At 61.4% G+C, this 57,671-nt stretch carries 47 protein-coding genes and 2 pseudogenes (1 of these 49 running past the window's edge); 17 read left to right on the forward strand and 32 right to left on the reverse strand.

Annotated elements, in window-relative coordinates; all coding sequences use genetic code 11:
• The 14 genes from ACKAMS_RS23930 to ACKAMS_RS23995 all read right to left on the reverse strand — a co-directional run.
• A partial coding sequence (locus ACKAMS_RS23930; RefSeq protein WP_408989625.1) for a site-specific integrase occupies positions 1-649 on the reverse strand: 649 nt, incomplete at its 3' end.
• 493 nt (positions 650-1,142) lie between these two features.
• Entirely contained in the window at positions 1,143-1,937 is a 795-nt protein-coding gene (locus ACKAMS_RS23935; protein ID WP_408989626.1) for a prepilin peptidase, read from the reverse strand.
• The gene (locus ACKAMS_RS23940; protein WP_144245812.1) at positions 1,927-2,466 is read right to left on the reverse strand and encodes a hypothetical protein; all 540 of its coding nucleotides are present in this window, start codon (positions 2,464-2,466) and stop codon (positions 1,927-1,929) included. Before ACKAMS_RS23940 ends, ACKAMS_RS23935 begins: the two co-directional genes overlap by 11 nt.
• Positions 2,467-3,056: 590 nt before the next feature.
• The gene (locus ACKAMS_RS23945; protein WP_030537893.1) at positions 3,057-3,386 is read right to left on the reverse strand and encodes a hypothetical protein; all 330 of its coding nucleotides are present in this window, start codon (positions 3,384-3,386) and stop codon (positions 3,057-3,059) included.
• A 33-nt stretch (positions 3,387-3,419) separates the two neighbouring features.
• Positions 3,420-5,645 carry an FtsK/SpoIIIE domain-containing protein gene (locus tag ACKAMS_RS23950; RefSeq protein WP_080945851.1) on the reverse strand — a complete coding sequence of 742 codons (2,226 nt, stop codon included), beginning with the start codon at positions 5,643-5,645 and terminating at the stop codon, positions 3,420-3,422.
• Positions 5,642-5,857: a hypothetical protein gene (locus ACKAMS_RS23955; protein ID WP_042445464.1), complete on the reverse strand. Its 216-nt coding sequence runs from the start codon at positions 5,855-5,857 to the stop codon at positions 5,642-5,644. The genes ACKAMS_RS23950 and ACKAMS_RS23955 overlap by 4 nt, the downstream gene beginning before the upstream one ends.
• Positions 5,858-6,319: 462 nt before the next feature.
• The gene (locus ACKAMS_RS23960) at positions 6,320-6,928 is read right to left on the reverse strand and encodes a hypothetical protein (protein ID WP_408989627.1); all 609 of its coding nucleotides are present in this window, start codon (positions 6,926-6,928) and stop codon (positions 6,320-6,322) included.
• A 16-nt stretch (positions 6,929-6,944) separates the two neighbouring features.
• A complete protein-coding gene (locus ACKAMS_RS23965) occupies positions 6,945-8,588 on the reverse strand; it encodes a M23 family metallopeptidase (protein WP_408989628.1) in 1,644 nt (547 codons plus the stop codon).
• A 6-nt stretch (positions 8,589-8,594) separates the two neighbouring features.
• Positions 8,595-10,838 carry a hypothetical protein gene (locus tag ACKAMS_RS23970; protein WP_408989629.1) on the reverse strand — a complete coding sequence of 748 codons (2,244 nt, stop codon included), beginning with the start codon at positions 10,836-10,838 and terminating at the stop codon, positions 8,595-8,597.
• Positions 10,835-13,375 (reverse strand): ATP-binding protein, encoded by a 2,541-nt coding sequence (locus ACKAMS_RS23975; protein WP_408989630.1) that lies wholly within the window; start codon positions 13,373-13,375, stop codon positions 10,835-10,837. The genes ACKAMS_RS23970 and ACKAMS_RS23975 overlap by 4 nt, the downstream gene beginning before the upstream one ends.
• Complete coding sequence (locus tag ACKAMS_RS23980) at positions 13,375-14,007, reverse strand: hypothetical protein (protein ID WP_408989631.1); 633 nt, start codon at positions 14,005-14,007, stop codon at positions 13,375-13,377. Before ACKAMS_RS23980 ends, ACKAMS_RS23975 begins: the two co-directional genes overlap by 1 nt.
• A gap of 53 nt (positions 14,008-14,060) precedes the next feature.
• Positions 14,061-14,423: a hypothetical protein gene (locus ACKAMS_RS23985; RefSeq protein ID WP_408989632.1), complete on the reverse strand. Its 363-nt coding sequence runs from the start codon at positions 14,421-14,423 to the stop codon at positions 14,061-14,063.
• Positions 14,424-14,443: 20 nt separating this feature from the next.
• Positions 14,444-15,553 carry a conjugal transfer protein gene (locus ACKAMS_RS23990; protein ID WP_408989633.1) on the reverse strand — a complete coding sequence of 370 codons (1,110 nt, stop codon included), beginning with the start codon at positions 15,551-15,553 and terminating at the stop codon, positions 14,444-14,446.
• Entirely contained in the window at positions 15,550-15,879 is a 330-nt protein-coding gene (locus tag ACKAMS_RS23995) for a hypothetical protein (RefSeq protein WP_408989634.1), read from the reverse strand. Before ACKAMS_RS23995 ends, ACKAMS_RS23990 begins: the two co-directional genes overlap by 4 nt.
• Before the next feature lie 332 nt (positions 15,880-16,211).
• Here ACKAMS_RS23995 and ACKAMS_RS24000 point away from each other — a divergent pair, with 332 nt between their 5' ends.
• Both ACKAMS_RS24000 and ACKAMS_RS24005 read left to right on the forward strand, forming a co-directional pair.
• Positions 16,212-17,063, forward strand: a complete 852-nt coding sequence (locus ACKAMS_RS24000; RefSeq protein WP_408989635.1) for an RNA polymerase sigma factor — start codon at positions 16,212-16,214, stop codon at positions 17,061-17,063.
• A gap of 39 nt (positions 17,064-17,102) precedes the next feature.
• Positions 17,103-18,539: a cutinase family protein gene (locus ACKAMS_RS24005; protein WP_408989636.1), complete on the forward strand. Its 1,437-nt coding sequence runs from the start codon at positions 17,103-17,105 to the stop codon at positions 18,537-18,539.
• A gap of 4 nt (positions 18,540-18,543) precedes the next feature.
• Here ACKAMS_RS24005 and ACKAMS_RS24010 read toward each other — a convergent pair whose 3' ends face one another.
• From ACKAMS_RS24010 to ACKAMS_RS24035, 6 genes are all read right to left on the reverse strand, one after another.
• Entirely contained in the window at positions 18,544-18,798 is a 255-nt protein-coding gene (locus ACKAMS_RS24010) for a zinc ribbon domain-containing protein (RefSeq protein ID WP_408989637.1), read from the reverse strand.
• Positions 18,799-18,828: 30 nt separating this feature from the next.
• A complete protein-coding gene (locus tag ACKAMS_RS24015; RefSeq protein ID WP_408989638.1) occupies positions 18,829-19,149 on the reverse strand; it encodes a hypothetical protein in 321 nt (106 codons plus the stop codon).
• 200 nt (positions 19,150-19,349) lie between these two features.
• Positions 19,350-19,691 (reverse strand): helix-turn-helix domain-containing protein, encoded by a 342-nt coding sequence (locus ACKAMS_RS24020; RefSeq protein ID WP_197940565.1) that lies wholly within the window; start codon positions 19,689-19,691, stop codon positions 19,350-19,352.
• A gap of 431 nt (positions 19,692-20,122) precedes the next feature.
• A complete protein-coding gene (locus ACKAMS_RS24025; protein ID WP_197940564.1) occupies positions 20,123-20,338 on the reverse strand; it encodes a hypothetical protein in 216 nt (71 codons plus the stop codon).
• Positions 20,335-20,955, reverse strand: coding sequence for a hypothetical protein (locus tag ACKAMS_RS24030; protein WP_408989639.1), 621 nt, complete (start codon positions 20,953-20,955; stop codon positions 20,335-20,337). The genes ACKAMS_RS24025 and ACKAMS_RS24030 overlap by 4 nt, the downstream gene beginning before the upstream one ends.
• A complete protein-coding gene (locus tag ACKAMS_RS24035) occupies positions 20,952-21,092 on the reverse strand; it encodes a hypothetical protein (protein WP_197940562.1) in 141 nt (46 codons plus the stop codon). The genes ACKAMS_RS24030 and ACKAMS_RS24035 overlap by 4 nt, the downstream gene beginning before the upstream one ends.
• A gap of 1,408 nt (positions 21,093-22,500) precedes the next feature.
• Between ACKAMS_RS24035 and ACKAMS_RS24040 the strand changes: the two genes are divergently transcribed.
• Entirely contained in the window at positions 22,501-22,863 is a 363-nt protein-coding gene (locus ACKAMS_RS24040) for an ImmA/IrrE family metallo-endopeptidase (protein WP_408989640.1), read from the forward strand.
• Positions 22,864-23,180: 317 nt separating this feature from the next.
• Here the strand turns inward: ACKAMS_RS24040 and ACKAMS_RS24045 are convergent, their stop codons facing one another.
• The 7 genes and pseudogenes from ACKAMS_RS24045 to ACKAMS_RS24075 form a co-directional block, all read right to left on the reverse strand.
• Positions 23,181-23,396: a DUF6338 family protein gene (locus ACKAMS_RS24045; RefSeq protein WP_408989641.1), complete on the reverse strand. Its 216-nt coding sequence runs from the start codon at positions 23,394-23,396 to the stop codon at positions 23,181-23,183.
• 20 nt (positions 23,397-23,416) lie between these two features.
• Positions 23,417-23,617 (reverse strand): annotated as a pseudogene (locus tag ACKAMS_RS24050) (DUF6338 family protein); the annotation flags it as partial.
• Between the two features lie 4 nt (positions 23,618-23,621).
• Positions 23,622-23,867 carry a DUF6338 family protein gene (locus ACKAMS_RS24055; protein WP_408989642.1) on the reverse strand — a complete coding sequence of 82 codons (246 nt, stop codon included), beginning with the start codon at positions 23,865-23,867 and terminating at the stop codon, positions 23,622-23,624.
• A 151-nt stretch (positions 23,868-24,018) separates the two neighbouring features.
• Entirely contained in the window at positions 24,019-24,891 is an 873-nt protein-coding gene (locus ACKAMS_RS24060; protein WP_408989643.1) for a Fic/DOC family protein, read from the reverse strand.
• Positions 24,892-24,897: 6 nt separating this feature from the next.
• A complete protein-coding gene (locus ACKAMS_RS24065; protein ID WP_408989644.1) occupies positions 24,898-25,083 on the reverse strand; it encodes an antitoxin VbhA family protein in 186 nt (61 codons plus the stop codon).
• Positions 25,080-25,307 (reverse strand): antitoxin VbhA family protein, encoded by a 228-nt coding sequence (locus ACKAMS_RS24070; protein ID WP_197940557.1) that lies wholly within the window; start codon positions 25,305-25,307, stop codon positions 25,080-25,082. The genes ACKAMS_RS24065 and ACKAMS_RS24070 overlap by 4 nt, the downstream gene beginning before the upstream one ends.
• 443 nt (positions 25,308-25,750) lie before the next feature.
• On the reverse strand, positions 25,751-26,134 hold the full coding sequence (locus ACKAMS_RS24075; protein WP_408989645.1) for a hypothetical protein: 384 nt from the start codon (positions 26,132-26,134) through the stop codon (positions 25,751-25,753).
• Positions 26,135-26,393: 259 nt separating this feature from the next.
• Between ACKAMS_RS24075 and ACKAMS_RS24080 the strand changes: the two genes are divergently transcribed.
• The gene (locus ACKAMS_RS24080) at positions 26,394-26,690 is read left to right on the forward strand and encodes a hypothetical protein (protein WP_408989646.1); all 297 of its coding nucleotides are present in this window, start codon (positions 26,394-26,396) and stop codon (positions 26,688-26,690) included.
• 292 nt (positions 26,691-26,982) lie between these two features.
• Here ACKAMS_RS24080 and ACKAMS_RS24085 read toward each other — a convergent pair whose 3' ends face one another.
• The 5 genes from ACKAMS_RS24085 to ACKAMS_RS24105 all read right to left on the reverse strand — a co-directional run bounded on the left by ACKAMS_RS24085 (position 26,983) and on the right by ACKAMS_RS24105 (position 34,434).
• Entirely contained in the window at positions 26,983-28,995 is a 2,013-nt protein-coding gene (locus ACKAMS_RS24085) for a hypothetical protein (protein WP_408989647.1), read from the reverse strand.
• Positions 28,996-29,168: 173 nt separating this feature from the next.
• Entirely contained in the window at positions 29,169-31,325 is a 2,157-nt protein-coding gene (locus ACKAMS_RS24090) for an N-6 DNA methylase (RefSeq protein ID WP_408989648.1), read from the reverse strand.
• The gene (locus tag ACKAMS_RS24095) at positions 31,322-31,873 is read right to left on the reverse strand and encodes an NYN domain-containing protein (RefSeq protein ID WP_408989649.1); all 552 of its coding nucleotides are present in this window, start codon (positions 31,871-31,873) and stop codon (positions 31,322-31,324) included. Before ACKAMS_RS24095 ends, ACKAMS_RS24090 begins: the two co-directional genes overlap by 4 nt.
• A 589-nt stretch (positions 31,874-32,462) precedes the next feature.
• Positions 32,463-33,425, reverse strand: coding sequence for a recombinase family protein (locus ACKAMS_RS24100; protein WP_408989650.1), 963 nt, complete (start codon positions 33,423-33,425; stop codon positions 32,463-32,465).
• 172 nt (positions 33,426-33,597) lie between these two features.
• The gene (locus tag ACKAMS_RS24105; protein ID WP_408989651.1) at positions 33,598-34,434 is read right to left on the reverse strand and encodes a PASTA domain-containing protein; all 837 of its coding nucleotides are present in this window, start codon (positions 34,432-34,434) and stop codon (positions 33,598-33,600) included.
• A 187-nt stretch (positions 34,435-34,621) separates the two neighbouring features.
• On the opposite strand from ACKAMS_RS24105, the gene ACKAMS_RS24110 reads away from it, so the two are divergent.
• The 13 genes and pseudogenes from ACKAMS_RS24110 to brxD form a co-directional block, all read left to right on the forward strand.
• Positions 34,622-35,311 (forward strand): heme peroxidase, encoded by a 690-nt coding sequence (locus ACKAMS_RS24110; protein ID WP_408989652.1) that lies wholly within the window; start codon positions 34,622-34,624, stop codon positions 35,309-35,311.
• Between the two features lie 374 nt (positions 35,312-35,685).
• Positions 35,686-36,294 (forward strand): annotated as a pseudogene (locus tag ACKAMS_RS24115) (uracil-DNA glycosylase); the annotation flags it as partial.
• Between the two features lie 1,560 nt (positions 36,295-37,854).
• The gene (locus ACKAMS_RS24120; protein WP_372461259.1) at positions 37,855-38,103 is read left to right on the forward strand and encodes a hypothetical protein; all 249 of its coding nucleotides are present in this window, start codon (positions 37,855-37,857) and stop codon (positions 38,101-38,103) included.
• 58 nt (positions 38,104-38,161) lie between these two features.
• Positions 38,162-38,761, forward strand: coding sequence for a hypothetical protein (locus ACKAMS_RS24125; RefSeq protein WP_408989653.1), 600 nt, complete (start codon positions 38,162-38,164; stop codon positions 38,759-38,761).
• Between the two features lie 608 nt (positions 38,762-39,369).
• On the forward strand, positions 39,370-40,008 hold the full coding sequence (locus ACKAMS_RS24130) for a hypothetical protein (protein ID WP_003943443.1): 639 nt from the start codon (positions 39,370-39,372) through the stop codon (positions 40,006-40,008).
• A gap of 432 nt (positions 40,009-40,440) precedes the next feature.
• Entirely contained in the window at positions 40,441-40,662 is a 222-nt protein-coding gene (locus ACKAMS_RS24135) for a hypothetical protein (protein WP_408989654.1), read from the forward strand.
• A gap of 316 nt (positions 40,663-40,978) precedes the next feature.
• Positions 40,979-42,142, forward strand: a complete 1,164-nt coding sequence (locus ACKAMS_RS24140; protein WP_231783692.1) for an IS30 family transposase — start codon at positions 40,979-40,981, stop codon at positions 42,140-42,142.
• Positions 42,143-42,180: 38 nt separating this feature from the next.
• On the forward strand, positions 42,181-42,528 hold the full coding sequence (locus ACKAMS_RS24145; RefSeq protein WP_125053412.1) for a DUF3024 domain-containing protein: 348 nt from the start codon (positions 42,181-42,183) through the stop codon (positions 42,526-42,528).
• Between the two features lie 286 nt (positions 42,529-42,814).
• Entirely contained in the window at positions 42,815-46,954 is a 4,140-nt protein-coding gene (locus ACKAMS_RS24150) for a protein kinase domain-containing protein (RefSeq protein ID WP_408989655.1), read from the forward strand.
• Positions 46,954-50,538 (forward strand): BREX-2 system adenine-specific DNA-methyltransferase PglX, encoded by a 3,585-nt coding sequence (pglX, locus tag ACKAMS_RS24155; protein WP_408989656.1) that lies wholly within the window; start codon positions 46,954-46,956, stop codon positions 50,536-50,538. The genes ACKAMS_RS24150 and pglX overlap by 1 nt, the downstream gene beginning before the upstream one ends.
• A complete protein-coding gene (locus ACKAMS_RS24160) occupies positions 50,538-54,494 on the forward strand; it encodes a DUF6079 family protein (protein WP_408989681.1) in 3,957 nt (1,318 codons plus the stop codon). The genes pglX and ACKAMS_RS24160 overlap by 1 nt, the downstream gene beginning before the upstream one ends.
• Positions 54,491-57,283, forward strand: coding sequence for a BREX-2 system phosphatase PglZ (pglZ, locus tag ACKAMS_RS24165; RefSeq protein ID WP_408989657.1), 2,793 nt, complete (start codon positions 54,491-54,493; stop codon positions 57,281-57,283). The genes ACKAMS_RS24160 and pglZ overlap by 4 nt, the downstream gene beginning before the upstream one ends.
• Positions 57,280-57,671 carry the beginning of a BREX system ATP-binding protein BrxD gene (gene brxD, locus ACKAMS_RS24170; protein WP_408989658.1) on the forward strand. The gene runs 901 nt beyond the window's last position, so only the first 392 of its 1,293 coding nucleotides appear in the window; its start codon is at positions 57,280-57,282; its stop codon lies off the right edge, out of view. Before pglZ ends, brxD begins: the two co-directional genes overlap by 4 nt.

Genomic DNA, 57,671 nt, shown 5'->3' on the forward strand with positions numbered 1-57,671 from the left:
ACAACTTATCGAACAGATCCTCGGGAATCGCTCGGGGAATCCGCTGCGAGACCCGAGGCCGGTAGCGCCCCACACGCTCAGGTGCCCAATGATCCATCGGATTGTGGTGCGCATGAGCCCGTCTCGACCGGCGAGAGAGATCGAGAGGGAACGGATTCAGAAGCGGGCCAGTCCCCGCGTCCCGATGAAAATCGTAGAAACTTCGCAGCACCGTCTCACTGTGCGCCACTGTCGCCGGCGAGTACCCGGCCCCCAGAGCCGGTTTGCCGGTGACAGGATTCGGCGATGCCGCAGCAGTAGCAGCCGCCTCGGCGCTGGCCGGCACCACTGATCCTTGTCGTGCCTTCGCCGTCAACTGGATCCAACAACTGAAATCGCGGGCATCGACCCGATCGGCACGATCCCACGCCACGTCCACAGCGTGAAGGAACCGCCACCATCTGAGCAGATCCATACCGTACGAACGCACCGTCGCCACCGACCTCCCGGAAGCGATCAGCTCCCGGAAGAACACCTCGACGGACTCCACTCGTTCACCGTCGCTGCCCTGCAAGACGTAAGGCTCCGCCGCCTGACCTGTCGCTATCAACCGACCCACTCGGGCCACCACAAGCCCCGACAGATCTCTCGAACTTTCCCCTTCGCTCATGTCCGCAAGCTACCGACCCACATCGACCCCACCCCTTCAGACCTGCACCATTCGGCATTTAGTTCAGTCAACGGGGCCTCTCCCTTCCCACAACCCCTCTGGTAGCCCGAAACGTTCGGAACCTGGTCTACGGCCGACGAGCTCTCGATTAGGCCCGCGACTTTCACCGCGCTCTGTAAAACCTCTGCGCTCGGGACTTGAGGAGGTACAGCAGGAGCTGCGTCCGGATAGGTGGCCAGTGCAACACCTGCCGCGACAGCCGCTCCTGCAACCCATGCCATTGCCTTGGATGTACCTGAGATTTTCACAGTGCCCTCCCCGATCAGTTTGTTGGTTCGGACCATAACGACGACCCAATACACTTTGGACACGTCATTTGTGAGATATAGCCGTTAAACTGCGAAGACAGCAGAAAAAGATCCTCTGAACACTGGCGGTTCAGAGGATGATGTGAGTATGGATCTTGCGGTTACCAGACGAGTTCCGGTTCCATTCAACCGTTCAGGGCGAGGGCTAGCGCACAACCCGCGACAAGACCCGGGCCGGCGGCAATTTCTCGCGCTGTCTCGGTTGATCGAGTTATGCGCCTATGAATGATCGTGCCGATCACCACTGGGAACAAGACGATTACCGGCCAAATCAGCCCGGCAACTACGCTCGGCCAACCCTGATATCCGAGCACAAATCCTAGACTCAGGCTTAACCTGACGTCACCCAATCCCACCCCTCCCCTCGTGGCCCCCGCGACAAGCAGGTACATCAGCGCTGTCGCGAAACCGCCCGCGACCGCACGAAGGATCGCTGACGCATCTGAATCAAACAGCCCTGCAACGACAATCAGCAAAAGCGTCAGTGTCGCTGCGGTGTAGGCGGCGGAAGTCGGAATTCGCATCGTTGCTTGATCAACGACCGCACACCACACAGCAATAGTCGACAGTGCCAGGACGGCAGGCAACGCTGCTCCCATGTTCGCGAATTCTGTTGCCAGAAGCCAGAAAACGGCCGTGAAGATAGAAGCAATGTGGGTAGCTGCGCTGGTCACTTCGAAGGGGATGTCCGCACCGCTGCACCACACAGTGACAGCGGTTCGCAAACCGCGCGACGCCATCACGGCGCAGATCAGAGTAATTCCCACGGCAAGTGCGCCAGAAACCACACGATTTTTGGCGTGGAGCGCCTCAGCAGTGCTATCAAGAAGTGTCACGCCTCCCGATGCAAAGAGGACAACGAGAAGAGAGACAAGAACTCGGATGGTGGACAACTGTGGTCGCGCGGCGCTACGCAACATCCGAAACACTCTCGCCATGAGCGGCACTCTTCGTTCTCATTCGAGCACGATAACGGACCAGTCGTGTATTGGCTGCTCGCTCGTCGCAGCTGAGGACGTCGGCCAGTCGCGCGACGGGCCACTTTTGCGATAGCGCCACCTTCACAATCGCCTCCTGATCTGCGAGGGTGAGATTGATGGAGCGCTCCCCATTCAGGCGACGTTCGACGGCAACAGGATCGAGCGATTTGAGACCTCGGGGACGGTGCGGGCGGGCTCGATAGTCGTCGATCTCATCGTCATCCCACGCCAACGGAGGCGCCCAGCCCTGAACATCGCGCGCCCAATCTCGAACTGCGGGATTCGGAGCTTCCGATGTCATCGAAAGCTCGTCGTAGAGACGATCGATCGACTCCCACAACGCAACACGAATCAAGCCCTTCTCGGGCAAGGATTCCAGTACTGCCTGCGAAACACCCAGGCGCTGTGCCAGATCACTGAACGGGAACCCCATCGCGACCAGCGCACGGATGCGTCGTTGCGCACCCACACCCGGAGTCCTCTTCCGATCGTCAGAAGGGTGAAACGTCACGGCAAGCACTCGTTGCGCGACGGATGCATCGATCGACTTTTGTGTTTGCGAACTGATCGTAGAAAGCGCCTTGAGGCTGACCTTCGCCGAGCGCGCGATCATGCGTCGAGTCAGTCCGGCTTCTTCAAGAACTTCCAGATGCCGGCGCGATCCGTCGGAATTGAAAACCGTGGTGGACCTCAGGCGGCGGGAGGTTGTCCTAAACGTCCCGCCGCCGGAGGAGGAGCGACGTGAAACGTCGTCCAACCGGGATCTGGAGTCAGGGGACCAACCCGTTCTCACAGACTCCGGCTCCGCGGACCGGTAAGCCGGCCTGCTCTCCACTCTAGCGGTGGAAGCCGGCAGCGGAAACAGCCCGTCGTCTTCGTCGGTCGGCGAAGTCAGTGTGCACGGTGCAGAAGGCATGCGCGAAACAGCGTTATCCAAGGACATTGGATTCTCTTTTCGGTTGTGTGTGCACGGATGGTCAGTCCGTGTCCCAGCTAGCGATTCGGACGCTACCGCAGCGTCGACCTCGTCGTCCAGGTTGACCGATGCGATGCGACCGATCACAACCGATCCCCAGACGCGAGCCGGCGATCGATCCGTCGCTCATGGAGCGCCCGAAGTGCGCTGAATCCGCACACCGATGCAGCGATCAAGACCGCCCCACAGATAACGAGGCGAGGTAAGTCGAGACCACCGATCTGGCCTGGAAACGTCAAGAGTGGCGACTCCGACGCGGCGACAAGGATTTTCCGCTCGACTAGCCAGGTCAGCGAACTTCCCCACCACCCGGGCACGAGCGCGATGACCAGCGGGACGGCGAATGGTGTCAGACACAGCAACAGGAAAATATCCGAGTCCGACAAGGTGTTTCGAGAATTCGAGTTCGTCATGGATTTGTCCTTGTCTATTGAACTGGTTGTGGTTCAGGCGAATTCGAGAGCTCGACGCCGCGAGACCTCGCCGTCCCCTGGGACCGACAGAACGCCTTCGGAGTCGCCGTCACCGCGCCAGGTGATGGCGTAGTGGTCGTCGTCGAATTCGTCCGGGCCCGGGTCACTGTCGACCACGGCCCAGTGGTCGGTGTCCTCGTCAACACAGATCAAGTCGCCTACCTGGATGTCCCCTGGAGAGCTCGCGGCGGGTTCGCTGAAGCCTTCCCAGTCATCCTCGACAACGTCATCGGCAAGCAACTCCGGAACGACAGTGAGTGCGGGCCGAGCGTGGGCAGACTCGGCAGCGTCAAGGAGATCTTTGGTGCGGGGTAGCCGCTTGGAGTAGATTCCGAGAATTTCGAGCGGGGTGGCGCCTCGGGCGCTATCGCGCGATCTTCCTTTGGCGCGCATCGCGACTGGATCGCTGTAGGGATGGTCCTCTGCACGTCCCCACGGCGCCATCGCGTAGTTGTGGAATCTCAGTTCGACTTCTTCCGAGTCGCCTTTGTCGATGTCGACCTCGTCAGGTTCGGGGTCGAGAATCAGCAGGCGCGGATGGCGAGCCACTGCGGGGCGAAGTACCTCGAAAAGCTCGTAACCTTCATCGCCCGGGCCCACCTTGCGCGGATCCGGTGTGCGATACGTCTGGATCTCCACTGCGTCATTCGCGTCGTTGACCGTGGTGGCGCGGCCGCGGCATCCCCGCGGAATTGAAGTGCCGATACTCATCGACTCCCACATCATCTGCGCACCTTGTGGGGAGAGCCTGCCCATGGAGACGCGCATCCGGAAGTTGTCGCGCATGTCGCCACCGAAATATTCGGCGTCCGGGCGCTGGGTGCCGAGAACCATATGCACCCGGGAGGTTCGACCTTTACGGGCGATTGATCCGACCTCCTGCAACGTCCGAGGCTTGGTGGGATCGCCCTTGCCTTTGATCATCGAGTACCAGTTGAGAAGGTTGCCGCGGAAATCCGCGAACTCGTCGATGAACAGCACCAAAGGTTCGAAGTCGGTTTCTTGAGCTTCTCCGGCGATGATCGCTGCGTATCGCTCTTCCATGACTTGCCATGCACGATGGATGACAGCGACTTGATGAGCGATCTGTGCCGCAACGATCTGCACGTTCGGCCAGTCCTGGAAACCGAGGAATTCGACTCCCTTGCCGTCTACGACCCACACGATCCAGCCGTTCGCCGTGACCTCGGTGAGAACCGTGTGAGCCGTCACTGTCTTTCCCGTTCCGGAGGAACCGACCAACATCATGTGTGGGTCAACCGCTGGACGCCAGTACATGACGTGACCGTCTTCGTCGATGCCGTACGGGATCTTGACGCTGTCGTAGTTGATCAAGGGGTTGTCGTCAGAAAGAACGGGAGCGGGATGCCACACGTTCTTCTTGAAATTCGGACGGACCTCGAATCGAACAGTGTCCTTTTCCAGTTCCCACTTGGCCCGCCAGCGCCCTGGCAACAATCCTGAGACCGTCCGCTCGATTCGGTTGCGATACCCAGACGGAGCAATTTTCGTTCCGACTTCGTGGCTGGCTTCCAACGCACGCAACTCGCCCGTTTCAGGATCGAACTCCGTTTTCGTGATCTTGCAGGTCGGCCCGAGCAACGTCAGAACGGTGCGCTTCGCACGAGCGATGCTGGCGACTTCCTCAACAGTTTTTTCGTCGCTGGCGCGAGTCGGAACGAAGATGATCCGGCGGCGGCGCGCGTCGTGCTTCTGCAATCGGTACTCGCCCCACGCCTGACCGGAAAGCACCTCGTTGATACGCGCAATGAAGTGCTCGTCGAGCGCCAATTTCGCCGACGCGTATCGGATCACGAGGCGGCCGGGACGTCCAGGCCACCCTCGCATGTCCCACCGGCTGGCTTTGATGGTTTCCCGACTTGGCGCGGCAAGTCCTAGTTGAGGGCTGAGCTGTTCGATCGCACGGTCGACCTCGACGTCACGCATTTTCGTGCGATAACCCAGAGCCCCCACACCGATTGCGGTTGCACCGCTGACTGCGGCGATCGGCACTGTCCAGACACTTTGATCGACGATCGGGGCGAGACTGGCGAAGACTGTTCCTCCGGCGGCAGTGATGGTGGCGTTGCGCAGCCAGGGGTGCGGGCGCGCTTCAAGTGGCGGAGACTGTGCGGCGATCTGGCGTGCGGAGGCCAGTTCCATCGCGCGCGAAACGCCCTTTTCCATCGAGGCGGTCATGCAGTCACCTCCCGCAGAGGAAGGCAGTGCACGCAAGATCCGAGTTGGACGAGAGTCGCCGCCGGCCCATCCTTCTGCGCTTCTCCGCTCGGGAACGAGCGACTTGCAACAATCCGCGCCGAACTACCGGTGACGCCGAACACGAGGACCGAGGTGATCATCGGTTTCTGCTTCGCATTGGCTGTGCTTGTCGGATCCGCTGTGGTCTTCACCGTTCGTACCTCCGTCTCAGCGAGCCGGAATTTTTGGCTCTCGTAAGAGAGGAGGTTCGGGTGAGCACGGCCTGTGACAGGTCGGCACAAACTTTTTTTGCCAGCGTGGTCGGCCGATGGTGGGCGGTGCGTGGGTCACCGGTGACCTACCGATCGGTGATCGAGGCGAATCTCCTGGTTGAAAGGTTTTCGGTGGACACCCCCTTGACAGGGGAGGTACGCTCCGACGTGACGAGCTTGCGAATCTAAGGAGGGAGCGAATCCCCCCAGCCCGGGGCCATATTGCGTTATTGCCACAGCTGCATCAGCGCAGGAACTCTTGCAGTCAGATCTGTGTGGAGCGCCCTTACAGACACCTTCCAATCGACGGTCAACGGCAAGCCGTGTGGACACATGACAGAAGGCCGAGACCACGTTCATCGGATGCGGTCTCGGCCTTCTGGTGAAAAGTTCAGCGAGTGATCAGTACGCAGTCTTCATCGGTTGGCAAGTGCTGACCTGCCAACCTGTGGAGCTGTACTCCACTCGGATAGCCAGCTCGAGGCCGGTGTCGTAGGTGGCGATGAAGTCTGAAACAGAAGCTCCGGTGGAGTATTCGGCGAGGTCGACCAGCTGCGCCTGCTGCACCCGGCGAATATCTGTGCTCATGTAGGCCTCCGCCAGATGTGGGGTCACCCACCTGCTCACACGTTCGAGCCAGTCGGCGCCGGGCGTGGTGAAGTCTTGTGCGAAGCCGCGGGCGACCACCCTGTACTGGCCGGCAACTCCCATCGGGGTGTTGTGGTCGGCGTCCGTGCCGTCGCCATGGTCTGCTTCCGTTTCGGTCGGCGGAGCCACTGCCACGTATGTCGTGGGGGGCGACTCCGAGGGCGGTGAGGAATTGTCCGGTCGATCGAGAACCAGCGTGTAGAGCAGGAATCCGCTGATCAGAGCTATGGCAACGACTGCGAGCTTATGTCGGCGCAGTCCGGCAATGATCGCCCGTGAGCGTGGTGGTTGCTTCTGCTCGGTGGACTCGTTTTCCTCCGAGAACTCCTGGTCATCGGGGTTGTCCTGCGGTGTCAATGACATCGCGTGCTTCTCTCTTTCAGGGGGTCAGGCCCATGTTCTGCAGATACGGCATTGGATCTGTGCTTTTGCCGTCCACCCGAACTTCGAAGTGCAAGTGGTCGCCGGTGGCGTCTCCGGTTGTCCCGACTCCACCGATTTCCGTTCCCGCGCTCACCTGATCTCCGACCTTGACTTTGATCGCGCCGTCGACTTGGTGGGCGTATCGGGTCTCAGTGTTGCCGGTGGTGATGACAACACAGTTCCCGTAGCCATCGCCGACGTTGCTCGCTTGGGTCACGGTGCCTCCTGTCACGGCGAAAATCGGGGTCCCGGAGGCTGCTCCGAAGTCGAGACCGGCGTGCATCTGCCCGCCTGTTCCGGTGGGGTTGGAGCGGAAGCCGTAGCCGGAGGTGATCGTGTATTTGCCTGGGTCGACGGGTAGTCGCGCGTTTCCATCACCGACCGCGCCGGCGCCGGGAGCTGCGATCGCGGCATTGCCGTAGACACTGACGTGGACATGGTCACGGTGGGCAACGGTGTCGGTGCTGTTTCCACCGAGGGGGTAGTCGTAGGGTCCCCAACTTCCGGGTTGTCCTACCGCATCCTGGCTTCGCGTCCAGATTTTCTCGTACCAGATGACGTACTTGACGCCCAATGCATCAGCGTTCTTGACGACGAAATCTGCGATCGCATCGCCCTTGGCTCGGCCGGCGGGGGTGCGGTAGTCGTCGTCGCCTTCGGTCATCATCGCGTCGACGGCGCGACCTTCTTGATGATCCCGATCGACGCCCGATGGGCGATCGCCGACATTCGCCCAGGGCCGCTCTCCGAAGGTTTCGGTGATGCACCGCATCACTCGGAGGGCGTCGGGTGTGAGTCCCTTTTCGGCAGGATTGTTGGTCGGTGCACAGTCCATTGCCGCGCCGCCGCCACACAGGACGTCGGCAACGTCGAGTTCGAAACTGTCGCCTACGTTGATCGGGCTGTCGCCCACGTCCTGCGGTCCGCCCGAGACGGGCTTGTCATATTGCGGGGGCAGCGCGGGCGCATCTTTGCTTGCGCCCTTGTTCTCCGCATACAAGCGGCGAGCAATGATCTCGTCGTCGGCGTAGGCGTCGGGGTACAGCGAAACCTGCACCTTCTGCGCGGCAACGGTGACCGGCAACGCTTCCCATCCGGGCACCTTTTTGAGTGCTTCGTAAAACTTGATCGCGGCGATCTGCGGGTTCATCAGCTCGTCCATCGTTCCCCACCACGGATACTGCTGTTGAAACGGATTCACGCTGCCGTGATCGTTGCCGACCGCGTCGTGCGGGTAGTTCAGTGACTTACCGACATCCATTTGATCGGCTGCCAAGATGCCGGTTCCGTCGTTCGCGTAGTTCTTGAATCCGGATTCTTGGGATGCGGTGGAGAGCGCGACGATGATGCCCTGATCGGAGAAGCCCATCTGTTCGCCGACGGCAATGATCGTGCGGACGATCTCGGTTTGTTTTCCGGCCAGAACGGAGGGGTCGGTCGGCGCCACTTCGGCGCCGGCAGGTGGCATGACTGCCGGGCCGCCGCAACTTGTCGAGGCGTCCGATCCGCTGCGGAGCAGCATCATGATCGGGATGGCAACGATCAGGACAGCGCCCATTACTGGAACGAGAGCGATCGCGATCCAGTGCTTGTAGGTCATCGACGCCTACCCGGCGGAGTGTCTGGAAGGCCGTACCAACTCGGACGGTTGCGGGCGAGCTGTCGACGGCGAAACCCGAGGCACCGCCGAGGACTGAATGGACGACGCCGGCTTCTCCGACGTACGGCGGGCGGAAGTCTTCTTCGGTTCCGGCAACAAGATCGGCGAACCATTGCTGGTGCGGTACTCGCGGAAAGTTTCCCGTCCGACATTGGTGGTCTTCGGCGTTGCTCCACCTCTGTCTCCGCGAGCGGGCCGAGTCGCAGCCGAGACGGGTGCATTGCTGACCGGCTTCTTGATTCCAGGCTTGGCTACCTGATCGCGGCGCGGCCGCGGCGCACCAGTGGAGACTGGGACACCCGTGACTTTCGATGCCGCCGCGGCGGTTGCTGTGGACACGGCCGATTTCGCGGCATCCTTGCCCTTCTGCCCTGCCGCGATTGCGGCGGCCGTCGCAGTTGTGTCCTTCCCCTTCGTCTCGGATTTCGCAGGCTGGTCGACGTCCTTGCCTGCTGCTCGCTTGTTCTTGACTGCTTTCACCCCTGCGACTGCTGCCTTACCCACGAAGTAGGCCGCGGCCACTCCACCCGTCGCGGCTGTACCCGTGGCGGCACCGGCGGTTTGAGCTGCAGCGCCTGTAGCTTTCGCAGCAGTCGCGCCATGCCGGGCTGCCGTAGCGCCGTGCTTGGCGAGCGTTTTTCCACCCTGGTAGACCTGGCGTCCGACTTGAGCTGCGGCTGCGGCGTTCTGCATCGGGCTAGCGACCGGAGTCGACTTGCTGATCGCGGTCGGTGCTGCGCCAGGCCGGGTGGCCATCTTCTGCGCGAGAGTGTCGGAGAGTTTGCGTAGACGCTTGACCCCTCTGCGGAACATGACGAGGCCGACGAGCAGGACGATGTCGACGAAGACGAATTTCTCCATCAATCCGCCGCTCTCCGTATTGAAGAACGACCGCACGACAAGCAGATACGCCGCTACGAAGACCACGGCGAACACCATGATCACCACGGACATGATGACCGTGGACGCGGTTTTCAGCAGGGAGCCACGGCCGGCGCCCGGCAGAATGCCGATCACGAGGGCGGGAATCGCTTTGACTGCTGACCCAAGTGCTGCCGCCGCTGCCATCAACATGGCCCCGGCGAACAGGAAGGCGAAAAGCATGATGATCGAGCTGCCGGGTACGAGTATCAGTCCGCCAATGACCTGGGAGGGTCCAGGGTTGTCGGCGTAGTCCTTCATGTCTTTCGCACCGGATCCGTCGCAATCGGCGATGTTGTCCTTGAGGGTGTCTTTGTCGTTGCCCTTCTTGTCTTCGTGCGCCGAGTCCCATGCCTCGATGCAATCGGCGCCGGCCGAGGGATCGGTGTCGATTACTGTTCCGAAGTTCAGTAGTTGGGTGGGTTGGCGAATGAAGCTGTCCGCCAGGCCTGCTCTGATGTCGTTGATCATTTCGTCGGGGCTCGAATTCATGTCGCCGTCGTTGGCGAGGCCTGACGCGATCTGCAGTCCAGCGTCGCGGCCCTGCATGATCAGTCCGTCTTGGCCGGCGATCCGCTCGATCGGGTTCGAGAGGACGCCCACTGCCAGCGCCGCGATGGCGCAGGAGATCATGAGTTCGTAGATGCCAGTGGACCAGCGTCCGCGAATAATCCAGATCGCTACAACGCCGGCTGTCACGGTCAGGAAGGTGGTGGTGAGATTGAACTGCCCGGTGATCGACGTGACCGCGTCTCCGAGTGTTCGCACGGGTGCAACGATTTTCGGAAGCCAGTCGAAGGACATGCTCCAGGTGATGAACCATATTGCCGCGCCAGATATCGCTCGATAGATCTCGAACTGGATCTGGATGATGATGGAGTACGCCATGTAGGTGGGGTGGCGGGCCGAACCTTCGTCGATCGAGAGGTAGTACCGCCATACGGAAATTCCGTGTGAGTCTTTGACCGGCATGAAGTTGAAGTAGCGGTTCTCCGGTGATCGGGATCCGTCTTCGGCATGGGCAGGCAAGGCGGCAATGACCGCGACCGTGCCGATCAAGTGCCAGCCGACGACAGTTCTGACTACTGCTCGTCGAATTCTCCTTGCCCACAACCACACTCGCATCCTCTTGGTACGGCGGTCGAGCGCTGAGCACACAGGTTGGGGAACCCATGACCAGAGAACCCACAGCAAGGCCGCCTTGACGCCGGCGCGAACAGAGAAGACGGTGCGGGACGTGTCGGCAGGCGACGTTGCTGCGGCACTCATGCGTCGATCAGCTCCTTGGGCGCCTTGTCCGGCGTCGTCTGGGTTGCGTGTGCACGGTTCGGCTCCGACGGCATGAGCACCTTGATTCGGCCGATGTTGCCGTAGGCGTCGCGCATGTAGCCCTCCCCGCGGCGATGAGGCTCGACGTATTCCGCACCGGTGTCCGGGTCTTTGCCTGAAACGGGGGACGTCTGTTCGGTGAGTTCTTTGAACATGTCGGGGTCTCTGGGATCCAGACCGACGAATGCCAGCGAGCGACGAGCGAGCGTGGCATCCGTCTGGCGCATCGCGAACCGAGTGGGGATCAAGCCTCGCAAGGTCTCGTTGCCCAAACCCTCATCCGGGTCCTGCGATCCGAGCCCGATGTACGCCTGCTCCTTGCGGCCCTCTCGAAGGAAGTCGATGACAATGTCGACGCCTTCCTCGGCCCGCGTCATGCGGTGGCACTCGTCGGCGAGGAACATCGCAGGCTCGCTCGGATTCGCAAAGCAGATCCCGCGGGCGATCAGACCGATGAGCGCATACATGGCGCGGCCCACGCGCTTCTCCAGCCCGAGCTGGCGGAACAGGTGCTCCTGAACGATTTCCTGCTGGCTCGGGAGTTTGACCGTGTGGGTACGGAACACGATTGCCTGCGCTGTGATGTCGAGCGCCGGCAGTCCCTTCTCGAACAAGGCCGCTGCGTAGGACTTGCGGGCGTAGACCCCGAGTTTGTCGGCCAACTCGATGCGCTGAACGAGGGTGCACTCGTCGCTGCGGAGGTGATCGAGGATGTCTCCGAGGCCACCGTCGAGCAATCCGTGCTCACCACGGTAGGCAGGCTCAAGGACAGTACCGAGGAGGACACCGAGCGGCTCGTCGGGCTGAAGCTGTAGAAGCGGCAGTAGAACTGATGTCGCAACCTCTGCACCCTTGTCGGGCCCGAAGATTCGCAGTGGGTCCAGGCTCCACTTGGGATGAGACAGATCCGCGATGACAGCCTCGGCGATGGTGGCGGCCCATCGGGCGTACTCCCCCACCTCGGTGTGATCGATGACGACGATCTTCCCTCCGCGATCGTGGAAGGCTCCGCCGATCCCTTTGAGGAGAACCGACTTACCCGATCCCAGCGCACCGACCGCTGCGAAAGACCCCGAAATGTCTGCCGCCGACTTCTTGGCGACATCGTGATGAACCACGCCGATCCGGGCCGAGCTGATGTTCAATGCGAGCAGCGGGCCCGACGAATCACCCAAGTCGTTGTGGACGCAGGGAACGTAGGCGGAGAAATCGGTCGAGGTGGTGATCTGAGCGAATTCTTTGACGATTGAGGGTGTGGACACTCCAGGGTTGAGTGCGTGCCAGAGGTCCTCTTGGAATCCGAGCGGGCTGACCAGCTTGTAGCTGGAGAGTTCGAACAGTTTCGCGAGTTGCCGTGCATCCCGGAGTGCGACCTCTTCGGTGTGTGCCCCGATGGCGAAGATCGTCGTCGACTGGACTTCGACTTCCATGTTGTCGGCGTCCATTTTTGCGGCGTACTCGGCGAGGTCCTCCGCTGCGGCGTGGAGAACCCCGTGCCCGTGGGACACTTCGCCCTCGCGTTGGCTGAACTGCTCGTTCAGGTTGATCAGAGCGCGTTTGTTCTTCTTCGATACCTCTGCCGAACTGCGTATGTGAAGTCTGATGCCCCAATCCACGTCGACGCCGGCAATGGCATCGGCCAGGGCGAGGAACTCGGATCCGGGGAAGACTGTGTTGCCGGAGGGAGTGTCGGCCAACGCAAGTAGACATTGGTAATTTGCGGGCCGCTCTTCCAATGTCCAGGGTTGATCGATTTTGAGTGCCTTCGTCAATGTCGGCGCCTTCGATTTCCAGCCGGAACTAGGGCGATCGGATTGGGCGCCTTCGTCGAAGCGTGCGGCGGTGAATGCCGCCATCGGCTTTGTGCCGATCGAGGCGTAGGGCAGTGGAACGTCCGAATCCAGGCCGAGCCCTCGCTGAAGGCTGTGTTGATGGAGCCAGACCATCTGTGCAGGCGTCGCCGGTGTTGGGCGGAAATAGGCTGGAATATCGGCGGCGATCATGTTTGCCTGTGTTGTCCGCCTAGCCACTTCTTCGGGGTCCAGCGATGTTCGCGGAAGTCCGAGATAGTCGGTCAATGTCGTCCGCGCGGCAGACCAGGCCGCGGCCGCCTGGTTCTTCCATCCTTTGTTGGCGAGAGGAATAGACAGCCAGTAGATGCGCTTGCCTGGTTGGAACATTTCCAATGTCTCGATGGTGGCGTCGCACTCGGCGGCCCACTGCAGGTGTGCATCGAGGTCGATGCCTTCTTCCATCCGTGCCACTACTGCCTCGGGATTGAGGCTGGCGCAGATTCCGAGGAGAAGCGCCTCGCCGTCGAGTGCACGCATCAGCATCTTGTGCATAGATCTCGCTGTGCTCTTGTCCTCGGCCGGCCTGTATCCGTATTCGATTCCGGTCAGGATGAAGTCGGCCCAGACCGTGCCTGAGCGCGTCCACCGAAGATTTCCTCCGACAGCTGTGATTGGTTGAAGCATCAGGCCTTCTCTCGAACGTTGTGCGATGCGGCGGCCATGGCAACAAGTCGCTGGACGCTGGTGGATGCAGCGGGTTGGGTGGCCAGTGGCGGCCGGGGAATGGACGGCGGTGAAACTCGCCGTCGCTCCGGAGGGGTGTGGCCGGCAGGTTCGGACTCGATGCGGACCGGGCGAGCGTTCGGAATCTGCTCAACGACGGGCGGCGCCGCGAGTGACGGGACTGGCACCACAGTCACCATGCCTGCGAGGGCGCGGACTCGGGGTCGACGCGGTGTAGGTCCGGCGACCTTCGGCGCTTGTGCTGGCGAACCGAGTGCTTTGCTCACACCGGCGACCATGGACAGTGGATTTCGGCCGCCGATGGGGAGCTTGCCGAGTCCCCACGCTGTGACTCCGACGAGTGCGAGGAAGACGAATACGTTGCGAATCAGCGAGCCTGTCGCCCAAATTCCCGGAGTCTTCCAGAGCACGAGGGCTACCAGTCCGGCGCCGACGAACTGTGTGTAGCTGTACGGTCCGCCGGGGAGCTTCTTTCCATCCGGCGTCATGCCGAGCAGCTGCGGGAACTTGCGTGCGCGGGTGTAGTTCTTGACGACCTCTCGGGACGTTGACTGTGGGTCTGATTCGCTCACGGCGTTCGCACCTCCTTCGTGATGACTCGCTGTTGGACTGGGGCTGGAGTGAGTTAGATTTCGTGCGGGTTTGGCAGGCTCGTTAACGCCGATCCGAGCAGATCGGTAGGCGTCTCGGATGCATCGACGACGATCGAGTGGCCCAGGGATTCGAGTTCGGAGCCGACCTTGTCCTTGACTGCGGTGACGTTCCAGACAAGCCAGACAAGAAGTCCCGCGACGAGACCAGCCAGCAGGATGGGAGCCAAGGAGAAACGACTCTTGACTGCTGTGAATGCGACGCCTCCGCAAGCTCCGGCGCCGGTAAGGATTCGGATCGTGTCCTGCGCCTCGGTTCCCTTGTTGTTGACCAGCTCGAGAATTCCTTCGGCCAAGATGTGGGTGTTCGGGTCGAGGAGAAGTGCGGTTGTACTCATCGGAATGCCTTTCGGTGATGTCAGTTGACGGGGGTAGCTGAAGCGGGAGCAGTTGCGCTCGCTGGTGCAGTCGAGGCCGGAGTTGAGGGCGCACCGCTGATTGCCGTGGTCTGTTCGGGGGCAGGAAGCAACGGACTGGAGTCCACGGCGGACACCTCCCATCTGCCGCCGCGGGAGGTGAGTGTGAGCGGATACTGGCCGGTTACCGAGTCGGTAGACGTGACAGAGAGTTCGGCAGTGGCGAGCACGCGGATCTTGATTCCGTCGGCCGACGCTTTGTCTGCTGCCTCACCGGAGAAGTCGCGATCGGAGACAAGATCGACGACTTTGACGCTCTTGTAAGGGGCTGGGCTGATCGCGCGAAGGGAGGTGCCTGGCGCGACGTATCGCGAAATTTCTCCTGTTCCTGCGGTCAAAGCTGCGAGGAATTGTTGGACTGCTGTGTTCGACGGGTGCCCGGCGACAATGCGGTATTTGTAGCCGAGATTCACGTCGGGTCCGGTCGCGGGGGCGGGAACGGGTGACGGGATTGATGCCGCCCGAGCGCTGCCTTCATTGACGACAACGGGTACTGAAAAGAAGCGTCGCTGCGCTGCTTCGGAGGGTTCGGATGCCTGTCGTACGGATGCCGAGACGACGACGGAATAGACACTTGAGGTGTTGGAAACTGGTGCGCCAGTTCCGGATGTTGCGACAGGACTCGTGGGTGCAGGTTGTATTTCAACGCTGGCAACTCGGGCGTCGCTGGCGACGAAGAGCGCTTCCGATGGGAGCCTGATTCCTTCCGCCCGGACGTATGGAGCGAGTGTCTTTTCTGCACCACGTTTCGCTTGAAGCCACGTCACAACAAACTGCTGCGCGAGGTCTTCCGCCTGTGCCTGTGCTGCAGTATTCACGGAAGCGGTCGACTTCGGTTTCACCACAGTTGGGGAGGACGCCGTGAATCCGGACAGCACGAGAACGAGTGCGAGAACACCCGCGCCGATGGCGCCGAAGAGCCCGAAACGAACCACCTGTGTCTTGCGGTCCTGAGTGCGCGCCCAGGTCGCTTGCTCGCTCTGCGGTTCGTTGTCTTCGAGGACGACTTTGTCCGTATGCGGCTTCCGTTTCATTCCCTTGAAGCGACTCATGAGGCACCGCCTTCGCTGTCGATGAGCGGCGCGACGATCGACAGAGTCGGTGCCTGTGTTGCTGCCTTTCGGCTCGTGTTCAGTCGTCCGAGTGCTGCTCGAGCACCGGCCGCAGGCTCTCCCAGTAGGTAACGGACGCGCGCGCCGGCTTCCGGGCTGAGAGGGTGGTCCGCGAGCTCGGTCAGCGCGGTCCGCAGCTGTTCCTGTACGGCGAACGCCAGACCTGCATCGCGCAGCTGGGCACCGAGATCTTCCGATTCACCACTGAAGCGAGTGAACGGGTCTCGCCATGAATCGGTGCTCACCTGCGGGTCCGGCTCGGCCATGTCAGGTCCTTCCTCTCGTCTGGCTCTCGGCAATTTCGAGGGCCTCTACAAGAGAGGAGGTTCTGCTTTCGGGACGCTGTGACAGGTCGCGGCGAACTTTTTTCAAAAAGATTTCTGGAGCAGCTCTCGGTGTCATTGCCAGTCGAGGAAGTGCCTGCTCCGGCCATCGCCGACGTAATCGACTGTGACCTCATTCACCGCGCAGTTGAGCTGATCGGCACAGCCGCGGCAATAACAGGAACCTCAATGGCAATGACATACATGCAGTTCACGGCAATAACCCGTTGATCTACTCCTCTGCAGACCAATTCCTTCTGCATAGGGAGATCGCCGTGGACACGTCCATCCACGCGCACACCAGCGCCGCCATTCCCGTCAACTCGACCGACTTCCTCGCTGCTCTGCATCAGCAGTGGATACGAGAGTCCGCGATGCCCTCCGCTCGCATCGAACTCTCGCAATGGGTCAGCACGCGGCCCGAGCTTGCCGGCGCCGAGTCGTTCTCGGATTTGAAGGCACTCACCTTCTGCGAACCCGACGCAGTTTTGTCGGTCTTGCTCCACGCACACCAAGCCGGCTCGTCGTTGGCGGGCAACACGCTGATTGAATTCATGCGCCCGAAACTGGCTGGGATGCAGAAGTACGCCCGAGTCGCCAACGGCGTCGCCGCACACGCTGCGTACGCAGACCGGACCGCTGCAACTCTTCATGCATTCTGGGACACAATCTCGACGTATCGCGGAGCGCACCGAGGAATCGCTGGGCAGCTCGCACTGAACACCCTCCACAAAATCACTGCGACCAACACTGCTCTCGACGTCACCGTCGGCGACACCTATTTCCAAATCGCAGATGAGGAAAAAGCAGCGGAGGAGTTTCTTCGTGCCGAGGATCCCACCGAGATCGATGTCATGGATGTGCTGGATTGGGCAGTCGATCAGGGCACAATCTCGGCCTCCGACCGCACACTGATCATGCGGTCGTACATGAACGAGGACGGTGTCGATGTCGCCGCTTTGGCGGAAGAAATGGGGATCACTTACGCGGCTGCCCGGAAGCGGCTGAGTCGGTCGATCGCCCGAGTGCGCGACGCCGTTTGCGATCACCTCAACGTCTCTGAACCCAAGATCAAGCGGATCTCCATGTACCGCTCTGCGAAGAAGAACCTTTCCCTCGCAAGCTGAGCTTCACTCCACTCCCGCCCTCAAGACAAGGACACTCCGATGAGTACATTCATCACCGCACGACGAGTCACGGTGGCCGCTGTTGCCATCGGAGTTCTGGCAGCTGTCGTCGCGGTCCCGGCTGCGACAGCCAATCAAAGTGCACCGAAGCCTGCCTGCCCAGACAACCTTCTTCTTGCCATCCCGGGCACGACAGAAACGACCGCGGATGCCGATCCAACCCAGTCGCGCGGCATGCTCAAGAACGTCACGGATCCTTTGGCGAACGAGTTCTCGGCCGCGCAGCTCCAAGTCGAGTACGTGCCGTACATGGCTCTCATCGTCGACGACAAAGCTGACACGTACGGCACAAGCAAGAAGCAGGCAATCGACACCGCTTCGAAGATGATCGCGGATAAGGCCGCCGAATGCACCAACACCAAGTTCGGTCTCACCGGATTCTCCCAAGGCGCTGATGCAGCGGGCGATCTTGCGGCAGATATTGGCAGCGGGTCGGGGCCAGTTGATCGCAATCGTATGTTCGGGGTCGCCCTTCTCGCCGACCCCGGGCAATCCAAGAACGCGGGAAAGAGCATCGGCGCTCCCATTACGGGCGTCGGATTTGCTGGTGCTCGGCCGGCTGGTTTCGGTGAGCTGAGTGACATCGCTGTCAGCGTCTGCGCTGCCGGCGATCTCTACTGCAACACCCCCGACGATGCCGTCGGGACACAGTTCATCGGGGCGCTCGGATCTCAGATCGATGCGCGTGATTCGGTGAAGTCCGTCGCGGGCGTCGTCACGACTCTCCTCGGCCTCAATGGCGCTCCGCTGACCAAGACGCTCGATGCACTCAATCAGAATGTCGCTACCGGAAACTTTCTGGCGGTCCCGCAGCTCGCGCTCGATCTCGCCTCACAGGTCGTCAATCTGAGTGCGGATGTCGCTGCCAAAACGATCCCCGGCGCGGACATCGCCCCTATCACCGCCTCTGTCACTCAGCTGACCGACACAGTCTCCCGGGGTGACTTCCTCGCCGTTCCGGGACTGCTTGCGCAGCTCGCTCCTCAGGTCATCAACTTCGCTACACAGCTCTCCACCGTCATCGGGCAGGTCGTCTCCAAGCTGCCGATCAACGAATACGCTGCCATCGGCGTAACCGTGTCACGTATCTCGGCGAATGCGGCGATGCAGAACTACATTGCATTGCCGCCCGATCTTGGAAAGCTCGTCGGCCAGCTCAACAATGCGGTCCGCAAGACGCTGAAAGCGTTGCCTCTCGACGCCTTCCCGATGCTCAACAAGATGGCTGACGAGCTCACTCCCGGCAAGGTTCTCGATGAAGTATTGAACTACGCAACATTCATCGCCAACGACGATCACAACTCCTATGCCAGCACGCCGATCAATGACTCCGGACGAACCGGTGCGGAGGAACTGACGAACAATCTGCGCACTCAGTTGACATCCTTCCCGCCCTCACGGACGGAGATCCCCTGATAGCTCACGCTACCGAGGTGGTTGGTGCGGCACGCAGGCGTGACTGATGCACCCGATCCCCCGAATGCCCTCGGGTTGGTGAATCGATGGTGAAAGCGCGATCACGGATGTTGATCGCGGCATTGGTGTCCGCGTGATGCTCGAAACCGCAACCCTGGCACCGGAAAACCGCTTGGCTGTCGCGATTTTGAGGGCAGGTGTGACCGCAGTTCGAGCACTGCTGCGAGGTGTAGGCGGCCCGAACCGCGATGACCGGCATCTTGTCATCGAGACGTCGCGCGAACTTCCCTCAGCACGAGGCCAGGATCGCCCGGTTCAGCCCGGACTTCGCCCGCCCACCGTTCGGCAGGAATGTTCCGGCATGGTCGGGGTCGGGTTTCGGCATCGCCCGCCGAGTCATGGTGCGGATCGGCAGATTCTCGATCGCCGCACCCGTGTAGGCGCCCGTCAAGTTGGTGGCGGTTTGTTCGATCCAGTCACCGCGTCGGTCGGCCAGGCGCCGCTGCAGCACCAGGAACCGAACCTGCTCCCCGGCAGTGAGACCGGGAGCATGGAACATGCGGCCATCGCTCGTGGCGACCGAATTTGCCACACCACGATCGACCCCCACCACCACTGCTGTCGTGTCCGGCCTCCTGTGGGCTGGCGGTGGTGCCGTCAGGCTCACCGTCCACCGGCCACGTCAGTGCGATCCGAGCCGACGTGGCCGCGTAAATCTCCGTCCAGGCGCGGGAGGTACGGAACCGCACCCACCCAGCCTTCGGCACCATAATCTCACCCCACCGACGATTGACACGACGCACCGACAGATCACGAACCGCGAATCTTTGCCGGGCATTCGAACGCTTCTTGAACCTCGGATACCCAGCGCGGCGGGCGAAGAAAGTTGGTGAACGCTCGATCAAGATCCCGCAGCGCACCCTGCTGCACCACAGTAGAACCCGCTCGTAGCCAGTCGAATTCACGCCTGGCTTCGGTCAGGTCAGCGGCCTGCGATACGTAGTTGATCTTCTGCCGGAAATGGCGTCGCGACTGCGTCCACCACGAACGCTGCTCCAACCCGAGGTTGTAGACGAAACGAGCATGATCACAATGCATCACGAACGCATCAAACTGCGCACCCTCCGGGTACATGCGCTGAACGATGCTCATAACCGACATTCTGACGCACGCCACCGACAACTCGCTAAACCCGCCCTGGGCATGCTCTGAGTGGAAACACCTACTGCCGCAAGCCGAAACCGTCGCGCTCAACGCACAAGTTGTGCATGTTCATGCAACGAGGGCGCTTTCAAAGTCGCGCTACCGTCAGTGCGAGCAACACGGTTACAACAACTGAGGCGGCGAAATCAGCCGCGGTGACACGCGGTTCCTGAGGGCGCGGCGCCGTAGAACTGTTCGAGCGTGAGAGATCGAGTTACTGCCTCCGAAAACCAACCTGCGCCATGCCGTAGCTGTGGTGCCGTTCGAACAGTTCGGCGGATGGTCTTCGTACGCATTTCGGGGGTGCCGGACGTACCAGATCACTCCCCAGTTCGTCACAGTGACGTTTCACACTTCGGGTGCTCGCCCGTTTCACGAGATCACTGCACGCGCTGCATGATCCACAGTCCGGTCATTCCGAAAGCGACGATCACCAATGGGACATCGAGGAGCCAAAAGGTCCACAACGGTAAGGCGGCATCTTGTCGCAGCGACTGGGCCACGTTCACAACTAGTACGACGATGAGATATGCGCCGAGGAGGTGTCGGGCCGCGAGCCGACAAAGAAAGTTCTCGACAGTTCCTCGTCCGGTCATGGATGTGTGCGAATCGCGTGGTCGGGGACCACCGACAGCTTGACCGGCTGTGGCTCACTCCCGTGCAACACATCGACCGCGCTGTACTGATCGAGAGTGTGGAAGCACCCTGCGGCGGCTGCAGCGGTGGTCATCGCTGACAGCTCATCCGCATCAAAGTCGATTCCCCACATTCGACAGCAAGCCGTGAATGTCGGAATCGACGTCGCAGCCAGACCGAATGCCCCAGCCGTCAAAGCTCCGATGTCTGCCAAACGCGGGTGCCATCGTGGCTCGATATCGAAGCTACGGAACAGTCGCGCGAGGAAATCCGCAGACTCTTCCGGCGCAGTACCACCGAGAGTGTTGCCGGCTAAAGCCCCCGCCAGGTCGGCGATTCGACCAGAGAGAAGTGGACGAGATAGATCGGCACGGTCAGCCAATCCTCGACGGTAATAGCCATTCATACGGAGAGTTGATGGATCCGCGTCAACGAGCTGTTCCTGAGTTAGCGGCACTGTGAAGTCCCAACTTTTCCCGCTCACAAGGCTCAAGGCCGCAACTTCGAGCGCGACGTGTCGCGCCGGATCATTTCCTGTCGCATTGACCTGCACGACAACGAGCTCGCGAGTCCTCATCGAGGATCCCCGCCGTCAGCTTTTGCACCCAGCGCGAAGTCGATCCGCGTGGATCCATCCTGGTGTTCGCCTATATCGAACTCCGAAAGCATTGCGCCCAATCGATTTTCGATGCGGCTCTCCCCCACGTTGTTCATGACATCTTCCTTTCGTCTACAACCTCTGCGTCGTCATTCCCGTTGGTAGGGAAAGGGACTCCATCTATATGCCCGGACAGAACTGCAGCACGCAGGAAGGTGGACAAGATCTCTGCCGACATTCGTCCACTGTGGATCACAGATCCAGGCAAGGACGCGGGCGCAGTTGATGGTTTCGGTGAGTTCATCGTCGTCGAATCTCCTCGATCGTTAATAGACCAGTGCGGGTTGTTCCACCAACAACCTCTCGGAACGGGACGGTACATCCGGTACAGCACATCTCGAACAGGCCGCCCCTAGGATTGCCGGTCACGGACCACGACGAAAATGCCTGGTGATCTGCATGTTTCGTCGAACTCTCGACATGATCAGGTGAGCGGGAATCGAAGTAATGCGATCCCGGCTCACCTCACCGGACGGTATCCGAATCTGCCTCATCTGAGGCACGAGCGTCGACGACGCGCAACGTCAAGTTCAACCAAGGTTCGCCTCACGAACCGGCCCGAGCCCCGAGCCGACCAGCAATCTGATCGATCGACAACCCCAGTCGGTGCATGCGAGCGATACGTGCCGCTCGTGTTTCGGTGACGACGTCCACCAATACTCGGCGATACCGGCTACGCCTTGTGAGTCTTCGACTCGAATCTTTGTGTACACCCGAACGCCTGCTAGCTCGGCGGACGGGACGTCGAGAGGAGCTGGCGGGAGGGGTGATCGACTCCGCAAGGCTGACGCAGGCTCGCCGCCTTGCGGGAAGGACGAAGAAGACTGTCGCGGAACGGATAAATGTCTCCGCCGTGGCGGTCGGCCAGTGAGAGGCTGGAACTGCGAGCCGCGGCCGGACAATGTGGACGCCCTTGCAGGAGTCCTCGATATTCCCGTCGCGTTCCTCGCTGCAGGCAGACCCTATGCACGTCTCGATGCGGCCGATGCCTACTTTCGCAGTTTGCGGCGAACGCCGCGAGCCAACGAGAGAAAGCGATCTCCTTCGTGGAGCAGGTCTGGGAGCTGACGTACGCCTTGGAAAAACGGGTTCGATTCCCGATCGTCGACCTGCCGGGATTCTCCGCAGGCGAGATCCAGCAGACCGACGTTCCCATAGAACCTGTCGCAGCGGCGCAGGCTCTTCGTCGTCACTGGGAACTTGGTGCCGGCCGGATCGGCCGGATGGTTCGCACTATGGAACAACACGGAATCGTTGTCACTCTGGTGCCCGTCGCCGGTACGGAAACCACCACCATCGACGCCTTCTCCACCTCTAAACTTCCCAGACCCATTGTCGTGGCTGACACCGGACCGCGCCGACGATGTGTACCGGCACCGATTCAGCGCCGCTCACAAGCTGGGCCACCTTGTGATGCACAGCGACTGTGTGCCTGGAGATACGCAGTAGGAGCGCGAGGCCGACATGTTCGCCGCCGAATTCCTCACTCCCAGTGCCGAAATAACACCGCTGCTGCCGGCGCGCCTGGACTTCAAAAAACTGGGAGAGCTGAGCACACAGTGGGGCGTATCGGTCGTCTCGCTCCTGCGTCGCTGCAAAGAGGTTGGCACGGTCTCCGAAGCAACCTACCGGCGCTCCCACCAGCGACTCGCCACACTTCGTACCTCAGGACTGTTCGCCCGTGAATCCGTCCAGGGGTACACGGAAGAGGTCCTGGCACTTCTTCGGGCCGCCTTCGAGATGGCAGAAGCGAACGGGACGTCGCTCACGAATCTCGCCGCAGAGTTGCGGATAACCCTCCCGAGGTTACGACTTCTCCTGGGCTAGGGCGATACACGGGCACAACTGAATGGCGATCGCGCGAGGTGTTGAGCACGTAATTCACAAGCAAGACGGCAAGATCGGGGAGGAAACACCTACCCGCGCAGTCACGACCCTTGTTCATCCAAAGGCTGAGCCGCCTGATGACTGAATCGAATCGACGGCCGCCGCGGTCAATTACTGGCGGGCCATGCCGCGTGCGGATTCGCGGCGCGGACAGAACGGCGCCCAACCCGTATCACGCCTGGCAAGTCCTCCTCCACCTCCACCACCACCTCGCGGCGGTAGCGGGCAATCCACTGCCACCGAGACATCCTGAGCCTTCAGCTGCCTGTCGGATCATCTGAAGGGGGCGCAGACGCCACCCATTCAACTCGTTCCGCTCCCGTGAGCGGAACGTAAATTCCCAGTGTGCCTTCGACGTGAGAGAGAAACTCTCCAGCGGGAGACATTTTCCATTGTTGAGGGATGTAGATGTCGCGAGGCTCCGGGTACGTTGCGATGAAACCTTTTTGTCCGGCATGTAGCCGCCGACCCATTTCCCGTCGCTCGTATAGATTCGGACGTAACAGTCGGCCTGTGTCGCTGCGTAGTCCCAGGCCGTCGGCGTCGAATGCCGGCGCTCGGCAAACGTGAACGGATACCACCGTTTTCGGAATCTCACGTGAGCAAGCACCGCAGCAAGCGCAGGAATCACTACCGCCAGTATCAGGACTGTCAGACCGCTTATTCGTGGGCGAGCGAGTACGGCGGATTGCATGGGGCTACTGGCACCTGCAATGAGGGATACGAGCCACGGACCAGCCACGGACCAGCCACGGACCAGCCACGATGAGATAAAGGCAATCGAAGATCACGCTGGCCGCGATGGCATGGATCAACCGGACACTGAAGTCCTTCTCGTCCGCTCCAAGCCCGCGTAGAAACCTTCGCGTTGCGGTGAAGATGATGCCCGGGACCACCAGGAGCAGGATGGCAACAACTTGAAATAGTGTTTGAGGCAACGTCATCTAGCTATTCTGTCCTTGACCGTTGTCGAGTCATCGCCTGCCTGTGCGGCATATCGAATCACGCTCCCCTCGCCGGGTTTAAGAACCTCGGCCGGAAATATCCTCGGCGAGTTGTCGGACTCGGCATTCAGCCAGCAGGGCAGCGAAGGGTTCAGTCTTGTTCGTGACCGCGTTTGCGTTTCGCTGATTTCTCCTGTGGGCGCGTGGTTTCGGGTGTAGACGAACTCTGACCACGGGTTGTTGTCGGCGGTGCCGGGAAAGCTAGGCGAACGGCGCGCACGGGGTCGTCGAGTTCGCTGGCGTCTGAGAGTCGCGACGGTGGCTGGGTCTCGGCGAGTGCCTTGTTCAGCACCGCTTCGAGGCGGTCTGTTCGGGTGGTGGATTGATTGTAGAAGCGAGCGTGAACGAATTCAGTTCGTAGTAGCCGGTTTTCGGCGAACTGCGTGATATCCAGTTCGTAGCCTGCGTGGCGGGCGAGTTCGGAGAAGAACACGAATTGGGTTCTGGTGTTTCCTTCTCGGAAGCTGTGGATGGTGTTGATTTCACCCCAATGTTCGGCGAGGCCAGCGACGAATTCTTCGCGGTCTCGGCCGCGCAGGAGATCGTGTTTGGCGAGTCGACGAAATTGGAGGGTGGCGGCATCAGCAATGGCCGGGGCGGGGTAGTAGCCGTAGTTCACCATGGGTGCGTGGGGATCGCCTGGCGGGAAATTGACGACGTCGGGCCCGCTTTTACTCATCTGGCTGAGCGGGCCGGTGCGTTCTTCTCCGGCCCAGTCGTACACGTCCTGAAAGAGTGCGCGGTGGATGGCTTTGAGGTGGTTGTAGTCGAATGAACCGCGAATGGGATCGAGTTTCGCGGCGACCAGGCGCACGGACGCGGCGCGCTCTTCGAACTGCCGGAGCTTGTCGGGATCTGTGGTTCCGTAAGGTTGGGTTGCGCTGGTCAGTTTGTTGCGTAGAACAGTGGTACCTGGGATGTAGTAGTCATCCCAGGAACGAAACTGTGGAGTTTTCCGCGGCAAGGGACGTCAATACCCCAGCTCGCGGCGAAACGCAGCGATTTCTTCTTCCGGGGTAGAAGTTCCGGAAGCGACGCGGCGGGTGGCCGCTTCATCAGCCGGGGTGAAAGTTCCGCCGGCCAGGCGAATTCCCGCAGCGGCGAACTGGACGGATTCTTCGATGTCGTGAGGGCTGGCTTGGCGTGCTGCGGTCATAGGCACTGCTCCTTGCATTCGTTTCGTTCGTTCAAAGCTGCGGCGAGGGCAAGTTCGACGGCTTCGTCGCCGGTGATTTCTCCCCGTAGTTGCCGGCGCCCGATGGCGATGTCCGCGGCGCTGGGCTCCATACCCGCCATGCGGTGACCGGCCGTGGCGGCGGCGATCGCGCGGTCGATCTGGGCTTCCGTCAGGCGTGGTTGCGAGTTGGATGCGATGCTCACTGGTGCTCCTTCGCCGTCGCGGGGACAGTGCGGTCACACATCAGGGAGCTGCGCACTGTTCACTATTCTACCTGATCATTGCTATTTTCCTGCGGTATCCGGGGCTCGCGGAGGCAGTCGAAACCAAGTGGATCAATCGGGTCGTGGACGGTGCGGTGCGCCTTCGCAAGCCAGGCGAGGACCGGTTCCCGCCGCGGTCTCGACTGAAAATCAGGTCGCCGCCTAGACCGATCTGCAAGATTTTCCTGCAGGTCAGGACTTTCAGCTTTCGCTGTTGTCTGGTCAGTGGGGCGACCTGATGCTCGTCGCGGTGTTGATGGTAGTTCGGGGGTCCGACAGTGTTGCGGTTATGGCGGTGGTGTCGTCACGCTCGATCGAAGCGACGAAGCGACGTAGGTCAGATGACTCGCGGATCTCTCTGTGCTTGGATGCTTTGCAGCGGATCAGGTCCGGTTTTCGAGTTTGTCCGCCACTCGTTTGCCCAGAAGTTTGTCCACGGGGTGCCGATCGATCTGATTCAGCGTCAAAGACGACTCGGGGTGGGGCAAACGGGTCACGGTCGCAGTCGAGGGCTCCGGCACCTCCAGCGCCACCTCACGTGCCTCGACGAGTCGATTCTCGTACACCCAATCGTTCGCGTCGTCTTCTCGTTCGAAATCCGCGGTGAGGAACCAGTTGGCGAGGAACATGTGGCTTTTCGGCAACAGCGTCCACACTTTTTCGCGGTCGATCGCTGCGCGTGCACCCGGACTCGTGACCGCGAGCCATTCCAGCGCCCCGCTCGACGCATTGCTGACCCGCCAGAACTCCCAACCATCTTTAGCCACGTACGTCACTTCCTCGCTCTTTGGCCCCGATCTGTGAATCTGCCGAGCCGGAGAAGGAAGCGGACTCGCGTTTCACGAGCAGCACCAGGCCTCACCCAGGCACGATGACTTCCTTGCCTCTCTCGGACCCGCCGTATCGTCGATATGCAGTCCCCACGCTGGTCAGTGTGGTGAACTACCAGCCACCGCGCATGAGATCGGATAATCTAAGCGACCGCTTTCGTTGGCCAACCTGACGTGGAAGAGAACCGATACCGAGATGAACCAGAAATACTGGGATGATCTGACCGCCGAAGGCCGGGAACTCACGCGGGTAGCAGAGGGCGAAGCCCGAGATGTGAAGGTGCCACTACATGCCGAGGATCGGGCGGCTGTTCGAAAGCTGGCCGATACCTACCGCTCATCGGTCCGTGATACGCGCTACCGCGACCCCAATCGACCCGAGCATCAACTGCAGGACGTCGTTGATGCGTACCGGTGGATGTACCCACATGCCTCACAGTGCGTCGGTCCACGAGGAGTGATGCGATTCGCATCCGGTTCGGACAAAACGTAGGCGGGCAGAACGTAGGACTCGATACCATCGAAGAGCGCATCGCCGCGGCCGAGGCTGCAAAGTGTCCACTCCGTCCACTCCAACTCTGGTAGTGACGCTGCCACTCGACACTGACGATGCACGTTCAGTGTGGACGTATTTCGTTGCTGGGCAGCGCATTTCATCGACAGGATGACATAATCTAAGTTACGGCAATGCAATGGGAACTGCCCACAAACGGTGGTACCGATCACTGTCGGCACCACCGTCCTTGGGCTCATCGTGATCCGATGTCGTTGCGACAGTACGCCTATCACCGGATCGTGATGTCGACTTCCTTGGCCGCCTCGTCGAGACTGGCGAGAACCTCGTGAAGGAAACCGTTGGGGTCCGAGGCGTGGACGTGGCGGCGGAAGATCTCCTCGCCGATGTACCTCGCGCGGTCGATCGTCGATCCCGTTCCGCTGAAAGCGAGGCATCTCTGCCATGCGGGTTGAGCTGTTACCGACAACCTGTCGTGGATCGGGTCGGACAGCCTTTTGGCGATGGCATTGGAGAACTCGTCGATCACCGCGGTCAAGATGATCGAATCGTCAGGGCGGCGACCGGTCCAACTCTTCGGGGTTTCGAGCTGCTTGTAGATCTCTTCCTTGACGAATTCCCGCAGGTCTGACGATGGACGCAGCGTGTTGTATTCGTCGGCGCTGCCTTCGGCGAAGCGACGGTTGAGTGCTTTGATCCGGGTCCAATGTTCGCGGGCAATGCCGGGCAGTGCCTTCCGCCCGAGCACGGCGTCCCAGCGGCGGTGAAAATCTCCGATTCCGGTGACGACTGCCTTCTCGAGGCCTGCCTTGTCGTAGACCGGACGTGCTGGACCCAGATCGGGTCGGTCCGTGACCTTTTCGATCATCTCGAGCAGTCGTGTGAACTGATTGATCGACCACTTTCCATCGGTGTCTGTCCGCTGGAGGGCTATGTCGATACGCGAGAGGAATACTCTGTTGTCATCCAACCGCCGACGCAGCGCTTGTTCTGCACGTGAGTTGAAATCGTCTCGGATCGTTGCCAACAGGTTGTTCACACTGTCGAGAACATGATGTGCCCGGTCCTTGATGGAAGCAAGATTGTCGCCGGTGACCTCGTCGAAGTGAGTGAAACAAAAGATCAGTTTCTCTGCGTTGCCCGAGGTCAGGATCGAGCGGACCGCGGCGGCGGGAGCTGCCTGCACCGGCTGGGCGGCATTGTCCACCAGCAGTACCGCATCGACGGTGTTGATGCGGTTCGCGACTGCGGTCGACAGGGACGCTGAGGACTTCGGGGTGTGGCCCAACCCTTCGCCGTCGATGAGGACCAGACGAGGGATTTCTCCTTGCCACCAGGTGGGGTGGAACGGTCCTGCGACGCGGATCCCGTCGACCAGCGGGGTGAGAAGGTGTCCGAACAGCGGTGCGTAGTTGGAGGAGAACCTGTTGACGGCGCGAAGGAACGCAGTCCGGTCGCTGCTTTCCCACGTCCAGTTTTCCGGCCATCCGTGAACGTCTCGCTCGATCTGTCCGGTGGACAGGGCGGAGAACCGTTTCTCCATCTCCGCCAGCAGAGAGGTGATGACCGCTTGGAACTTCTCGTCGGTGCGCAGCAGACGATCGAGTTCGTCGTCGAGTAGTTCGGTGACGACCTGCTCGTCTTCGGTCGTCGCGTCGAGTTCCGTGCGGATGGTCTCGGCATACGTGGTTACCAGCTCACGCAGCGTCCCGATCGCCTGATCGATCACCGTGTTGGTCTCCTCCAGGTCGATGGAGGGAAGGTACTGAGGGTCGGCATCGAAACTCGAGCTCTCCCCTTCTGCGTCGTCCGCGGAGTCGAACTCGTCGAATTCATCGAACTCGTCGAACTGCTTCACGCTCTGTTCGTTCGTGGCGGGTTCGGTGCGTCGTCCCAGGATGTAGCTGAAACGGAACCGTTGTTGCTCGTGATCGAGTAGGCGATCTCGCACGTCTTTCTCGGCCGCGCCGTGCAGGATCGACAGTGCTGCGCTGCAGCCACAGTCTTCGAGATGTTTGACGACCTCACTGCGGCCGAAGAAGGTGATGACTGCTTTGAAGTCCCCGTCGGCGAGGACGATCTCGGAGTCGGCCACCGTGGTCTTGGCGGTGGAGGTGGAAGGGAATCGGTCATTGACGGGATCTGTTCCCAACAACTGACGAACGACGGTGGTCTTGCCTGCCCCCGTCGTACCGAGCAGCAGGACCTGCCGGTAGTCGTCGTCCACCGTGGGCAAAGGGATGTAGCGCTCTCGAACTGTTCTGCTCTGTTCAACTGCTCCCATGAGGGGTGCTCCTTGTTTTCTACGTACAAAGTGTGGGGACCGCTGTCGGTCATGGCGCGGCGGCACATGCCCACCCCTTCTCGCCGGTGGAGTGAGCAGAACCTGGTCAACGAGGTTCAGCAGGTAAAGCGGTTGTGCAGTTGTCGATCTACCTGACGAATTTGGCCGAAATCTCAGCGTGCGACGGTGATTGCGTGTGCGGCGAACGCAACCGAAAGCGAACTCAGAAGCTTCTTGTTCAGATTCGCCTGTCGTTGAGCGAGGTCGGCGGTGTGTTCCAGTTGCGTCATCATTGCGCCGATCTCCTGTTGTTCGGCCAGCGGCAATACCGGGACCTCGATCTTGTTGATCTGCACTGTAGACGGACCGACCGGATTGCTTGCCAGAGCTGGTCGGTTCCCCGACCGGATGCACGTCCGAATGAAACCGGGGTCGGCTACGTCCGGATCCACCCGAACCACATAGAAGTGCTGCGAAATGGTCCAGCCGGCTTCCTGATCAGTCAGGACGGTGCTGACAAGATCGGTTCTCCCTGGAGTCAATGCTTGGACCAGGATGTCTCCGGAGCGGGTTTCCACCCGACGCCGCATCGACACTCGGTCGACGAACTGCACCTCCGGCTCTACGCCGGCCCGTAAATCACGCACTGCCCGCGGGGTCAGTACCCCGACCCGATCGGATCCAGACTCTCCGGACTTTCCGGACTCGCGAGAATCGATCACCGGAGCTCCCCGGATCACCTCGACTCCGGGATACGCCTCGAGGCGTTCGGCCCGCACGTCACGTTCGACCACGATGAGAGGGAAATCGAGCGGTAGGTCGCGTTCGGTGGGGATACTCCGAAGCTCTTCTGCCAGAGCGTGGATCTCGTCGAGTTGCTGTTGCGGGTCGACGACGTTCTGCTTGGCGAGCCAGGTTTCCGGATCCAGGCCGGTTCCCGGTTCGAGCAGAGTCCTGACGGGGAGAACGATCTCGGTATCGCTGTCGGCGATAGTGCCCGACGAACGCCACCGTCGGTACTGTTCGACGACGGTGGCCGTCTCGATCTGCTTCCCTCGCCCTTGTGGTTCGGCGATGCACGCCAAGAACACGCGATCAGGGTCGACCGTGCTCCCGGGTGTTGCCAAGATCCACAGTGCAGAGGCAATCGCGGTGTAGGGGCGCAGCATTCCGGCGGGAAGGGAGATGACCGCTTCGATTGCACCTCGGCGCAGCATTTCGTCGCGCCAGTCTTTGGTGCGTCCGCTTGACGAGAGGTCTCGACGTGGAGTCAATACGAACGCTCGCCCCTGCGGCGCCAAGTGGGAGATCGCATGCTGGAGCCAGATGCCGTTGTCGCGTTGTGTCGGCTTTCCGAACACCCACCGGGGGTCTGCCAGATTCACATCGCGATCGATGTGGGTACCCCACGGCGGGTTGGTGACCACGATGTCAGCTTCGAGCCCGTGGAACGGGTCACCGGCCACGGAGTTACCCACTCGAAGTTCGACGTTCCGATGTCGCAACACTGCCCGGCTGGTCGCCACGGCGAGCACCCCGGAATCGGTATCGACACCGAACAAGGTCGACTGCGGCTGCGATTTTCCTACCGCGATCAACAAATTCGCGTAGCCGACGGCCGGGTCGAGGACGACACCGGCGCCACCGGGCAGCAGATCGACGAACAGATCGGTGATCGCCGAGGGTTCGGTGTAGCTGCCGAGGGCTCGAGGATCCATCATCAACAGTTCGTCGTACACCTCCGCCAACCCCTCTGCCGGCACGCTCGCGACGATATCGGCCACGGACTCGAGCACGACGTCCTCGACGATCAGGCAGCCCGATCGGTCCACCAACTCCAACAAGCACCCCTGCAGATTCGCTTCTCTCTCACAGATGAGATCGATGACCTGTTCGGGTGTCCGGTCTTCGGCATTTTCGGTCAGTAGCCGGCTCAAGGAATCTGCGCCGATGTCGGAGAGGTCCAGTCCTGTCGCCGGGCCCTGCTCGATGGCGGCGCGGGAAGCAGTGCGCAGTAGGTGGTCGAGCACGATGGCCGAACATGCAATCTTGATTGCCGTACCGGGGGCGTAGCGGCCTTGGAGGTGCTGCATCAAGCGCGACGCGATGGACCGATGGCCTTGTGTCTCTGTGCGACGCAGCAGGATTCCGCGTCCATTATCGACGAGCCACTGCTCGATCTCCGTGCGGTCGAACATCGGGCTGGGGGTATCTGCCGCTTCCTTGGGAGCAGGAAAATCACTGTGACGTTTACGCCACTGGGTTACCGCGGCGCGGCTGACGCCCGCCATCTCCGCGATGTCCGACGCTCGGACGAGAGGGATACTCATGCAACAACATCCTTGGTGGAGAGTGGGCGATCGAGAAGTGTCACATCGTGTGCGGAGAGGCGAAGTGCTCGCGAGAGGTTTCGGCTTCGACTGACCACGTGGGTGCGCATACCGGCGGCGGCCAGGGCGGACAGGTCTTGGGCGAAGATGCCGTCTCCGGACCCGAGGTAAATCGTGGTGAAGCGGCCGGCGAGGTCTTCGGTGGCAATCACCTCGCGCAGAGCTTCGTCGGCGCCGTTCACTCCTGATCTCGGTGGTAGCAGTCGCGCCGACCTCCAGTCCAAACCCGAGGCGAGGGCGTTGTGATGCGAGGCCGCCACGATGATGTGGTCGCCGACGGCGGCACGTACGACGGCGATGTAACGACGCATCGTCAACGCAGCGTCGATGCCGCGAACATCCGCTGCGTTGCACAGATTTTCCATGTCGAGCAGATGCACCACGCGTTCTCCGGCGGCGCGTGCCGGGGCCATCTCCGCTGGCCGGTCCAGAAGTCGAACCGGGGCCTTGGCATCCATCAACCGCACACCACTGCTGCAAGCGTTCATCTCAGATCCTCCTGGCCGACGGTCCTCGTACTGTCGATGACGCTAGTACACACCCGCCCTCAATGCAAGCGTTAACTCGGTTAACGGACTTAACTAAAATTAAGTTTCGAAATGTGTCACTACACAGCCGATCGAACAGTTAACTTAACTAGCAGGCCAGGAAGAAATACTGCGCCTTCAGCCGGGCAAAAGATCCGGACTTGAATCTCACTGAACAGCACCCCGGGCGACCACTCATTCCAGGCGAACATGAGAACTGTTAACACCAAGCCGCCGACCATGAGAACACTTCGGCCACTCGGCTGAGTACCAATTGCCTCACTGGCTCCACTTGACGGGTACAAAATGAGAAACAGGCCGCCACTTGCGACCGATCGGCAAGGGATGGAGTCCTTGCAGATCAGGACCACCGATGGTGCCGCGGCCTGGGTCAGTGTGGCGACCTGTTGCTCGTCGCGTGTCGACGCTAGCTGCTAGGTCTGACAGAGATGGTGAATGTTGTTGGTTCCCGAGCGTTGCCCCGATTGTGAATCCGGCAGCCGGTCAGGCGTGCGCTGCAGCCTGCCGCCGTGATCCCGTATGCACCCTCTCAGGTGTGGTCCGGGCACCGCAGCTCAGGCAGTACGTCCCATCCACTCGCGGTGAGCCACTGCTGCACCGGATCCGGCAAGGTGCCACTGCGTGCGGTCTGTGCGAAATCGCCGGCAAGGATTGGTCCGTCACCGCACACCGTGCATGCGACGTCGAACGCCGGCGGCCCCGGCTCGCACTGATGGCAATGCGATCGAGCGATCACCACACCAGGATCGGCCGGATTGTCGGTATGAGGATGCAGCCAGATCACGGCCAGGTCGCCGCGTTGATGGGCTGCTTCGGCTCTGGTGCTCGGCTCGTACCCGCAGGACGGGCAGATCCGCGACGTTCGCGCCGCCGCAACAGGGACCGCAGCTACCGTGCTCACCGGATCAGTCGGCACATTCGCCGCCGCCGCCGGTGCGCGCTTGTTCAGGTGTCCGTAGACAGTAGTGCGGGGAACGTTCAACATCGTCGCGATCTGTGCGACCGTCTTCTCCCCCGCGTCGTAGAGCTGCTGGGCGAGTGCGATTTGATCGTCGGTGAGCTTCGGCGGACGGCCGCCCTTTCTGCCACGTGCCCGCGCAGCTGCCAAGCCGTCCCGAGTGTTCGCCACGATCAACTCACGTTGGAGTTCCGCGAGGACGGAGAGCATCCCGAACATCGCTCGCCCTTCCGCTGTGGCGGTGTCGATGCCCTGCTCGAGAACCTTCAAGCCGATCCCCCGCTCGCGCAACTCTGCGCCGAGGCTGATCAGATGCAACACCGAACGCCCCAACCGATCCAGCCGAGTGATCACCAACGTGTCACCGTCCCGCATCCGCGCCAGCACCGCATCGAGTTGCGGCCGTGAGGCTTTCGCACCGCCCGCGTGGTCGGTGTGTATGTTTGCGGCGTCGATCCCAGCACGCGTCAGGGCGTCGATCTGGTGGGCGGGGTTCTGATCTGCGCTCGACACTCTGGCGTAACCGAACAACATCTGTCGAAAACTACCCTTCTTTAGGGGTTTCCGTCAGGTTTGGAGTCGTCAGCATCTGCCGGGATCAGGCGTGGGAGCGCGAATTCAGAAACTCGTCGGTGTACCGGAACAAGCGCTCTCTGAAGTACCTCACCACTATGAAATGTGGGGATACACCAACTTCAACGGCGGTTCACAGCAGCGGAGGAGCCACCGACGATCCTTCGTATATCTTCGCCATCGCGTCGTTGTAAGACGACTTGCGATCGGCGTAGACGATCCGGGAGCGGGCAATGGAACTTTCCGCTGTGGAACCGACTGCCGTGTAGAGCGTTTCGAGGTAGTAGCCGAAACCGTCGACAGTTTCGCGGATGTCGTTCACCGCGTTCTCGAGATGGTCCGGAAGGTCCCTGCCTTCGAGGATCGCGATGTAGGAGTCCATCGTGCTCGCAAACGCCTGCTTGTAGCCGACGATGTCGAGAACTGATGCGCGGCCTGCACCGACATCTTCTCCGAAAACCAGGGCTTCGTCGATGGCAGCTTTCGCCAGTCGTGTCGCGGGATCGACTTTGCCGACGTAAGTTTTGGCGTCTGCCAGCCGTTGCTCCGCGTCTTTGCGTTCCTTGTCCGCAGCTCTGCGCGCGGATTCGGCATTTCGGCGTTCGGTGTCTGCGTCGCGCTCACGTATTTCGGCCAGGACGGGTGAATCCTCCGGAAGGATTTCCCGGATTCTCTCGTCTTCCGGTTTCGCGATCTTCAAGGTGACGGTGTCCTTCTGGTCCATCCGATCCCCCGCCGGCGGGACCTGTCCGACCACCACCCAGTTGGCGTCCATCAGGGGCTGACGGTCCGATATCGCGTCGATATCCTCGAATTCCTTGAAACCTGCGTCTTTGAGCACATTGTGGGCATCGTCGAGTCGAATACCTGCCACCTTCGGCACTTCGACCGGATCACTCCCACAGGCCACCAACGCGAAAGAAAATGCGAGTCCGGTTATCAGGGCTGTGGTGGTGCGCTTCGTCGGCATTTTACCTGTCTTTGGGCAGCTGGCAGATTCGGGAACTGTCTCCCCGATGATTTGTTCTCGGATATTGCATCATGCGGCAAACCCGCCCACTGCATCGCCCGATATTCCATTTCACTCAGCAATGTCGGAGTGCTCGGGCATAGTGCGTTAAGAAGTCATCCCATTCGAAGCACAGATCAGGACACACATGCCCACGCCATCAGATGATCGGCTTGAACTCCTCGCGAAGCGCTGCAACGCCGACCTCGGCGATTCTGATCTGTGGTTCCGCCCGGATGGCTACCCGCGCAGCCTTGCTCTGTGCATCATCGACTCGATCGCGTCCACCGGCGCACACTACAACTCCGTCAAAAACGTCCTGAGGCATTACATCGACTTCCGGCAGGCGCAGGGCGGTGATGCCGACACCGACAATGCCGGCGCCCTGTTGGAGACTTTCGACGAACTCGGCGGCCCGAAGGATTGGGCCGAGATGACGAACAACCGCAAACCGACCTCGACGACCAAAGGTGCTCCGCTCAAGGCTGCGGCCATACATGAGGCTGCCGGGCGGCTGCGTGAGCTGGGAATCGACAGCACCGACGACCTCCGCGCAGCCGACGCCGACGAACTCGACAGCGCGAAGAAAGCCTGGGCGCGGGTACCTGGCCAGCGTTCCGGGATCACCTGGAACTACTTCCTGATGCTCGCGGGTACTCCCGGTGTGAAAGCTGATCGCATGGTCATCCGCTACGTCGCCGACGCGATCGGAGCGGCCGCGGAGAATGTGAGCGCAACCGATGCCGCGATGCTTGTGAAAGCGGTCGCCGAAAAATGCGGCCACAACGTCACCATCTCGATCATGCGATCTGGCGATTCGAATCCGGCCGACCTGTGAACCACCAGAGCTGAGCGCTAGCTGCGGAGCGACCAACTACACGCCTGACCTTCTGAGTTCAGCGATTCTCCGCCAACGGAACATGTCGGCGGGCCGTGCCACTCTTGCTGCGAAACAGGGCGATGAGACTGCGAGTCGCATCTGCGTTGATCGTGTCTGAGCTTCGCGGGAAAACGACAGGAGTGAGGTTCAGATGAGTGCTGCGAAAAAGGGTTCACCCGCTGAAGGAGTCGTGGAATTCATCGGTTTCGTTGTCTTCTTGGTGATTGTCATCGGAGCGATTGCCACAGCATGTTCATAAACTCTGGCCGGTGGACGAGTTATCTGCTGGGCGCCTGTTTCGAGGAGTACGACGACCATGAATACTCACCATCATGAGTAACGGACGCAACGCCGACCCCACGGTAGTTGTCGAGAAGAAGAATCGTATTCGCGACACTCATGTGGCGGCGTTGAATTCGCTCGCTGACCGTATCGCCGACTCTGTCGGGCTCCCCCACGGACACGTGCCCTACGTGGATCCGGATCTCGGTGGAATCGATGCGCGAGTTCTTGTTCTGCTGGACAACCCCTCCACGAAAGCTGAGGCCGGTACCGGGTCCGGTCTGCTCAGTCTCGACAACAACGACCGCACTGCACGCAACTGTCGCGAAGCGTATGCCCGCGCCGGTATTTCGTGGTCGGACGTGGTGCATTGGAATGTCGTCCCGTTCCCTGTCTCCGGGGTCAAGAACGGTGGTTCGACCCCGGCCGAACGTGCCCGCGCGGCTCAGTGGACCCGAGAGTTCGTCGCGTTGTGCCCGAATTTGGAGATAGTGCTGTTGTTGGGTGTCGCCGCACGGGACGGGTGGGAGCGCGCCGGCATCGAACGCGACGTGTATGTCGTTCCGGGAAACATTCCTCATTGCTCCGATCGTGGCTTGAACTCGGCCGGCGGACGGGAACGATTCGACGCCGCCATCACCGACATCGCCAGGATGCTTTCCACCGGAAACCACCACACCAGCAGAAAGCGGACATCGATGAACGAGACACCCTCGTCGAACAGTTCATTATCAGAGCCCACTCGACCAGGCACTGCTGCAATGGACCTGTTCGAGGGCGCCGGCCCTGGCAGCGAACTCGCTGTCTCCGTCGAGCCGGAAGGCATTCTCGTTGCCGGGGACCCGGAGGTCGTAGCCGGATACCTCGCGCGCCTGACCGATCTCGCCGGCGAGGCACTCGATGTTTCCGGCGTCAGCACAACCTCGATGGCCAATGTCGCCGCCGCTGCCGTCGGAGCGAAATCTATTGCCGCCCAGGCCGGTCAGTTCGTGCGACTGTCACCGGACAGCGTCCAGGCATTGAAGACGTACAAGGTGCTGCCCGGTAACAACGGATTCTTCCGAATGACCGTCGTCGACCAAGCAGGGAAGTTCCGCCAACAACTGCAATGGCAGAAAGTGTCCCTCGGCCCCACCCAAGCACTGTCCTACCAACTCATCGCGGTGCAGGTCGCCCTCTCGGTGGCCATCGCGTCGGTGAACGAATCGATCGCCCGCGTCGACGGTAAAGTCGAACAACTCCTCGCCCTCGCCCAAGCGTCCCGAGTCGGTGACGTGGTCGGTCATTTCACAACCTTGGATCGGCTCGTCACCACTCTCGACGAACACGGAACACTGCCGACCGCAGACTGGGAATCTGTTGCCGGACTCCGGCCCACCCTGAATGTGACCATCGAGCGCCTCCGAGAACACGTCAAACGCACCTTGGCCGGGTTCGATGCCACTCGCCCGGTCCAGGATCGCGCCGACTATCTCCGCCGAGCAATCGAAGAGAACCGGCTCGGCGAATCCCTGCACCTGTTGGTGGTCGGTGAGCAGTCGCTCTATCTGTGGCAGCGGTTGCGGATCGCGCGCGTGCAGGCCACCGAGCCGCAGCATCTGCAGGTGGTGCTCGACGACGCACGCACAGTGCTGGCCGAGCATTTCGAACGCGACGGCGAACTGTTGCTGCACGCGCGGTCGGAACTGTCGAACTTTGCAAAAATGCACCGACTCGACGGGTTCCGGTGGGGCGCCGCCCACAATCTCAAACACGACATCGTCAAACTCAAGGACGACCTCGACGACTTCGCGCAGGCACGTGGCAGTCAGGTCATGGGATGGACCGACCACGAGAGTCCCAGCGTCGTCGACGCCCTGGCGGAAGTCGGAAGTCGGGCAGCGTCCGCAGGCAGCGCTGTCGCCGGCGCGGCCGGCAAAGCGATCGGTGCCGGTGCCTCAGGAGTCGGATCCGGGCTCGGGTGGGTGGGCCGCGGGATCGGAAACCTCGTGGGCTCGGGAAACCAACACGCAGACAAAGTCGAGATACCGACACCCACAACGGAACATCATCTCGAGGGTGCAGCCACCGCAACCGCACAACCTGACGAGCCGAATCCGAACTCGTGCGACGGCGATGGCGACGATTCGACATCCGAATCCTCCATGCTCACACACCAACCCGATCGAATCATGCCGTCTTCCGCCCCGATCGCGTACGACGACGACATCTTGCAGCTCATGCTCTTCGGCCATCTACAGGTCGGCGACCAGCTGACGTATCACGATACCGGCCGCGGGCTCACCTACATCGCAACGATCACGCGGGACGGGGCCCTCGACGTCGACGGGAAACGCTACGGGCCACCCTCGGCGCCGTTGACGGACATCATGGGCCGGCAACGGCACGGTTGGAGGGACTGGCAACTGGCCGATGGGCGGCAACTTCGACAGCTGCGGCGACAGGCGTACGCAGAAATGCGCCGCTGACACCCGTCCTAGCTCTGCCACCACACGCCGACCCGTCCACAGGATGAAGCGATCACAAATGACAATGAAAAAATCCTGGCTAGCAGCGCCGATGCTGCTTCTCGCGCTCAGTGCATGCAGCGACCAGGGCACATCCACCGAACCTGCCTCGTCTGAGGGAGCAACTGCAACCGCCACGACACCGAGCTCCTCAGGGACACTCACACCGGTCTCCAGTACCACGATTGTGGAGATCACGACGGAAGCCATCGTCGAACCGCCCACAGCGGAGGCGACATTCATCGACTCGTCAACGCCGGCGGTGACCAAGCACATCGACTACTGCACCTCGCCCGGCCCGAACACCGCGTTCACGGACGGAACATACGGTTGGACGGACGAATGCGCCGGCCCCGCAGCGATCAACCGGGTCAGCGAGATCACCGCCAACGGAGGATCCTGCGACGGAACCACGTGCACCAACTCACTAGGAATGACCTTCCCCGACCCTCGGGCCGAAGCCGGAATGTCCGATGCACCGCCAACAGCTGGCACTCCTCGGACCACGACAAGCACGCCGACCGTAACGAATCCGCCGAACCATCCCCAGGTCCTGTGGTCGAATTGCCTGCAGCAAGGCAACACCCCGGAACAATGCCGGGAAATACTCGACAACTGATTCTCACGCCCAGCGAAAGTCCGGCCAGTCCTGAGCACGTCGGAGCTGCAATTTCCGGGGGCGGTCTTCGACACTCTCGCCCGACTTTGATCCACACATTCACTGAGTAGGTCCTGTGGTTTGACTGTACGTTTTTCCGCATCAGCACTCGAGTACCGTCCGACACTGATGGAGACGATATTCGACGTAGGTTCTGCACACGGGTTCTCGACGGAACGAAGAGAAACCCGCTGCGGAGACCCGAATCGGATATTCACTGCATCCTCGGCCACTATCACCTGGGCCACTCGGTACGAGGAAAACACACCGCACACCTTTGGGTGACCCACCCTGCTGGTCGTCAGTACCAGCTGGGTGGGTCGAGTGTGCCCAACTCTGGGGGGGCCGGGCACACGATCGGGAGCGGCTCGCCTGCAGTCGTGTGACATCTCGGCGAACCCCTATCCATCGCCGCCTCGAACGGAGATGGTGCGGAAGGGAAATGTAGCGCACACGATTTCACTGACCTGTAACCACCCGGCGTGTTTCGGCGGCCATTTCGTTCTTGCGATGTGAGGCGGATCTAAGCTCACCTCGACAACCACGGCCTCAACCTCACGGGAGCAGCGATGAGTCCTCGGCCCACCTGGCTCCACACCCGATCCACCGAATTCCGGGCCGCCCTCCTCGATCTCGGGCTCACGATCACCGACACCGAAGCCCGCACAATCCTCGACGACAAACTCACCGAATACGCGACCCTGATGAGAGTCACCCGCCAGACCGCGCAGCGCGATTTCACCGACGAACGTCTGATCGCGTTCGCGCAGTCCCTCGCTATGTCTCTCTCCGACGAAGCCCCCGGCGCCGATCTGATCGAATTCGAGCGCACCATCTCCGTGCCCGTCGCTGCCGTCGGCCTGACCACCGCGGCGCTGGCCGAAGCCTTGAAAGTCGCGCACATCAACCTCGACGACAAAGAAGCTGTCGCAGGCCTGTCCCTGCTCTCGACCCTCGGCATGATCACCGCCGACGCGAACCACTCCGTCGTCCCGACGCCACGCCCGCTGCTCTTGCGGATCGCCCGCTACCTCGACGGCGCCGCGGCATCCATCACCGACGGTGCGAACCTTCCCGACGGACTCGACGACACCCACAGACAGCAATTCGCGGACATCCTCGCCCAGGACGCCGACGGAATCCGGGCCCTCGCCAACACCGAAGACGGCGACCCCCCGCGCCTGTGGCGCACTCCCAACCCGCGCTGACCGCCGGTGCAGCGAAAACACAGTCGATGCGCTGAAACCTGCGGGACGGCTCGCCCGCCGATAGACCAGGGGTGGCTACCGGCGGAGCGTTCGCCATTCCCGTTGGGGACCGGGTGATGCCGCCCCCGAAAATTTACGTGTCACCCACCCCGGTTACCAGTCTTCGCACAGTTACAACTACTTGAGCATTGAACTACCGAGGAGTATCTCGCCGCCTGCAGGTGAACCTGTACCGAGCTAGTTCCTCGCGTCCAGGGGTGCGCCGTCACTTACCTCCCGCTTACCGACCGGCCAGCAATGACGCAGTAACATCACACTGTGGTGCGCTGCTTTCCGCCTCGGTTCCAGCGCACCACGCACCACCCGTTACCACCGCGCAGGCAGTCGCCCCTTTCACTCGGCCTGCATGATCCACACGTGCAGGAGCTACCCATGGCCTCCCCCGACGAGCGTCTGACCGCCAAACTCGAGCAACTCCCCATCAGCGACGACGCCCCCATGTGTTCACTCCTGCGCACAACGCTGCTCACACACGCGCAACAGGGCAGCGACATCACCGAACCGACCGTGCTCGGACTGCTCGCCATCACCGGCGTCCTCGAAGAACGACTCACCAGGCTCGAAGCCATGATCCAACCCTCCCCCACACCATGACGGCACCACCGCCTCGCATCGACCGACGAAAGTGCGTCCGAAAATTTCTCGGAGCGAGGTCAGAAATTGCCGTTATCCTCGGCTGCATCCTCTTCGCCCTCGTCATCGTCTGTGGGCAGCCTGAAAGAAATTTCTCTGTCGAAAAGACAAGGTCTGTGGGTTATTCGACATAGATTGTCGACACCAGTTCTCGACACCTCAACCTCAGTACGAGCTGGGGGTATACGTGCTTCACAGAAGTGTCGAATACCGATCTTGCTCTCAACACGTCAACGCATCACTGCTGGTGACATGATGCGTGATCGTGGAGGCATGGATGGGCAACAAGGCGCTCGGGTTCACTGTGGAACAGGAGAACACGATCTGGGAGATGTGGCGTCGCGGTGATTCGCTGAGTGCGACCGGGCGGGTCCTCGGGGAGAGTGTCCCTCAGATCGGCCGGTTCCTGCGTAAATCCGGCGGTATCCGGCCGCTCCCACGTCGTCGGCGAGCATCTCATCTCACGGCCGGGGAGCGTGAAGAGATTTCCCGTGGGATCGCCGCCGGTGACAGCGCTCGGACGATCGCCGACAAACTCGGAAGATCCCCGTCCACGATCGCACGGGAGATCGCCCGCAACGGCGGCCGCGAACACTATCGGGCGACCCTGGCGGATGCCGCAGCGTATGTCCGCGCGCGCCGCCCTCAAATCTCGACCCTCTCCACCAGGCATTTTCTGCGGGAGATTGTCACAGGGAAGCTGAGTGAGCAGTGGTCTCCGCAGCAGATCTCCGCCTGGCTCCGACGCGAGTACCCGTCCGATCCGCAGATGTGGGTTTCGCACGAGACGATTTACCGCTGCCTGTACATACCGTCGCGACAAGTATTCGACGATACAAAATTTCACGAACTGCGTACTGATCGGCGGATCCGCCGCCCTCGTGGGAAGAAACGCTCCCACGGGCGCGGACAGATACGGAACAGAGTCTCCATCGAGCTTCGAGGAGCTGCGGCCGGCGATCGTAGCGAGCCCGGACACCTCGAAGGTGATCTCGTGTTTGGCACCCGCCCGTCGGCGGTCGCGACGCTGGTAGATCGGCAATCCCGCGCCGTGCATGTGGTCGCATTGCTGGACGGGTACCGGGCCGAGACGGTTGCGGACGCCTTGATCGCCTATCTGGGCCGGTTGCCTGCGCATCTGCGTCGGTCGTTGACGTGGGATCGGGGACTGGAAATGGCCGCGCACGAGCGCATCACCGCAGAACTCGACCTGCCCATCTACTTTTGCGCCCCGCATCATCCGTGGCAACGAGGGACGAACGAAAATACGAACGGGCTCCTGCGCCAGTACCTGCGCAAGAACGCTGACCTGCGCACTTTCAGCCAGGAGGACCTGAATTCGATCGCGGTAAGACTCAACAATCGGCCTCGTCGGGTGCTCGACTGGAACAGTCCACGCCAACGAGAAGACCAGGTGCTCGGCTCCTCCGCAGTCGGATAGCAAAGCTGGCTATAACGGCGGTTGGCATGATGATGGTCATGGCTGCCACCGGTCTTCCCGAACTCGATGTCGCCCGGATCGTGAAGTACTGCGCCAGTCGGGTTCCCGATCGTCTGCGTCATGAGATTCGGGTCGAATGCGACATCGCGCTGCGCCATGTCACGATCTGCGAATGCAGACCGCCGTGGCGAGAGGACTTCGGACCCGAATGGACACGATTCCCGATCGCCCGCCTGTCTTACACGAAGAAAACCGGGCTGTGGACTCTGTATTGGCGAGACCGGAACCTCAAGTTTCACCGTTACCAGTTCTTGGCGCCGAGTCCTCACGTTCAGGATTTGCTCGATCACATCGAAAGCGGTGCGGACCCGATCTTCTGGGGTTGATCCGTTATCGTCGGTGATGCGTTGACCTATTGAGACCAAGATCCATTTTCGACATGCCTCGCGCTGTACCGGTAGGCCTGCATGACTTTTCAGTGGATTATTGCGGGGAATTGAGGCCAGGCATCTGTCACAACATTCCCACGCTCCACAGGAAGCTGATCACATGCCAAATCGGAGGTGAGGCGCGTGTGCCTGCTGCCGGTTTTGCCCGACACGATTGATAGGCTGATCAGCAAAGTACGCGACCGCCGTCGGCCGCAACGTACGCGAGCGGTGGGACGGTGACGTGGCACAAGACAATGGCCGGTGGGTCGAGGTCTCGAAGTCCGCGTTTACGCATGAAACAGAGGGCCTGCAGTTTCTGCGCGACCTGATCCCCGACGCTTCGCCTTACCGGGTGTGGACCAACTTCGAGTTTATGGACAACCACGGACTCTGGCATGAGGTCGACGCCCTGGTTCTGGGCCGCCGGCGTCTGCATTTGGTGGAACTCAAGCACTTTCTGGGCACATTGCGTGGCACAGAAACGAACTGGGTTCGGACACTGCCCAGCGGAAAGATCCGTGCGCAGAAGTCTCCGCTGCTCCTCACCCGACGCAAAGCTCAACGTCTCGCCTCTCGAATCGAGGAGGAGGCTCGTAAGGTCGCCGTCGAGAACGGACTCGACCCAGAGAAGGTTCGCCGCGCTCTTCCGTTCACGCAGGAATCGGTTTTCCTTCACGGTGCACCATTCGATGTCGATATGCCGGAGTTGGCGAAATCCAGCTTGTTCGGTATCGACGGCCTCGAGGACCGCACCAAGCTGCCGGGCATTTCCGCCAGGCTTCTCGAACCTCCCACCGACAGCCGCCGTGTCGACGAAGACATCAGTGTCATCGTCGCGTTAGCTCTGAAAAATCTTGGTATTGCGCGCCGAACCGAGCGCGATGCAGGTTCCTGGACTATCTCCGGAGCACCGCTCGCCAATGGCGACGACTGGCAGGAATGGTCAGCGAAGCACAAAGGTACCGACGAAGAGGGCCGGGCCCGCATCGTCTCGTTCGGTCCCGGTACCCCCGTGCATGCCCGCGCCGCCGCACATCGACGGATGCAACGCGAGTATTCATTGCTCAGCTCGCTGCGCCATGAATCGATCGTCGTTCCTCGCGACCTGGTACAGGACGACGACGGAAACACCGTGCTCGTCTACCCTGCCGTCGCGGGACTCGAACCGCTCGATTTAGCGCTTGCCACAAGAACTCTCACCGCCGATCAACAACTTGTCATTCTCACGCAGGTAGCCGAAGCACTGTCCTATGCACACCGAAATCATGTTGCACATCGTGGTCTCGGGCCCGGCACCGTCTTGATCGACACCGAGAAACTCGATACAGGCTCGGTCGTTGTCCGTCTAGTCGACTGGTCCTGGGCCGGCCGCGTGCACAGCGGCGAAACTCGTTCGGCCACAATGCTGGGCACCACCCTGGCTCCAGGCGGAACCCCGGCAGATGAGGTGTACCAAGCTCCGGAAGATCGGTGGGCCCCTGACGCCGACCGCATGGCGTTGGACGTCTTTTCCCTCGGCGCACTCGCCTACTTCCTGCTCTCCGGTGGTCAGGCACCTGCTCGTGATCGTGCGGCACTTCTTGATCGTCTTCGCCGGGAACAGGGCCTGGATCTGGCGGCGTCCGGTGGACGTTTCGTGGACGAGACCGTGCGCGATCTGGTGTTGCACGCCACGCATCCTTCAGTGTCGAAGAGAGTGGACAGCGACAGAAAGACCGGTCAGCCGACCTTCGGGGCGCAACAATTCTCGATGCAGTTGGCGACGTACCGGGCATCGCAGGACAACTCCTCCACACTCCCCGATATCGATCCGTTGAATCCACCGATCAACGCTCTACTGGTGGATCGTTTCGAGGTTCTGCAAATCCTCGGCGCAGGATCGACTGCACGTGGAATCCTGGTAGCCGATCACAACTACGACGGTCGGTCTCGGGTGCTCAAGGTGGGCCTCGACGACAGCGCGAATGCGCGGCTGCGCGAAGAGGCTGAAGTTCTCACCCAACTCGCCCAGCAGGATCCTGCGGTACCTGGCGTCGTGGAGTTGATCGAAGGTCCGCTCGAACTCGGATCCCGACGAACAGCGTTGTTGCTCAGCAATTGCGGCGACAAGACCCTCGCCGACGTCATCCGGTACACCCCGCTCGCGGAATCCCAGCTGCGAACATGGGGTTTGGAGCTGCTCAATGCCGTGGTAGCTCTCGACGCCGCCGGCATCAACCACCGGGACATCAAACCGTCGAACCTCGGGTTGTCCCGGCCCGAGAGCAAAGCCCGCGCGGCCAAGGCGCGGCTGGCGCTCTTCGACTTCTCGCTCTCGCGTGCGCCGGTCGATCAGCTCGATGCTGGTACGCCTCCGTATCGAGACCCTTTCCTCGGAACGGGCATCCGCCACACCTACGACTCAGCCGCGGAAAGATACTCCGCCGCTGTCGTGCTGTACGAGATGGCCACTACCACGACACCGACCTACGGCGACGGGATGAGCGAGCCGACAGTACTCGCCGACGACGTATCGATTGCTGTCGAGGACTTCACCTCGAGCGGGTTCACCCTCACCCGCGCAGACGGTCTCGCAGCATTCTTCCGCACGGCACTCGCGCGCAGCGTCAAGGATCGGTTCGATACCGCTACCGCGATGCGCACTGCCTGGGAGGCCCTGTTCAAGGCGAAGCCCACCGAACATCCCCCGGCTCCCGCACCTGCCACGATCACTCGGACCGAGCCGGCACCAGCAGTTTCCGTGCCCGCCACATATTCCTCGCTCAGTGTGCTTGCCACGGAGTTTGCCCGCGCATCGGGAAGTAAACCGTCGACGATCAAGCGGCAGATCGTCGAACTGGTCTTGGGCGCCCACGAGGACAGTCCTACGGATCCGTTTGTCACCTATCAGTCGTTGGCGCTGATCGCCCATGTCACGCCCGGTCGCGTGGCGCAGATATTCGGTGAGTTCACCGAACTGTGGTCGAAAAATCCTCAACTCTCCGCGACGGTGCAGTCCTTGTATCGGCGCGGTCAGACGCTGCTCGAATCTTCCGGTGGCGCTTCGACTCCCGAACTGTTGGCGCGTGAGCTGTCGAGCGCCTTGCACACAGACGGCGCCGACAATCCGCACCGCACCGCTCTCGGTGTCCTACGGCTACTGCTCGCTTCCTCACCTGCTTCTACCGACACAGACACCGGTACTGACTCGAAACTGCACATGGTCCGGCGTCAGGGCTCGGGAACCGTGGCGATGATTTCCACAGCTGCGGTACCTCGCAGACTGACCGGCGCGTTGGCCGCTGAAGTTGAGCGACTGATGGCTGATGCGCACGCGCAGGGCGCTCTTCTGGTGCGCCCGACCGACGCAGAATTGCCTCTTCGCTCGGTAGCGTCGATTGTCCTGGACATCGCTCCGGATGAGGTAGAGATCCCCGGCTACACCCTTCTGCGTATCGGTGCGGCAGCCTCGGCCGAGGTCACCCTCTCAGCCCGCGATGAACTGCACTCCCGGACGATGCCGATCGGTGACGCATTGACACTGCTGCTCCAAGGGCTCTCCGACACTGATTCGTTTAGCCGACCGGAACTAGAATCGCGTGTTGGCGCGCGTTTCCCGGTGCTCACCAAGTCCCTTCCGCGCAGACCTGAGCTGGACGTAGTGGTACAGGCAGTGGTTCCGAATATTCGGTGGAACGAGCCGTCCAGTCGATACGCGTTCGAGAATGCAGCCGGACCTCTGTCGAGTGTTCCGACCTTTCACACACGCTTAGCGCGCATGTCGAGCACGGCGGGCAGCCGCGCGAGCGACATCGAAATGCTCTTGGAATCGAGTCTCCGCGATCGGACGTTCCGTGCGTTAGGTGTGCCGATGGGATTCTCTGACGAGATTGCCCATGCCCTCGCCATCCGATTCGGTGCGCACCACATCGACGTCACCGACGTGGTGCTCGGTCATCTCCGATCCGTCGCGGAGCAGGTCGGCGCCCCGTGGGATGCAATCCTTGCCGCAGATGCGGGCCCTTCCGCCGAGCGAGAAAATCTTAAAGGGTTTGTTTCACAGGCAATCCCGACACTTGTCGAGTCCGTCAGGGCCGCAGATGCACCCGTGGTTCTGACGGATCTCTCGATGCTCGCCGGCTACGACCTCCTCGCGCCTGCGTTGATGAACTGGATCGACATCACCGCCCCACCTGCGCATGCGGTGTGGGCGCTGATCCCCCAGCCGAACGAATCCGGTGGCAAACCGGGTGCGCGTGTGGACAGCACGGCGTTGCCACGGATGAGTCCGGAGCAGTTTGTACAGGTGGGTGAAAACGGCCTCCACGCGATTCTCGCGGCGGCCGCATCGTTCACCAGGCCTGACATCGTGTCGGGTCGCAATGAGAAGGAGCATGCCTGATGGCGTTGGCCACGATCGCCGGAAACCAACTGACGGCCGCACTGAAGCCGCAATTGGCTCTGTTGGTCGATGACATGCGGGCGCGTCTCATCGCCGACAGTGCGGAGCTGGAGCGCTGGCGAGCCACTCACCATGCTGCCGTTCAGGAGAAGCGCACAGCTGTGTCGTGGACCGATTGGTCGGAGGATCAGCTCACCCAGGCCGCGGTCGGCTGGTTGCTTACCAGTGTGTTCGTCCGCTTCTGCGAAGACAACCTACTGCTCGGTGACACCGCGGTGTGGATCACGCACCCGAATTCGATGCTGCGCCAACGCGCGGTGGATGCCGAAACCTCCTTCTACCAGGAACATCCCGACTACTCCTACCGCGAATGGTTGGAACAGTCCTTCGACGCACTGCGTCAATATCTGGCTACCCAGTCGCTGGTCGATGAGCATGCCGCTCTCAACATAACCACCCCATCCTCGGATGCGGTGCACCAACTTCTCGCATTCTGGCGCCGCACCGACGACAACGGAGAGTTGGTGTGGACGTTCCGCGACGACCAACTCTCCACTCGATTCCTCGGTGACCTCTACCAGGATCTGTCGGACTTCGCGAAGAAGAAGTACGCGCTGCTCCAAACCCCTGAATTCGTCGAGGAATTCATCCTCGATCAGACAATGGAACCGGCACTCAAGGATCGTCCGCTCGAAGGTTTCAAGGTCATCGACCCCACCTGCGGATCCGGCCACTTCCTACTCGGAGCCTTCGCCCGTCTCGTGGAGCGTTGGCATCATCACGCACCCGGGCTGGAACTGCGCACCCGTGTCGACAACGCGTTGGCGTCGGTCTACGGAGTAGACCTCAACCCGTTCGCGGTGGCCATCGCGAAGTTCCGCTTGATCGTGGCAGCGTTACAGGCTTGTGGCGAGACCTCGTTGGTGAATGCACCGAAGTTCACGCTGAACCTCGCCAACGGTGACTCGCTTTTGCATGGTCCAGAGCAGGGAGGCTCAGACGCCTTCGACTACGGCGACTTGTCCTTCGACAAAAATGCCGCGGTATCTGGGTTCACGTACAGCACTGAAGATGCAGGTCTATTGCGGAAGATCCTTGCTCCTGGGCAGTACGACGCGGTGGTTGGTAATCCACCATACATCGTCGTCAGCGATAAGGCCCTCAACGCGCGATATCGGGAGATCTACCACTACTGCAAGGGAAAGTACGCACTCACAGCACCTTTCATGGAAAAGTTCTTCGATTTAGCCAAGACTAGCGAGCGCCCAGGCTGGGTCGGACAGATCACCTCGAACTCGTTCATGAAGCGCGAGTTCGGCGTACCTATCATCGAAGAATTCCTCGCAAAAAAGGATCTACGTCTGGTCGCCGACACATCAGGGGCATACATCCCTGGGCATGGCACCCCGACCGTGATCATCACGGGCCGCAACCATCCAAGGATCCACGACACTGTCCGTGCGATCCTTGGCATTCAAGGTGAGCCTGGCGCTCCCTCTAACCCGGCCGAGGGCAAGGTTTGGACCTCGATCGTCGAGCACGTCGATCAGACCAATCATGAAGATCAATGGGTATCCATAACAGACCTGCCACGTGAGAACCTGCGTCAGCACCCGTGGAGCCTCTCAGGTGGTGGCGCTGTAGGGCTTCTGGCGGCTGTCGAGTTAGCGGACGGAAAGGTTCTAGGAACCATCGCGGAGTCGGTTGGCTTTGCAGCGATCACTGGTGAAGATGATGCCTTCGTTGTGGGGAAGCGCGTTCCGTCAGGGTTTTCGCGAAATACCGTCGATTTCCGACCCTTTGTCAGCGGTACGCAAGTGCGGGATTTCACGGTGTTCGAACCCGACTACGCCATATTTCCGTATGGTTCATTGGCGATTTTGAGTGAGCCGGAAATAGGTACGTTACTTTGGCCGCTTAGGACTAATCTCAAGAGAGGTCTAGCGTTCGGACAAACACGCCAGGAGCGCAACATTCCGTGGTGGGACTATATTCTTCCAAATGCACGCAGACTCGCTGCGAGTCACCTAATCACATTCGCAGAAGTAGCGACGCACAACCATTTCGTTCTTGATCGCGGCGGAAAGGTATTCAAGCAGACCGCACCTGTGATCAAGCTGCCGGAGGGGGCGACCGAGGAAGATCACCTTCGATTGCTGGGGACTCTGAACAGCTCGACCGCATGTTTCTGGCTCAAACAAAACTGTCACAGCAAAGGGAACGGCGGAATTAACGGCGGCATTGCGTCCGAGCATTGGGAGAAATTTATCCAGATCAATGGCACCACGGTGAAGGACTTCCCGTTCCCTGCTGCGACACCGCTTGGTCGTTCCAGATGCCTCGACGATCTCTCTCAAGTGCTCGCTCCGCAGGAACCCGCCGCCGCGATTGCACGAAATGGCGCCACCCAGAACACTATTGACACAGCACGCAAGGAATATCACCGTATCCGAGCATTGATGGTCGCCGAACAAGAAGAACTCGATTGGGAAGTGTACCGACATTACGGACTTATCGAGGGCGAACTTTTTTCCGCTGCTGGCACTGTCCCCGGCATAGAGTTGGGCGAACGCGCATTCGAGATTGCGATGGCAAGAAAGGTTGCGGCTGGCGAAACAGAATCTGCCTGGTTCGCCCGTCACGGTTCAACACCGGTCACCGATATCCCGGCCAATCTGCCCACTGAGTACCGCGAACTTATCGAGAAACGGCTTGCTGCAATCGAATCGAACCCTTTCATTCGACTGCTCGAGCGACCCGAGTACAAGCGTCGCTGGGCCGGGGACTCGTGGGATGTCAAACTTCAGCAAGCCTTGAAGGATTGGATTCTCGACAAGCTCGAAGAGCCGTCGCTGTGGTTCACCGCGCAGGGTGCCCCGCAGTGTCTGTCGGTGGCTGAACTTGCCGGGCACGTCGAGAAGAACACGGAATTCATTGAGGCGCTGGACCTGTGGGCCGGCAAGAAGGACGCCCCGGTCACCGAAACCCTCGTCAAACTGCTCTCCGACGAGGCCGTGCCCTATCTGGCGGCTTTGCGTTACAAGGACTCCGGGCTGCGCAAGCGTGCCGAGTGGGAACGAGTCTGGAATCTGCAGCGTGACGAGGATGCCGGGCTGATCACAGCAACAGATATTCCCGTCCCACCCAAGTACACCGGTACCGATTTCGTGAAGCAGTCCTACTGGTCGCATCGCGGGAAGCTGGATGTACCCAAGGAACGGTTCATCTCGTACCCGAGCGCCGGCCGCGCCACTGACCCGACGCCGCTGCTCGGGTGGGCCGGCTGGAACCACGCCCAGCAGGGCATCGCGCTCGCCACCATCTACGCCAACCGCGAATCCGAGGGCACCGCGCTCACCGAGCTCGTACCGGTGGTCGCCGGTATCGCCGAGATTCTGCCCTGGGTCAAGCAGTGGCACAGCGGAGTCGACCCCACGTTCGGGATCGATTTGGCGGAGTATCTCACCGGTCAGCTCCACGAAAAAGCTTCTGCTGTCGGTGTTCCCGTCGGCGATCTACCGAACTGGCGTCCCGCCAAGACCACTCGAGCTCGCAAGGCCGCACCTAGAAAGGCTGCGCAGTGATGTTTCCCGGCGCCTCCACCTCATCCGCCCGTACTCTGCGGGAGACCTTCGCGATCTCGGAATCGCACGGCATCAACGACTACGTGTTGCGTCTGTCCGACTCTGTCGCGGACGATCGACTGGCCGCGACGGTCGACTCGTACGTCGTCACACCGGCCATCGCCGAAGCGTTCGATCAGGCGTTGTCGGTGGTCGAGGAATCCTTGCGTACGGGCGAGAACAAGTCCGCGTACCTCAACGGCTCGTTCGGTTCCGGTAAGTCGCACTTCATGGCCGTGCTGCACGGAGTTCTCGGGCACGCCCCGAAGGCACTGGCGATTCCCGAGCTGCAGCCGATCATCGCGGCGCATCCGTCCGTTTCGGGCGCGAATCTACTGCGTTTGACATTCCATTTCCTCGATTCGGTATCCGTCGAATCGGCCTTGTTCGATCAGTATCTGCGTCAGATCGCAGCCTTGCATCCGGACGCTCTGCCTCCTGTGCTGCACTCGGCCGGTGGGCTCTTTGCTGACGCTGACCATCGCCGGGCGGAGGTGGGTGACGACAAGTTCTTCGCCACTCTCAATGGGCTCAATACCGCCCCATCGGTGTCCCCTATCGACTGGACTGCACTCGCGAAAGGCGACACTACGCACGATGCGTCCACGGCCGTCAACACTGTCTGGACTGCAGATACATACACCGCTGCAACAACTCCCGGTGCGTCTCCCACCGTTCGCGCCAGTCTGCAAAAGGCTCTGATCGCCACCTATTTCACGAGCTACTCCCGCAACACCGACTGGCTCCCCCTCGAAGACGGTCTGGCCGTCATCGCCGATCACGCCAAGTCTTTGGGGTATGACGGTGTTGTCCTGTTGCTCGATGAGTTGGTGTTGTGGCTGACGTTCCTGATCACCGAACGCACCAAGTTCAACGCCGAAGTACAGAAGATCACGAAATTCGTCGAGACCGGCCGCGGCCGGACGGCGGTGCCGATTTCGTCGTTCATCGCCCGCCAGCACGACCTGGCCCGCTGGGTGTCGACCGGCTCCGAATCCGGCGCCACGCAGCAGGCCCTCGAGCAGGCCTTCGCGCACCAGGCGGGCCGGTTCGACAATGTCGAGCTCGGTGACGAGAACCTGCCGTTCATCGCCAAGAAGCGTCTGTTGACTCCGATCGACTCGGCGGCGCAAGAGGCGCTCGACCGTGCTTTCGCGCATCTGGACCGCAACCCGAAGGTGTGGGATGTTCTCCTCGACGGTGTCAATACCGATGGGCAGTATCGCGGTTCGGACGCGGATGCCTTCAAGCTGACATACCCGTTCTCCCCTGCGCTGATCGCGACCCTGCGGGCGTTGTCGGGGCAGATGCAGCGTGAGCGCACGGCACTGAAGGTGATGCAGCAGATGCTGCAGGACAATGCCGATCGGTTGACCGTCGACAATGTCATTCCGGTCGGGGAAGCGTTCGACTACATCATCGACAGCGCCAACTCCACTCCGATCAACGATGCAGCCGCCAGTACGTTCAAGACCGCGCGCACGCTCTGGACCGAGAAACTGCGTCCGTTGTTGTTCCGCAGTGCCGGTATCGAAGAAACTACGGCGGACGACGTCGTCCCGCCAGGTCTGCGTGCGGATATCCGCATCGCGAAGACGTTGTTGATGTCCGCGGTGGCGCCGAATGTGCCGGCGCTCAAGCAGATCGATGCCAGTCGCCTCGCTTCACTCAATCACGGCAGCGTTGTCAGCATCATTCCCGGTGATCAAGTCACGCAGATCACCCGGAAGGTCAAGCAGTGGGCCGCGGAAATCCCGGAAATCTCCGTCACCGCTGATGCGAACCCCATCATTTCCGTGACCCTCGAGTCCGTCGACTACGAACGCATCGTCACCCGCGCACAGGCCGAGGACACCGACGGACGACGCCGCGAACTGATGCGCACGCTACTTTCCGAGCATTTCGGTGTCGTCGGTGTCGATCACACGGTCGATAATGCGTTGCTGCGCAACAAGATTTGGCGCGGCACCGAACGGCCAGTGGAGGTGGTGTTCGGCAATATCCGCGATCGCGGCTACCTGCCGGACGAGTCGTTCCGGCCGAGCACGGCGGGGGCGCTGCGACTGGTCGTGGATCTGCCGTTCGACGATTCCGGTCACACCACATCCGAGGACCATGACCGGATCGAAGCGCTACTGCGCACCGGCCAGGACCGGTTCACCGTTGCCTGGTTGCCGAGCTTTTTCACTGAGAAGGTGACCCGTCAGCTCGGGCGGCTCGTGATCCTCAATTACGTTCTCGCCGGTGACCGGTGGGCGTCGTATGCGAACGAGCTCTCCGAAGCCGACCGCGCTGCTGCCCGTTCGATCCTGCAGCAGCAGCAGTCGCAGGTGCTTGGGCAGTTGAGCAACGCCATTCAGGTCTCGTACGGGGTGGCGAGCGGTGCCCAATTCCCCGAAGGGCAACCACCGTTGCGGTCCCTGCATGCCGGTTTTGCGGTGCAGCCACCCATCGGGAACACCCTCGGTGAAGCCGTCGATCGGTTGATCGTCGACGCCTTCGATGCGCTGTATCCGGACCATCCCGAGTTCACTCCCGTCGACAAGGTGATCAGCCGCCGCGAACTCAACACCGTTCTGATGCGGTTGCGTGAGGCGCAGTCGCAGGTGGACGGCCGTATCCCGCTCGAACGCACCGAGCGCGACGTCGCCCGCCGGGTCGTCGAGCCGCTCGGGATCGCGAAAACCAACGAGACCCATCTGATCTTCGGACCCGAACAGTTCACGGCGTGGCGCACGCGCATCACGCAGGAGCTTTCGCGTCTGGCGATCGACGAGCAGTCTGATGTCGATGTCGAGGTGTTGCGTACCGCGATCGCGGCCAGTGGACCCAAGCGCGGCTTGACCGGCGATATGATCGATTTGGTGGCCGGTGCGTGGGCGGCGCAGACCAAGCGTTCCTGGTTCCTGCACTCGAGCCCGATCGACGAACCTTCCATCGGTGATATCCGCCGGGGCACGGCGCTGCGCCTGGAACCGTTGCCGGATCAGTACGAATGGCTCAAGGCCATCACGCGGTGGAAGACGTGGACGGGGCAGGTGGTCAACGAGTATCTGACTGCCACCAACCTCGCCTCGTTCGCCGATAATGTGCGCTCGTACACACGTGAGACGTTCAAAGCTCGAAGCCAGTTCGTGGGCGCGCTCGGTGAGGCATACACCTACTTCGGGATCGATCCGGAGCATGGCCGCTACGCGTTGGCTGCTGACGTGGCGGATTTGTTCGAGGCCCGGTTGACGCACGTCGACAATCTCGGTCTCGTCGCCGCGATCGCGGATGCGCCGTTGCGCGGCACCGATGTCGAGGCGTCGAAGTCTCTCTCGTCGGCGACCGTTGTGGAGCAGGCACTGATCCGTTACCCGCTGAGCCGGTGGAACGTGCTCCGCGATGCCGCCACCTCGGATGCCGCTGATGGCGCTACGAATGCGCGGGTGATTCTGTCCGCCCTGAAGCAGGCTGTCGAAGCGCACGAAGCTGTGCAAAGTCTTCCCGTTGCTCTGAGCAATGCCGACCGCGAGCGGGATGTGTGGCTTGAACAGCGTGCGGGGAACCCCCGGCCCGATCCAGAGCTTGACGAGCGGGAACGCCAGCTCCAGCGGGAGCGGGAAGAGCGGGAGCGCGAACGCGAGCAGGAACGGGAGCGTGAACGCGAACGACAGCGTGAACGCGCATTCGAGCTCGAACGCGAACAGAAGCGGGAGCGCGAGCGCGAACGTCAGCGCGAACGAGAACGTGAGCTCGAACGTGAGCTCGAACGTGAGCGGGCGCGGAAGGCGGCCGGCGGTGGTAGCGGCGATATCGTCGCCGATATCGCGGAGGTCGCCGACGTGTCAGCGTTGGAGGCTCAGCTGCGAGAGATGCTGGCCCAGAATCCTGGCACAAAATTTGCGGTGACGATCACCCGAGTCGATCGATGACCGGTACGACCAGGCTCCCGGAGGCCGACCTGGCGGGCGTGCGCACCGCGATCGGCCAGTTCCGTGCCAGCAGGCACCGCCGCGGCGTTATTGCTCTCGCTGCGGCTCCGCTCTGGTCGGGCGAGGACACATTCGAACTCGACGGCCAGAGCGTGCGCGTGCGCGTCGGCCCCAGCGTGCTGGCGGTTCGGGACGCCCTGACCGAGCGGCATCGGTTCGATTGGGTGGTGATCCTGACCGATCGGGAAGCCGGCGAGTTGCCGGCCGGTGTGGTCGACCATTTCATTGCCGGCCGGCTCTCCAACGTCGATCCTTGGCCGACGTTGCGGGAGATGTTCCGCGCGACGCGCCAGGAGTTCAATCTGCTCTCACTCGACAACGATGCCGCCCGCTCCGCGTTGCGGGAACTCGGCGATGCGGTACCGCCTGCTCCGGGCGGGGTGCTCACCAATGACCACTTGTTCGGGGCGCTCGCGCACCGCAATTTCGGTCTCACTGCCGGTGAGGTCACCGCGCATCATGTGTCGTTGTGGTCGATGAACACCGCGCTGACCAGCCGGTTTTCGGCGTGGCGGGATCGAACTGCGCCAGTTCTGGTGGAACAGTTCTACCTCTGGCTCGAACGCAAGCTCGGCCCGCTCGGTCGCGCGATGACCGCGGTGTGGCGCGCCAGCGGACCAGCGCAGTTGGTTCCGCTCGGCCTTGTCGCCGCCCTGATCGACGATTCCGCGGCGACGTCGGTGGCGTTTCCGTCTACGGTCGACGTCACCGTCAAGGTGCGCACGCTCCTCGAAGTGGAACTCGCGCACCACACCCTCACCGAACAACAACTCTTCACCTGGGGAAACACCGCCACGCTCGCTGTTACCGGCACCGAGATACCGGACGAGGTGTTGCGCCGCGCCGAAGAATTGGTGGTTCGGTTGCACGCGGCACCGCTGGTGGGCCGCTCGGATGTGCTCCCCTCTGCCAGAGCGCCGCGGATCGCGCGTTTCGCGGCGGCTCTCGCCGGTGCCCAGCACAGCAGCGATCTCACTGCTGTCGAAAATGCGTGGGCTGATGTCGTTGCGCATCGCGAATCACGCGCCAACTCTCCCGATGCACCTCGCGATATTCGGGTCGGGGCAGCGGCGCTGCGTCTGCTGCGCTGGACACGGAGCGAAATGCACCAACCGTCGACGCTGGCCGGATGGCTCACCTACTACCGCAGCGAATTGTCGTGGGTGGACGGCGCGGTCAACGACTCCTTCGTCGGCGCCGACAACACGATGCTCGCCGGTGTCGCGCATCAGATCATCACCACGGTGCGCGCGCGCCGCAAGGAACAAGACCGGCAGTTCGCCGCGCTCGTCGCGTCGGGAGGTGCCCACCGGCAGAGCGGAGTGGGTGCGCCGATGTACATCGAAGAGATCCTCGACCGCGTGGTTCTGCCGCTGACCAAGCCCTCGTTCGGTCCCACCGCGCTCAGCGTGACCGGCCCGTCTCCGGTCTTGGTCGTCATTGCCGACGGTATGAGTGCGACCGCATCCAACGAGGTCGTCGCCGATGCCCTGCGCCGCTACCGTCCGCAGTGGCAGGAATGCACTCTACATTCGGAAGCGCCGAGCGATGTGGCCCTCGCCGCGCTACCCACTGTCACCGAATTCTCTCGCTGCACACTTCTCTCCGGAGCCCTTCACCGCGGCGGACAATCCGAGGAACGCAGCGGATTCTCCACCTGGCTCACATCTCATGCACTACGCGGCGCCGGTCAGGTGTTGTTCCACAAAGCTGACCTCGAGGCAGTTTCCCGCGGCAATGCGCTCGCCCTCGACGTACGCAGCGCGGTGGACGACACCAAGAACCGGCCTGTCATCGCCTGCGTCCTCAACGACATCGACGACGCGTTGGATCGGTCGGATCCGATCGGCACCACGTGGACGACATCCGGGTTCAAGCGTCTCGATGCGCTCTTGTCTGCTGCGGCCGCCGTCGGGCGCACCGTCGTCCTGGTCAGTGATCACGGCCATGTCGTGGAACGGCGTGAACAGCCCAGCGTCCAGCGAGGTCAACAGGTTTCGGCGCGGTATCGCCTGGCCGGTGGAGTTGACGCAGCCGCTGACGAGGTGCTTGTCACGGGGCCGCGGGTCCTCACCGACAACCACAGTGCGATCCTCGCGGTGGACGAACAACTGCGCTACACGGGACTGAAGGCCGGCTACCACGGCGGAGCCTCATTGGCGGAAGCTGTGATCCCCGTGTCGATTCTGGTCAACGGGGCGGTACCTCCGCATCTCGAACTCGAAGTTACGCCCTCACCGGTACCGACGTGGTGGGAGCCGGCCCGGGCCGCTACTCCGCAGGCCCCAGTCGCTGTGGCTCCCACGACAACGCCCAAACGCAAGAAGGCCCCGGTGAAGGCGACACCCCAATCCGATGCACTCTTCGATGTCGGTGCCCCCGATACCGCGGCAGCCGCCCCGGCAGCCGCGCCTGCGTCCGGGGGACGAGACAAGATCTCGGAGCTCCTCGACAGTGGGCTGTTCGCTCAGCAGTACAAGAGTTTCGGCCGCGACCTCGACAAGAAGTCGATTCGGCAACTCCTTGCCGAATCCATCGACGGTAACGGTGTGCTGCCGCTCGCACGTGCGGCGGAGATCCTCGGCGTCAAGGTCACTCGCGCGTCCCGCGCGGTATCAGTGCTGGCCCAGGTACTCAATACCGACGGCGTTGTCGTACTGAGCGTCAACGGTAACGAACTCGACGTGGAGGCCGCCCTGATGTTCGAACAGTTCGGTGTAGCCCAGTGAGTGCCCTCTCGCCTGTCCGCCGCCGTGAGATCCTCCAGTCGCTACGCCAAGGCACCGTGCCTGACGGCAACCTCGATGTCCTCGCTGTCGGTATCGATCGCTTCGCCACCACCATCGACGAAGACCTCGACGCTGTGTCCTCCGGCGGAGCCATCTTCAAAGCGGTTCGCGGTGAGTACGGTTCGGGTAAAACATTCTTCTCCCGATGGGTCGAGCAGCGGGCGATGCAACGTGGTCTCGCCGTCGCCGAGGTGCAGATCAGTGAGCTGGAGACGCCGCTGCACAAGCTGGAAACGGTGTATCGACGCACGATCGAAGAGCTGCGGACCTCTGCCTTCGCCAAAAGTGCGTTCCGCAGCGTCATCGACGCGTGGCTGTACGGAATCGA

It is taken from the genome of Rhodococcus sp. 5A-K4 (genome assembly GCF_046097995.1).
GTDB lineage: Bacteria > Actinomycetota > Actinomycetes > Mycobacteriales > Mycobacteriaceae > Rhodococcus_F > Rhodococcus_F erythropolis.

Bases quoted from the DNA above. Each gene is read 5' to 3' on its own strand.
- ACKAMS_RS23935 (WP_408989626.1), bottom strand. From the start codon at position 1,937: ATGTTGCGTAGCGCCGCGCGACCACAGTTGTCCACCATCCGAGTTCTT.
- ACKAMS_RS23945 (WP_030537893.1), bottom strand. From the start codon at position 3,386: ATGACGAACTCGAATTCTCGAAACACCTTGTCGGACTCGGATATTTTC.
- ACKAMS_RS23950 (WP_080945851.1), bottom strand. From the start codon at position 5,645: ATGACCGCCTCGATGGAAAAGGGCGTTTCGCGCGCGATGGAACTGGCC.
- ACKAMS_RS23960 (WP_408989627.1), bottom strand. From the start codon at position 6,928: ATGTCATTGACACCGCAGGACAACCCCGATGACCAGGAGTTCTCGGAG.
- ACKAMS_RS23965 (WP_408989628.1), bottom strand. From the start codon at position 8,588: ATGACCTACAAGCACTGGATCGCGATCGCTCTCGTTCCAGTAATGGGC.
- ACKAMS_RS23970 (WP_408989629.1), bottom strand. From the start codon at position 10,838: ATGAGTGCCGCAGCAACGTCGCCTGCCGACACGTCCCGCACCGTCTTC.
- ACKAMS_RS23975 (WP_408989630.1), bottom strand. From the start codon at position 13,375: ATGCTTCAACCAATCACAGCTGTCGGAGGAAATCTTCGGTGGACGCGC.
- ACKAMS_RS23985 (WP_408989632.1), bottom strand. From the start codon at position 14,423: ATGAGTACAACCGCACTTCTCCTCGACCCGAACACCCACATCTTGGCC.
- ACKAMS_RS23990 (WP_408989633.1), bottom strand. From the start codon at position 15,553: ATGAGTCGCTTCAAGGGAATGAAACGGAAGCCGCATACGGACAAAGTC.
- ACKAMS_RS23995 (WP_408989634.1), bottom strand. From the start codon at position 15,879: ATGGCCGAGCCGGACCCGCAGGTGAGCACCGATTCATGGCGAGACCCG.
- ACKAMS_RS24005 (WP_408989636.1), top strand. From the start codon at position 17,103: ATGAGTACATTCATCACCGCACGACGAGTCACGGTGGCCGCTGTTGCC.
- ACKAMS_RS24010 (WP_408989637.1), bottom strand. From the start codon at position 18,798: ATGCCGGTCATCGCGGTTCGGGCCGCCTACACCTCGCAGCAGTGCTCG.
- ACKAMS_RS24020 (WP_197940565.1), bottom strand. From the start codon at position 19,691: ATGAGCATCGTTCAGCGCATGTACCCGGAGGGTGCGCAGTTTGATGCG.
- ACKAMS_RS24025 (WP_197940564.1), bottom strand. From the start codon at position 20,338: ATGACCGGACGAGGAACTGTCGAGAACTTTCTTTGTCGGCTCGCGGCC.
- ACKAMS_RS24030 (WP_408989639.1), bottom strand. From the start codon at position 20,955: ATGAGGACTCGCGAGCTCGTTGTCGTGCAGGTCAATGCGACAGGAAAT.
- ACKAMS_RS24035 (WP_197940562.1), bottom strand. From the start codon at position 21,092: ATGAACAACGTGGGGGAGAGCCGCATCGAAAATCGATTGGGCGCAATG.
- ACKAMS_RS24040 (WP_408989640.1), top strand. From the start codon at position 22,501: ATGTTCGCCGCCGAATTCCTCACTCCCAGTGCCGAAATAACACCGCTG.
- ACKAMS_RS24045 (WP_408989641.1), bottom strand. From the start codon at position 23,396: ATGGGTCGGCGGCTACATGCCGGACAAAAAGGTTTCATCGCAACGTAC.
- ACKAMS_RS24055 (WP_408989642.1), bottom strand. From the start codon at position 23,867: ATGACGTTGCCTCAAACACTATTTCAAGTTGTTGCCATCCTGCTCCTG.
- ACKAMS_RS24065 (WP_408989644.1), bottom strand. From the start codon at position 25,083: ATGACCGCAGCACGCCAAGCCAGCCCTCACGACATCGAAGAATCCGTC.
- ACKAMS_RS24080 (WP_408989646.1), top strand. From the start codon at position 26,394: ATGAACCAGAAATACTGGGATGATCTGACCGCCGAAGGCCGGGAACTC.
- ACKAMS_RS24085 (WP_408989647.1), bottom strand. From the start codon at position 28,995: ATGGGAGCAGTTGAACAGAGCAGAACAGTTCGAGAGCGCTACATCCCT.
- ACKAMS_RS24090 (WP_408989648.1), bottom strand. From the start codon at position 31,325: ATGAGTATCCCTCTCGTCCGAGCGTCGGACATCGCGGAGATGGCGGGC.
- ACKAMS_RS24095 (WP_408989649.1), bottom strand. From the start codon at position 31,873: ATGAACGCTTGCAGCAGTGGTGTGCGGTTGATGGATGCCAAGGCCCCG.
- ACKAMS_RS24100 (WP_408989650.1), bottom strand. From the start codon at position 33,425: ATGTTGTTCGGTTACGCCAGAGTGTCGAGCGCAGATCAGAACCCCGCC.
- ACKAMS_RS24105 (WP_408989651.1), bottom strand. From the start codon at position 34,434: ATGCCGACGAAGCGCACCACCACAGCCCTGATAACCGGACTCGCATTT.
- ACKAMS_RS24110 (WP_408989652.1), top strand. From the start codon at position 34,622: ATGCCCACGCCATCAGATGATCGGCTTGAACTCCTCGCGAAGCGCTGC.
- ACKAMS_RS24120 (WP_372461259.1), top strand. From the start codon at position 37,855: ATGCTCTTCGGCCATCTACAGGTCGGCGACCAGCTGACGTATCACGAT.
- ACKAMS_RS24125 (WP_408989653.1), top strand. From the start codon at position 38,162: ATGACAATGAAAAAATCCTGGCTAGCAGCGCCGATGCTGCTTCTCGCG.
- ACKAMS_RS24130 (WP_003943443.1), top strand. From the start codon at position 39,370: ATGAGTCCTCGGCCCACCTGGCTCCACACCCGATCCACCGAATTCCGG.
- ACKAMS_RS24135 (WP_408989654.1), top strand. From the start codon at position 40,441: ATGGCCTCCCCCGACGAGCGTCTGACCGCCAAACTCGAGCAACTCCCC.
- ACKAMS_RS24140 (WP_231783692.1), top strand. From the start codon at position 40,979: ATGGGCAACAAGGCGCTCGGGTTCACTGTGGAACAGGAGAACACGATC.
- ACKAMS_RS24145 (WP_125053412.1), top strand. From the start codon at position 42,181: ATGGCTGCCACCGGTCTTCCCGAACTCGATGTCGCCCGGATCGTGAAG.
- pglX (WP_408989656.1), top strand. From the start codon at position 46,954: ATGGCGTTGGCCACGATCGCCGGAAACCAACTGACGGCCGCACTGAAG.
- ACKAMS_RS24160 (WP_408989681.1), top strand. From the start codon at position 50,538: ATGTTTCCCGGCGCCTCCACCTCATCCGCCCGTACTCTGCGGGAGACC.
- pglZ (WP_408989657.1), top strand. From the start codon at position 54,491: ATGACCGGTACGACCAGGCTCCCGGAGGCCGACCTGGCGGGCGTGCGC.